The following is a 57671-nucleotide window of genomic DNA, read 5'->3' as shown; positions in this document are numbered from 1 at the left end:
ATTGTTTATCACCAAAGTTTTTGTTGTCGTCAAAATTTCTACTTTTATCGCCATCAAACTTTCTGTTAGAAGGTCTTGAAGAGTCATTTCTGTCTGAACGTTTGAAACTGTCTCTTTTGTCAAAAGAACGCTCTGATCTATCGAATGATCTTGGGCTGTCATTTCTGTCTGAACGTTTGAAGTTATCTTTTTTATCGAAAGAACGCTCTGAACGGTCAAAAGATCTTGGAGCGTCATTTCTGTCTGAACGTTTGAAACTGTCTCTTTTGTCAAAAGAACGCTCTGATCTATCGAATGATCTTGGGCTGTCATTTCTGTCTGAACGTTTGAAACTATCTCTTTTATCAAAAGAACGCTCTGAACGGTCAAAAGATCTTGAGGAATCATTTCTATCTGTACGTTTGAAACTATCTCTTTTATCAAAAGAACGTTCTGAACGGTCAAAAGATCTTGAAGAGTCATTTCTATCGGAACGTTTGAAGTTATCTTTTTTGTCAAAAGAACGTTCTGATCTATCAAATTTATTGAAGGAATCTTTTTTGTCAAAAGATCTTGAAGAATCATTTTTATCAAATGAGCGGCCTCCTCTACCAAAGGATTTTTCTGAATTATCTTTTGAACGGAAGGAATTGTTATCTCCTCGGAAGGAAGGTTTGTCTGAGAATTTTTTAGATCCGAATGATCTGTTCTCACGATTATCATCTTTTCTGAAAGAGCCTCTTTCAGATTGGTCATTCGACCCATATGATTTTTTTCCGAAACTATTGTTCTTATCGCCTCTAGATTTGAAACTATCTGAGTTGCCTCGTGACTTTCTGGAGTTGTCATCACGACTGTTCCTTTTATTGCTGAATGGCATTGTGTTTTGCTAAAATGTGAACGACAAAGTTAGGTATAATTTTGGGTTTTGCGAAAAAATCCTTATCTTTTTGTCTTTTCTTGAATTTGCTGCGTTTTTACGCTAACAAAGCCGCTTTAAGTTGTCTAGAATGTAACTATTTGTTTTTTAAATAAATAGTGTTTACCTTTGTACCCTTGAATTTGAACCAAGCTATTTTTTGATCGATTGCAGTCGTGGATAGGGTAGCATTAAGGGAGTGAATGATAAGAAAGAGAGTTTTATGTAGTAGTTTGATTTTGTTTGCTTTATTGCTGTCAAAGTTATACTCAACCCCACACAACAATGCTTCAAACGGCGATAAGATCGTTGAACCGAAGCTCGTAGTAGTTCCCGTTCATCATGGGGATGAAGAAGAAAAAAAAGAAAAAAGCAATTCCTTTGAATCGTATATGAATTCATTGACATTTGCCGAAGATTCATTACCGATGGATCGTCCGCTTGTGGAAAGTAAATTGCGTAAATTTTTCAGTCGATTCTCGTTTAAAAAAACAGGATCGTACGATATGCACAAAAAGGCAGAGACCTACTTGCCTATGATTGCAAAGATCCTTAAATCACATGGTATTCCGGAAGATTTCAAGTACATTCCATTGGTGGAAAGTGGCCTTAGTAAAGCTGTTGTTTCATCGAAGGGAGCTGGTGGCTATTGGCAATTTATGCCGGCAACAGCCCGTTTGTATGGATTAAAAGTCAATGGTACGGTAGACGACCGAAAGGATCTTGTTAAATCTACGCATGCTGCAGCGAGATACCTCAAATACCTCTATGGCCAATTTGGTAACTGGACCTTGGTTGCTGCGGCGTATAATGTTGGTGATGGCAGTTTAAGAGGTTCTATAAGAAGACAAAAAAAGGACGACTATTTTGCCTTGAAATTGAATAATGAAACGGGTTCGTATGTGTACAAACTTGTTTCTATGAAGGAAATTATCGAACATCCACAGAAGCATGGCTATTCACGTTATGCCAATAAAGAAAGTGAGACGTTGGATAAGGAACCGAACATGCTGTAAAATAGTGTACTTCACAATAAAAAGGGCTTTCCACTGCATAGTGGAAAGCCCTTTTTATTGTACTATCTTTGATCAGACCTGTAGTATTGTTCTATTTTTACCTCAGATCGACGATGTCGAAGCCTTTATAATCATTTTTGTTGAATACGAATAGACTACCGGAAAGCGCCTTATTACCTTCCTGAGAAGTTAATGTATACGTATAGCGATTACCACTTTTATCAAATACGGTGGTATCATAGATCAGACTGCTTGCTTTGTTAATGCGCAGCTTGATCTTTGAATAGTTTTTTTTGCTATCAAGAGGACTTAATTCAACAACACTTAGTGTAAGCCCTTTTACCTTTTCTGTATTGGTCAAGGTATATTTAAAACCGGTGGTATAAAAGCTGAATATATTTGTTGGATTGATCTCGTTGGTCGAATTGCTTGCTTCTGAGATTTCAACTTCTTTTTCCGCTTTCATGATATTCCACTGTGTCTTGGAATCCGATATCAATACTTGATTTTTGGTATTGACCTGGTACTTGTTGTTACTCTTGTCCAGGTATATTGTTCCGGCATCAGTATGCGAGCCGCCATTAGCTTGTTTAATATCTAATGAGAAATTGGCCTGTATTGTTTTGTATGCATTGTACTTTTGGCTTACTTTCGTCAGTAGCGCCTTGGCAGCAGCGTCATTTTGTGCATAACTGTTTTGGCTGTATGCCATGATTAGCAGACCTACAATAAACCATACTTGTTTTTTCATCTTAGTTGTCCTTTCTTAACGTCTCCAAAAATTGTTCTAATGAATACTCATCTGGATAAAGCACTTCGCGGGCCTTACTTCCTTCAAATGGACCTACAATTCCTGCAGCTTCCAATTGATCGATGATTCGTCCTGCTCTGTTATAACCCAATTTTAATTTACGTTGGATTAATGACGTAGAGCCTTGCTGATGCATGACAATCAATCGGGCAGCTTCTTCGAACAACTGATCGCGGTCTTTGGGATCAAAATCTACACTACCAGAACCATCTCCGTTTTCGTCTACGTACTCCGGAAGCATAAATGCCGAAGGATAGCCTCGTTGCGCACCGATGTAATCGGAAATTTGTTCAACCTCAGGCGTATCCACAAAAGCACATTGAATACGTATCAAATCACTTCCAGTCGCTAGAAGCATGTCACCCCGACCGATCAACTGATCTGCACCGCCTGTATCTAGAATGGTCCGTGAATCGACTTTCGACAACACACGGAATGCCAGACGTGCAGGGAAGTTGGCCTTGATTGTACCGGTAATGATATTGACAGAAGGACGCTGGGTTGCAATAACCAGGTGAATTCCTACCGCACGGGCCAATTGTGCCAATCGTGCAATCGGTGTTTCGACCTCTTTTCCTGCTGTCATCATCAAGTCGGCAAACTCATCAACAATAAGAACGATATATGGTAAGAATCGATGACCCTCCTCAGGGTTTAATCTGCGATTGATAAATTTTGCATTATATTCCTTTAAATTCCGTACCTGCGCATTTTTTAACAAATCATAACGTTGATCCATTTCTATACAGAGGGAATTTAAGGTGTTGATTACTTTCTTCGTATCGGTGATAATCGCATCTCCGTCGTCAGGCAATTTTGCAAGGAAGTGGCGCTCTACTTTTTTGAATAGAGAAAGTTCCACTTTCTTAGGGTCAACAAGGACAAATTTTAGTTCGGCTGGATGTTTTTTATACAGTAGAGAGGTCAGAATCGCGTTAATACCTACTGATTTACCTTGCCCGGTAGCCCCCGCAACCAGAAGGTGAGGCATTTTAGCTAAATCGGCAATATACACTTCATTTGAAATTGTCTTACCTAAAGCGATCGGGAGATCCATATCTGTTTTCTGAAACTTCTCCGTAGCAAGGACCGATCGCATGGACACCATTTCCGGACTGGAGTTTGGTACCTCAATACCAATAGTTCCTTTTCCGGGCATCGGTGCAATGATCCGGATACCTAAGGCCGCAAGACTTAAGGCAATGTCATCTTCCAGATTTTTGATTTTTGAAATCCGTACACCTGGTTTTGGTATAATTTCATACAAAGTCACCGTTGGTCCTATCGTTGCCTTGATGCTTTCGATCTCGATGCTATAGTTTCTCAGTGTATCAACAATCCTATTTTTGTTCGCTTCGAGTTCCTGTTGATTGATGGTAATTTTACCACCACCATAGTCCTTCAATAAATCCAATGCCGGATGTTGGTAGCCAGAAAGATCCAATTTTGGGTCATACTGTCCGAATTGGGCCACAAGATCACTGGCGGTAATTTCTTTTTCCTCTTTGATATCTTCGACCACCAGACCGGGTACTGCATCGGGTTCAATAATAGCTTCTGGCTCTCGTTGGGGTTCTGCTTCGATTTTCGGCGCTTGATATTCCTGGATTAACGGTAAGTCTTCGGCTTCAAATTCTTCATTTGGCTGATCAATTGTAAAACTGATTGAAGGTGTATTCTCTGTTCTTTCAAGCGGACTATCGTCGAAGGTGAGCACCACTTTGTCCTTCGGATCAATTTGTACTTCGGGTACAGGGTGATGCGTAAAGGCAGGACGCTGAAGTTCTTCCTGTACCTCTTTGTCCCGAGCAGATTGAAATCGCTCATTGATTGACGTTGACCGTTGGAAAGATTCTCGCACCGACTGGATGGAATCATCTTCAATATGAATTTTGTTTCTAAGATTTTGTGGAGCGTATTCATCCTCATCCTCTTCGTCCGTATCTTCAGAGAATGACTTGGATTTCCTGTTACTGAATAGGACAAATTTAAAATCGAGGTTGTAAAGTAAGATCAATGTCGTCAGGTAGGCAAAAGCCAATATACAGCCAACGCCGACAATGCCAACTTGTGCTTCCAGTAATTTATTGGTCCAAAAGCCAAATTTACCCTCGAGCATATGCGGTGTATCGGCCATAAATCCATGCAGGAAGCCTAAAGTTACCGAGATAAAAACGATAGCAACAAAAGAATAGACTACAGTACGGTACAAAGGAAGTAATGATTTCTTGAACAACAAGCGATATCCTAAAATGAATAATACGGGGATAAAAAGAAAAGATGCGACGCCAAACCATTCGTACATGAATTGGTTGGCTAGCAATGCGCCAAATTTCCCTAGTTTATTATCGACAACGGGTAGATCAACAGCTTCATCATGAATTTCTTCTGCGGATCGGAATAATGTCGACCATCCACCATTGGTTTTTGCAATATAACTTTGATCGTCTTCCCAAGTGAATAAGTAGGAGACGAAAGCTGTAGCAAATGCCAATGAAAGTAAGATCAATAAAATCCCTAATATCTTGACAGCCTTTTGCTGTGCATCAGAATAATCTCTTGGTACACTGTTTTTTTGACTTTTTTCTTTTTTAAATGTTGTCGATTCCTTTTGAGGGGCACGTTTGCCGGAAACTGAATTCCCTGTCTGCCTAAATGTATTTCCTTTATTTGACATTGAAAAGCTCACAATTATACTGCTTACAAACTTAGTTATTTTGATAGTATTTTAAAGATGCTGATCGCCTATTATTTTAAGTTTGTCGTTTTTTATGAATGAATAAATTTAGATGTAGCTAAAAAGCTTGATAGGTATAATGGCTAGCAAATACTATGCCCTGCAAGTGGGGTGGGCTAAAGAATATGGGATATGGCTAAAGATTGTTTCTGTTTTTGCCTATTCTTTAGAGTTGCTCTAAAATATGTAGTTTTACGAATAAAATAAGAGATAGCATGAACAAGTTTGAAATACGAAAAGCGACATTAGCTGATAAAGGACGGATTTGGGAAATTATACAACAAGCAATTGCCCTCAGGAAAGAACAAGGTAGCCGACAATGGCAAGATGGTTATCCGAATGAAGATGTGGTTCAGTCAGATATTGATAAGGGCTACGGGCATGTCGTTGAAGTGGAGCGTAGGATTGTAGGTTATGTTGCTATTATTTTTGATGTCGAACCTGCATATAATGATATTGACGGAAAATGGTTAAGTGATGGTTCTTATGTCGGTATACACCGACTGGCCTCGGCGCAGGATCCGCATATGAAAGGTGTGGGGACGGCTATTATGTCCGGGGTGGAAGAGATAGCCATCGATCATGGCGTTTATAGTATTAAGGTGGATACTAATTTTGACAATGGGGGTATGCTGCATGTGTTCGAAAAGTTAGGGTACCGCTATTGCGGGGAAGTACATTTTAGGGGAGCGTCACGCAAAGCATTTGAAAAACTATTAAAATAACCGAACCGATTTCTTCTGCGGAGGAAGAATAACATTGGATTTCATAAAAAAGTCCCTTTTACTTTGTTCAAAAGGGACTTTTTTATGTTTATGGATTATTAAATCAGGATACTGCTGATCATTAATCTGCAATAATCAAGTAGTAATTCTTTTTACCGCGTTGTGCAACAATATATTTATTGTTTACAAGGTGATTGTCCGTAATCGAATCTTCAATATCGGTTGCTTTTTCTCGGTTGATAGAAACGCCGCCGCCCTGAAGCATTTTGCGGGCTTCACCTTTTGACGGAAATACCTGTGTCTGAACAGCTAGTAAATCAAGAATATTGATGCCTGCTGCGAGATCTGCTTTAGCGACCTGAAACTGCGGAATGCCTTCAAATACCTCTAAAACTGCGTCGTGATCTAAGTTGTTTAAGAATTCTAAAGAGCCATTTCCAAAAAGAAATTCAGAAGTTTTGATCGCAGTTTCGTACGCTTCTTCGGAGTGGGTACGAATGGTGATATCTTTTGCCAGTGCTTTTTGAACTAAACGTAAGTGTGGCGCTGCATCATGTTCTGCAATAATGGACTCAATTTCTTCCTGAGGTTTGAGTGTAAAAATTTTGATCCAGTTTTTAGCATCATCATCTGACGTATTCAACCAAAATTGGTAGTACTTATACGGAGAAGTTTTTTTTGGATCTAACCATATGGCACCAGATTCGGTCTTTCCAAATTTCTGGCCGTCGGCTTTTTTGATTAATTGCGTCGTGATGGCATAGGCTGTTCCCTGATCTTGGCGACGGATCATTTCGCTTCCTGTTACGATGTTACCCCATTGGTCCGACCCGCCCATTTGAACTTTACAGTTGTGGTGCTTCCAAAGATAGTAGAAGTCATATCCTTGAATCAATTGATAGGTAAACTCTGTAAATGAGAGACCATTGTCGCCTTCCAGACGTTTTTTTACAGAATCTTTTGACATCATATAGTTAACGGTAATCATTTTACCGATATCACGAATAAAATCCAAAAATTTAAAATCTTTAAACCAGTCGTAATTATTAACCATTTGGGCGTCATTTTCCCCTTCTCCAAATTCAAGAAATTTGCCTAACTGCTTTTTCAGACAAGCGACATTATGCTGTAAGGTAGCTTCGTCCAACAAGTTACGCTCTGCAGATTTGAAAGAAGGGTCTCCGATCATGCCTGTTGCTCCTCCAACCAGGGCAACTGGTTTGTGGCCTGCATTTTGGAAATGGATCAACGTCATGATTTGCGTCAAGTGTCCTACGTGTAGAGAGTCGCCTGTGGGATCAAAGCCGATATAACCAGCGACTTTTTCTTTATTCAGTAAGTCTTCAGTGCCTGGCATAATATCTTGCAACATGCCTCTCCAACGTAATTCTTCTACAAAGCTCATTGTTAAATGGATTTAATTTTTTAATTTACAAGATGCAAAGATAGGAGATTAAGCGTATATTGAGCGAATAATTTCCCATAAAAGCACACGCTAATAAGCTGGTATGAATTTTTTATCACATTTCTATTTTGAACGGTTTGCAACTAATCCCGAACGTATGGTGGGTGGATTGTTACCCGATCTATTAAAAAATGCGGATAAATCCTTTATGCTAAAACCGCGTCAGTATGAAGATGAGCTCTTGGACAATCCTTTACTGGAACAATTGTACATAGGCTGGAACCGTCATATCGAGGTCGATCGTCTATTTCACAATTCACCTTACTTTTTTCATCATACACATCAGCTGAAACTAAAAATCCAGTCTAGTTTAGCCGGGCTGCCTATCCGTCCGTCCTTTATGGCCCATATTGCGTTGGAGCTATTGTTGGATCATATCCTAACACAAAATAAAGCGGTCTCCATCGATAAATTCTACGCTGCACTGGTACATGTCAATGAAGATGCTGTTCGGAAGTTTTTGAAAATTAATCAGCTGAGTGATATTCCTAAGTTTGAAAAGTTCTATCATCAGTTTATTGAGTGGGCGTATATTTATGACTATGAACAGGTAGAAAAAATTGCAGGTGCGCTTTTCAATATTTGTAAGCGATTGTGGAAATTTGAAGTTTCAGTGGAGCAAAGACAGCTTCTGACAGAACAGCTGATTTCCTATTTACATACGCAGATGACCGATTATCAAGAAATTTACCAGTATATTCAATATGAGCTGGTGGACTTTAATTAGTCTGTCAGAAAATACCAATAGTATAAGACCTTGAAAATATTTATTTTCGCATAATTTTAAGTATCAAAAACTAAATTTACATGTCACATAGACTTTTTCGGAAGAAAAGTGTTGATCAGATTCTGCATGACACTCAAAAAGAGGAGGGGACGGGCCTTGCAAAGGTATTGGGGGTAACAGATCTGGTTTCGTTGGGTATCGCCGCTATTGTAGGGGCTGGAATCTTCAGCACAATTGGATTGGCGAGTTATGAAGGTGGACCAGCGGTATCACTCCTCTTCGTTTTTACGGCTTTTGCCTGTGTTTTTACGGCATTGGCCTATGCGCAATTTGCCAGTACAGTTCCTGTGTCTGGCTCAGCATATACATACGCTTATGTGGCCTTTGGTGAGTTGTTTGCATGGATTATAGGTTGGGCATTGGTCTTGGAGTATGCTGTTTCCAATACGGTTATTGCCATTTCCTGGTCGCAGTATTTTGTCTCCATGCTGGAGGGCTTTGGACTCCACATACCGGCTTGGTTGTCCATGGCGCCAGGCTATGCTTATGATGCTGTAGAGAAGATGAACCAACATGGTGCGACTGCACTGACCGCAATCGACCAACATGGTCTGGATGCTTTTAATAGTGCACCACGAATAGGAGGAATGCCTATTATTTTCGATTTACCAGCAGGTGTCATTACATTTTTGGTTACTTGGTTGGTTTATATCGGAATCAAAGAGTCCCAGAAAGCGAGTATGATTATGGTTATGATCAAGGTAGCGATTATCCTTGCCGTAATTTTTGGGGGTATATTTTTCATTAAACCTGAAAATTGGACACCTTTTGCGCCGAACGGCCTCAAAGGTGTACTCGGAAGTGTGGCCGCGGTTTTCTTTGCCTTTATCGGATTCGATTCGATCTCCACAACTGCCGAAGAGTGTAAAAACCCGCAGCGCGATCTACCTAAGGCGATGATCTATTGCCTATTGATTTGTACTGTATTGTATGTCGCTATTACCTTAGTCTTGACGGGGATGGTTAATTACACCGAATTAAATGTGAAGGATCCGCTTGCTTTCGTGTTTAAATATGTGGGCTTCGACCATATGGCCGGAATTATATCGGTGACCTCTGTGATTGCCATCACCAGTGCCTTGCTGGTGTATCAATTGGCGCAACCAAGAATCTGGATGACGATGAGTCGGGATGGTTTGTTGTGGAAGAAGTTTGCGACCATTCACCCAAAATATAAAACACCTTCGTTTGCAACTATTGTAACGGGTTTGGTGGTTGCTATCCCTTCGTTATTTTTTAAAATGGATTTCTTTGTGGATTTAACGAGCGTCGGTACCTTTTTTGCCTTTATACTTGTGTGCGCCGGTGTATTGTATATGGATTATTCGGGTTTATCGGCAAAATCCAAATTTAAAGTTCCTTACATCAACGGTAAGTATTTGGTTGGTGCAGGGCTACTGATTGCTATTGTGTTTATTTTTAGCTATGCGCAAGAGACGATACAGGAGTGGAAATCGCTTACCATCCTTGAAATTCTAGAACATAAAATGTTGGTCATCATATTTTGGTTAACTTGGCTTGGACTGGGAATTTATAGCTTTAAAATGAACTTTTCCCTATTGCCTGTCGTTGGTATTCTGATCAATCTGTATTTAATGACGGAGCTGGGGGCAAGTAACTGGATAATATTTGTGATCTGGCTCGTGATTGGATTGGCTGTATATTTTATGTATGGCTATAAACATTCAAAGTTAAATAAACAGGCGCAAGCCTAGTATAGGAGAAGCGTCGTACAGTAATGGATCAAAGAAAAGGAGCTATCTGCATAAAAGATAGCTCCTTTTTTTGAATATCATGGACTTATTAGAATCTCCATAAAAGGATCCGGCTTACCTTATTACCTTGTTCCATACGGATCACTTCGGTCTCTTTTACGTTTATTTTCTTTAGTTTGTGTTGTAGAAAGCGAATGTCTTCGCGGTGGGCAACTAATGTTGTGAACCATTTTACTTGATCTTTGTGAAATTGGCTTTCAAAGATCATGCGTGACAAGAACGCTTTTTCACCACCATCGCACCATAACTCGCTTCCTTGTCCAGAAAATGCCTGTGTGGCCGGTTTTTCGTCTATTTTAGCGTCTTTGATACCTGTGGTCTTACGGATGGACTGCTGTAAAGCCTCGGTTTGAGAACTAAAAAATGGGGGATTACAGATCACCACATCATATTTTTCCCCTGGAAGAATAATGTCTTTAAATATGGCTTTGGGATTATTTTGGAGACGGATTTGTATGCTCTTTTTTAAGCTCATATTTGTCCGTGTTATCTCGATGGCGTTTTTGTATGCACTCTTGATGATTTCAGACCCTACAAAGCTCCATCCATACTCCTGATGTCCGATGATGGGGTAGATACAATTTGCACCAACACCGATATCGAGGACGTGGATGTTTCCGCCTTTTGGAATTTCACCATTATTGTCCCTTGCAAGAACGTCTGCGATATAATGAATATAATCTGCCCGGCCCGGAATAGGGGGGCAAAGATTCTCTTTGGGGATATCCCAGTGTTGAATGTGGTAATATTTTTTTAGAAGTGCCTTGTTTAACGTTTTAACAGCATCGGGGTTGTTAAAATCGATGGACTTTACTTTATACGCATTTTCTATAACGAAATCTTTGAGCGAAGGTTCCACTTTGCTCAATTCTTCAAAATTGTAGTTATCGAGATGTCTATTTCTAGGATGTAATTTCTTTTTTGGATTAGCGTCTGCCATGATGTATTATTTGCAACAAAAGTAATGCAATTCTATTGAATAAAAAAGGTGATGCTTGAGCATCACCTTGAGGAGTCTTAATCTTTCCGTATGAGATGGACCTCTGAAGTCTGTGGAAAATTGAGCGGAACCCGTTCAATTGTAACAAAGCTGGAATCTAAACCAAAACCTTTTTCTTCGGACAAACTCATTTTTTTGAGGTAACCATAGATGTCCATAATTACTTTTTCTATCCATGTCATCTGGTTGGTTTTGGAGAGTACTTTTTCCAAAACAACAAACTTAAAGTCACCAGGAATATTGTGTTTACGTAGGGTGTCGTATTGACTGGTGATGTCAATTTCACCTTTTTTCACCATTTCCTCAACTACTTTTCTGAACAGTAGACTGATGCGCTGTTCCTCTCTAAAGCCAAGTTTAAAATCAACCCGTATTAACTTACCGGGGATAAGCTGATCGATTGAATATTCTTTTGTATGTGGATGATCCATCACATCAACGTGGACGAGCCAATATACATCCGCACGCTTTGGCTTTTTATTAATAATTGAATAAATAATTTTAGCCTCTATCTCGGATTTGAAATTTGCACTTGTCAGATAGACCAAATGCGACGCATAGGGAGGGACCGATTTGTCCTCGCTCAATTCGGAGATAATGGGGTAATATTTATTGATGTTAATGAAGTTAACAAAACGATTTTTAATTTTTCGCGCTGTGTACCAGCAATACATTGTTATATATAGCGCAGTGGCAAGCAGAAGAGTCAACCAACCGCCATGGGCTATTTTAACACCATTTCCTATTAAGAAAGTTAGTTCAATAACAAAATAAGCAATCAAAAATACCGCAATTAGTACACGGTTGACTTTTTTCATGGCGAGGAAGTATCCCATTAAAATCGTGGTCATCAATACCGTTAAATTGATCGCAAGACCATAGGCTGCATCCATTCGGCTTGATTCTTCAAAAACCCAGATGACAATCATACAGCCGACCCATAAAATTAAATTGATGGATGGTACATACAACTGACCTTTATGTTCACTGGGGTAGCGGATAGCCACCTTAGGCCATATATTCAACCGTACTGCTTCCGAAATTAGGGTATATGATCCGGATATCATGGCTTGACTGGCGATGACCGCTGCAATCGTCGCGATGGCGATACCGTAGCCTATAAACCAATCGGGCATGATTGAGTAGAACGGATTTTCACCTCCAAGGACACGTCCTTCCTGTGTCAATAACCAGGCTCCTTGTCCGAAATAATTTAGTATAAGTGTGATTTTTACGTAGATCCAGCTGATGCGGATATTGTTTTTACCACAGTGTCCCATATCCGAATACAATGCTTCGGCACCTGTAGTACATAAAAACACGGCACCGATCAGTAATAGCGAATGGGGGTAGGTAATCAAAATATGGAAAGCATAATAGGGGTTGATCGCTTTCATCACTTCTGGTGCGAGGTGAAGATGAGATAAACCGATTACACCAATGATTGTAAACCAGATGGTCATCAATGGGCCGAAAACCTTTCCTACAACAGATGTTCCAAATCGTTGGATAATAAACAATAAGGAGATAATTGTAACTACAATAGGTACTGTAGGTAATCCTGGGAATTTGAGATCCAAACCTTCAATAGCCGAGGATATTGTGATGGCAGGGGTGATCATTCCGTCCGCTAACAAGGTCGCTGCACCGATCATCGCCGGGAAAATTAACCAAGGGGCTCGTTTGCGTACCAATGAATAGAGGGATAGGATACCGCCTTCACCTTTATTGTCTGCCCGGAGTGTGATCCAAACATACTTTACTGTTGTCTGGAGCGTCAGTGTCCAAAAAACACAGGATAGCCCGCCCAAGACTAAGTCCTTTTGAATGGCTCCTTGTCCCATGATTGCTTTGAAAACATACAATGGAGAAGTTCCGATATCTCCAAAAACGATTCCTAAACTGATCAATAATCCGGCGAAACTCACCTTATTGATACTGTTGTGATGACTGTTGTCTGCCATTTATCAATTATTTTATTTCAAAATATACTGCAAAAATATACTTTTTGCCTGTACTTTAAGTAGGTACATTTCCTGCGCCAAATTTTAGCATTTACTTTGACATGCGCAAGAGCTGTTAAAATTTGTTAAAAGAAACTTAGAATGAATCTATTTGCTGAAAAACTTTTAAACAAAATACTAACTTTGTTGTTGATAATTCAAATAGTTAGCGTTATATTTGATTAAACCGTAACCAGTATTTGAAGTCTAATTTAACACTATGGGGAGAAATCTACTTAAAGCAGCTTGTTTAACACTTTTATCCGCACTGACATTGTGTAGCGGGTTGACTCGGGTGTATGCAAAGTCTCCTTATGACCATACTATTTCGCAACATATTTGGGACGGCAGTGAGGCATTCGGAGAAGATAATAACATCAAGGAGACAGAGAAACTTATCAATAATGTGAAGGTTTTCTACAATCCGATTGCTGAACAAATAAATCTTTCTTTTAAATTGGCAAAATCGTCGAGTGTGTCTATTAAAGTAATGGATGCATTGGGCAATGAGATTCTCCAATTAATGAATGGTAATCTGGATTCAGGAATTCAAAATCTTTCCTTTGAGCATGGTGGAAAATTAACGACAGGATTTTACTTTGTACGCGTAGTTGCAGGTTCGGAAACTGTGGTGAAAAGATTTTCTATTCGATAAGAAAGTAACATTTTTCGATAAAAAGGTAATTTGTAATGTACGTTCATTCGTATACATAAAACAGCAAAGGGGATCATTTGATCCCCTTTGCTGTTTTATGTATAGCTTGATTTGTTAATTTTGGTCTTGTTGTAGTTCTTCGATCCACAATCCATCATCTTGAATGATCTTGATCAATTCATCTAAGGCATGGGCTGAACTCACATTTTTCTTAACCACCTGCTGACCTCTATATAATGTCACTTTATCAGGGCCCGCCCCAACATAACCATAGTCTGCATCTGCCATTTCTCCAGGGCCATTAACAATACAGCCCATGATTCCAATTTTTAAGCCTTTTAAGTGATTGGTACGGCTTCGGATCATTTGCGTGGTTTCTTGGAGATCAAATAAGGTTCTGCCACAGCTTGGACAGGAAATATATTCTGTCTTGGATATTCTGGATCGTGTCGCCTGTAAAATTCCGAACGAAAGTGAGGCGATATTTTCCAATGCCGTTGCCGGAGAGTCAATCCAAATTCCTGAACCTAAACCATCGATTAATAATGCGCCTAGATCTGTAGAAGCGTACAGCTGTATTTTTGATATCGGTTCTTCGGGATTCATAAAATCACCAATGGGTCCTGAGAATTCTTCCGCCAAATAAGAACGCTTGATAATGACAGGATTGTCAATACCGATTTCCTGCAGATTTCGAAAGAACTGTCTTTGATCTGCCATACCGTGCAAGTAATCGGTTTCTACGATAAATACGACTGTTTTGTCTAGCTGTAAGGATTCAAACAATGGGGTTAATAAATCTGAATTACAGATTTTGACCATATTCAGGACTTTATCCTTATTGTCTGACTTTACGAATTCTTCTAAGGTAAAGAGCGGATGAATATTGGTTTGATCGGTAAGTTTTGACCAGGTATTATAGTTATATACTTGCTTCAGATTTGCCGGCATCGTAAAGGATGGTAAACTGTCTGCGAGATAAACAAAGTCTACAGACTGCTCACCCATGTGGTATTTATCTAATAGGATATCGTAGCGATAACCTACTTTGGTAAGGATCTGAGCGTCCTTTAGATTTTCCTTAGAAATGTCGACCACAACCCTAGGTACCAAAGAGCCGCCGATGAAAGTATTTACTTCTTGGCTGGCATAAGGAATATGTGGTGTCTCCGGAGAGAGCTGAACAATCTTTTGTTTGGGCTGACTCGCGATGTTTGCCTTTCTTTTGCTATATCTATTGACAAGTGCTATAGCGACCGGAGCTTCCCGTTCAGGCTCTTCGGTTAGCGATACACGTACCGTATCGCCCAATCCATCTTCCAACAGTGTTCCGATACCGACGGCAGATTTTACGCGACCATCTTCACCGTCTCCAGCTTCAGTTACACCGAGATGTAGGGGATAGTTCATGTTTTCGGAAACCATTTTTTCGACCAGCAATCGATAGGCTTTGACCATGACCTGCGGGTTGGACGATTTCATGGAGATACAGAGATTGTAGAAACTCAGATCTTCACACATCCGGATAAACTCCATGGCTGATTCGACCATCCCTTCCGGAGTGTCACCATAATGACTCATGATCCTATCCGAAAGTGAGCCGTGGTTGGTACCAATACGCATGGCGGTACCATTTTCCTTACAAATATTTACGAGCGGAGTGAATTTTTGATAGATGCGATCTAACTCGCGCTTGTATTCAGCATCGGTATAAGATAGCTGATCAAATTTCTTCTTGTCTGCATAGTTACCGGGATTGACCCTTACTTTCTCGACGATGCGCGCAGCGACCTCGGCAGCATTTGGTGTAAAATGAATATCAGCGACTAAAGGGACCTTATAGCCTCTTCTGCGAAGTTCATCTTTTATGTTAGCTAAATTTTGTGCTTCTTTAATACTTGGAGCGGTAATACGAACGTATTCGCAGCCCGCCTCTACCATTCGAATGGTCTGCTCAACTGAGCCCATCGTATCCATTGTATCTACCGTAGTCATACTTTGAATACGAATGGGATTATCCCCACCCATGGGAATATCACCGATCTGAATTTCCCTTGTTTTCCATCTCGAATAATCTACCTTGGAATTGCAATAGATTCCAGGTAATGTCAACATATTACTTGTGTCCATATCTAACACAAAGTTAGCTTTTCTTGACTAAAAATCGGGTGTCAATTAATATCTTCTAATTTTTATTGACGCGATGCCACCGTTGATATCGAAATCGAATTTTTGAGCGGCAGAGTCGTAATTTGTCGATTTTACTTCGCCTTCACTTTTTAGGAAATCGCCCTCATAATCTGTCGAGGATAATGCATTGTCGCTTGTAATACGACAGGCCGCGTTTTTGGGGATGGAGATTTCAATAGAGGAGGCTCCAGCATCCATAGAAATTTTAGTTGTTGCCAGCGGTTGACCTAATTTTAACTTTAGACTAGTCGCTCCAGCATCGATATCCAATGTTTCTATCTTGTAGGGTGAAAGATCTAACCTGGCATCAATTGCACCTACATCAAAATTCAGATTCCATAGGATGTTGGGGTTTAAAGCGATAAACGTATTGTTGTTTTTGCTGTTAAAATCCTTGTTTTTGAATTTTCCCTTTAGGTTGATATCTAATTTGTCTGCAGATTCTCCATGCACAGTTATGCCCAGTAGATATTCTTTTGATGTGTTAAATGCCGAGAAGATTTCTGAAGTAGTGCTACTATCATTTCTTAATGAAGTGGCCCCCAAATCGAGGTTTAGGGTAGCACTATGGATTTTATCATCCAGCGGGACGTTTAATTTTTCTGTTGTATAATTTGTTTTATCGTTGGGATCGTCGACATTGATGTTGACGCCTTTACTTTTTAAAAGCTGTGTTAAAAGTGGTTCCTTTGGTGTCGACAGCCCTATGTAAGTCAAAAAACCTAAAATTACGACGGTAGAACCGATGGCGACAAACTGTCCAATCTGTTGGTCTTTGGGTACGAGCATACGAATTCCGGCAAGCACAATAAACAGCGGCCAGTATCTAAAAATACCTACCCAGTTGAAAGAAATTGTGTTGAGCTGTGATAATAATAAGACAGCTCCTATAAAGAGAATGGTGATACCAGTTGTTATTCTTCGTGTATTCATAACTAATTCCGTTTGTTAATATATCTCAAAAGTAAGTCGCTTTGGGAGATACCGTATGAATGTTTAGGCTATTATACATAAAAAATCGGTAAATGTGACTAATTGATCGGTAAGTAATTTCGTTTTTCGTATACTTTTTGGGTTTTTGCTTGTTTATATATTTGCTGGAATTAATTACCTTTAATGGATAGCTTGGCTCAGTATAGCCGTTAAATTGGCGTAATACATTGAAATTAAATAGATAATATGATCTTTCATCACATTGGTGCATATCTCATACTCCTGAAATCAGTTTTTAAAAGACCGGAGAAAGGGCGAATTTATTGGAAGGAAACCGTATTGGCAATGACCGATATTGGTATAGGATCTCTGGGACTTATCGTTATTATTTCCACCTTCATTGGCGCTGTTATGACCATGCAAATTGCCTTTCAGATGGTATCCGACTTGATCCCAAATTCTATTATAGGTTCGATCAACCGGGATTCAAATATTTTGGAATTAGGACCGACGATCTCGGGATTGGTCTTAATGGGGAAAATTGGGTCGTCTATATCTTCACAGATCGGATCCATGCGTGTTACAGAGCAGATTGATGCTTTGGAAATTATGGGGATCAATGCTCCTGGTTATTTGATATTACCCAAAATATTGGCGGGTATCACCATGATTCCGATGTTGGTGATTATTTCTATCGTGTGCGCTTTAGTGGGCGGTTTGTTAGGTGGATCCCTTTCGGGCGCTGTGACACAGGCGGATTATATTTTAGGAATTCAAGATGGCTTCAACGGCTTCACGGTGACAGTTGCCCTTGTTAAAGCTGTTGTGTTTGGGTTTATTATTACCTCGATATCTGCTTATAAAGGGTATAATGTAAAGGGTGGAGCGTTGGAAGTTGGGCAAGCTAGCACGGAAGCAGTTGTCGTTGGCTGCATAACTATTCTTGCGGCGGATTATGTGATAACCGCATTAATGCTTTAAAAAGATTTTATGATTCAAATCGAAGATATTAACAAATCGTTTGGTGACAACCATGTTCTGAAAGGAATTAGTGCAAATTTCGAACCCGGAAAGGTGAGTCTGATTATTGGAGGGTCGGGTTCGGGAAAGAGTACTTTATTGAAATGTATCGTAGGCCTGCACCAACCGGAAAAAGGAAAGGTAATTTTTGATGGCAAGGATTTTACTCGGATGAATTTTGAAGAGCGTGTTCCTATTCGAAAAGAAATAGGTATGCTTTTTCAAAATTCAGCGCTGTTTGATTCGATGACGGTAGAGCAGAATATCATGTTTTCGTTGGACATGTTTACGGATATGTCCAAAGCGGAGAAATTAGACCGTGCAAATCATTGTTTGGAACAGGTTAATCTGGAGGGACGAAATAAACTGTTCCCTGCGGAGCTTTCGGGGGGGATGAAAAAGCGGGTTGGAATTGCACGTGCAATTAGTATGAACCCTAAATATCTATTTTGTGATGAACCCAATTCGGGATTGGATCCGGAGACTTCGATTGTTATTGATGAATTGGTACTAAAAATTACGCAAGAGTTGAAATGTACGACAGTCGTTGTTACACATGATATGAATTCTGTGATGGGAATTGGTGAGTATATTTTGTTTCTCTATAAAGGAGAGAAATTCTGGGAAGGTTCCAATAAGGATATGATGCGGTCGGATGTGGAGGAATTGAACAACTTTGTTTTTGCAAGCCCATTAATGAAAAGTGCGAAAGCTTCTATGGGGCAATAAGGGCTGGGAACATGGCTTTATTGCGCGTAATTTTATGTGTTTGATCTGTGTTAGCATCATGCAGATTTCTTTTATATTGAAATTTAGCTTAGTTTTGTCGGAAAATTTTGATTTTGGCAGCAACAAATATACAACTATTGACCCCACAGCATTGGAAGGACTATGAACTCATTGATTGTGGTGATTTTGAAAAACTGGAACGTTTTGGTGATTTAATTTTAATCAGACCAGAACCTCAGGCTGTATGGCCTAAAGCATTGACTGATGCGGAGTGGAACAAGCGTTATCATATCAAATTCAAAGGTCGTTCGGCTACTTCAGGAGAATGGTTGAAGAAAAATCCTAAGGCCCAAGACCGTTGGCATATCGAATATAAAAATAAGGATGTGGCCATCAAATTTAGATTGGGCTTGACATCTTTTAAACACGTCGGGATATTTCCGGAACAGGCTGTAAATTGGGACTATATTTCGGAATCTGTACGTTCATTTAAGACGGAAAGACCGAAGGTTCTAAATCTTTTTGCATACACTGGTGGAGCATCTTTAATAGCAAAGGCTGCGGGCGCGGATACGACTCACGTAGATTCGATTAAACAGGTTGTTACCTGGGCAAATGAAAATATGGAAATTTCCAATTTGGATAACATTCGTTGGGTGGTTGAAGATGCTTTGAAATTTGTAAAGCGTGAGCTGAAAAGAGGTAATACGTATAATGGGATTATTTTGGATCCACCCGCATATGGGCATGGGCCAAAGGGCGAGAAATGGAAATTGGAAGATCACATTATGGAAATGATGACTGAAGTCGTTCAACTATTGGATCCTAAAGAGCATTTCTTGATTTTGAATACGTATTCATTAGGGTTTTCCTCTGTTATTGTTGAAAATTTAATTAAGACAGCTTTCCCAAAAGTGGAAAACTTGGAAATAGGCGAGTTGTTCTTACAAGCAACTGCAGGACCGAAACTTCCACTTGGGGTATTCGGTAAATTTCGCAAAATAGCGAAGTAAGGCTTGTCAAAAGATTCCTGATAATAACACGGGGCGCTTATTTAAGCGCCCCGTGTTTGTTTAAAGTTATATTAGGAGGTTACATATGGATGTCTTTTAAACGTAGTGATGCCAGTTCAAGCTGTCTGGGTATCGCTGTGCTGATATTTTGTGGAATAAGCGATAAGTGCTGGGTAAGTTCGTTGTAATAAGCTATTCCAGCTTGTAATTGTGCTTTGAATCTAGCTACATATTTTATCTTTTTATCGTTCATGATATTTTTATTGTCTGTGACATATTTTTGAATATGATCGATATACAGGTTGAGTTCGTTGATCATAACAAAAGGTCTGTTGTCATTTTCAAAAACTGATATACGGCCATAGATGTGGTCGATCATTTCCCGCAAAGAATATTGTTTTTTGAACCAGACAAGATTCGGGCCTGGGCAGATGGATACAGCGGTCTGTTCTTTGCTCTTTTGGATATTGTACTTAAGATAAGCTGGTGCTGCGAGCCCTTCACAAAGACAGGTTTTTTCTGTAATGGCGTCAAAGGCTTTATCGTATTCCGCAGCGGACAGATTTTGTTTTTGTAGTTCCTGGATCTTTTGATGTTGATAGACGCGTGATGCAGTGCAGATCGGTTTACCACCAAACTCGGTGTTCGAAATAAGGTATTCTTTTTTACAAGGGCTACCGGGGCGCCCTTTTTTTATACGTTCCAACCGTAGGTACTCTGCGCCACTTTGTCTGAAATTGTTAAAGGGAATTCCCAATGGAGATGCTCCACTACAGTAGAAGTCTTCTTTCTTGGCAAGTTCCAATGCTTTCAGGGTTTCTTGATCTACTGTGGTTGCTTCGGGAACCATCAGGAATGGGGATCCCCATCCTACGGCATCGAATCCATAATAGTCTAATAAGAACTGATGTTCTGAAGCTGTTCCCACGCCTCCTTGAACTGTATATTTGATGCTGGGAGGAGTTGTTAATGAGCGCTCCTGGGAAACCCAATATGCGTGGTATATCTCGAAAAGTTCGGTTTTCAAACTTTCTTTTTTCTCTTTAAACTCTTGAAGGATTGGTCCCAGAAGAAAACCATCGGTTGCGAAAGCATGACCACCGCAGTTCAAACCGGATTCTATTCTGAATTCAGATACCCATACACCACGCTTAGCGAGATATTTTGCCTGGATGAGCGCCGATCGAAAGTCACTTACTTTCAAAACGACTTTTTTGTCAAATAGACCTTCACTATTGGGGAAGAAAGCCGGTAATTCAGCGAGGTAAGCGTATAGGTGTGGATTCATCCCTGCGGAAAGGATAAGGGAGGAATGCAAGTTGGAATTTGCAAAACCACGTAAGGCTGCTGAAGCATCAGAATAACGCTGATCCAATAGGTTACCATCCTGGTAATTCATTTTATCTACTTTGGACATAATATTAACATCGATGTCTCCCGGTTTGAGATAATTGATCAATAGATCTTGCAGCTCGGTTTTAATCGCGCGATTGGTTTCCATTTCCATCGCGTGATAAATCGGTTTTGAAGGATGTGACTCGGGTAAAAGCTGAAAATATTTGGTAAGTTCTGAATTTTCGGTGAAGGGCTGACGCTTCAAGGCCGCGACTTGCTTATTGACCACAAACTGTACGAGATTGAGATAGGCCGTAATTCTTTTTGCCCGGTAATCTTCTTCTGTTTTAGTGATCGGATGATAGACGATTTGATATTGTCCGCAGTAATAGCGGCGCATGCGCTCGATGAGTTCATCGTCAACAATAGACATTACGGTGGAGATACCATATTGTGCGACCTTAAGTGCGGAGTCGATGGAGAAAGCTAAGCCTAATACGGGGATATGAAAAGTATGCGTCATTCTTAAATATTTCTTTTACGAAATAATGGAGAATAACGCTGAAAAAAAGTAATGATTGTTTTATCGGGACATGATCGTAATCACTATTCAAATACAATTGTCTTGTAATCGTTGCGCATCACACGATCTTCACTAAGCAGACGAATTGCTCTGCTCAGAACAGCCTTTTCTATTTCTTTGCCAGCAGTTACCATATCTTTTACAGTATAGGTGTGATTGACATGTCGTATATCCTGTACGATGATGGGGCCTTCATCGAGTTGGTCGGTAACGAAATGCGCTGTGGCACCGATGATCTTAACGCCTCTTGCATGAGCCTGCTTGTACGGGTTGGCACCAATAAAAGCGGGTAGGAATGAATGGTGTATGTTGACCAGTTTATTTTCAAAGGCACTGACAAACTGAGGAGACAAGATTCGCATGAACTTCGCTAGAATGATGTAATCGAAATTATAGTTTTGGATTTGTGCGATCAGTTGTTTTTCGAATGTTTCCTTTGTCAGGTTTTCATGTGAGATGCAATGAAAAGGAATATCAAACTTTTCCGTAAAGGAGCGTAATGATTCATAATTACCAATTACGGCCTGTACTTCGGCTCCCCATGTTTCGAAGTGTTGACGTACCAGGATATCGGCAAGGCAGTGATGCTCTTTGGTCACGAGGACGACGATTTTTTTGCGGTTATTGGGGTTTATCTGTATCTGAGCAGATGGGGGAAGTACTTCGGCAAGGGAATCCGAAAGCTGTTTCTGCTCAGGCACGATACCGTTACACACGACACGCACGAAGAATTTGTTGGCTTCTTCATCCACATATTCACGCATGGTGACAATATTGAGTTGATATTTTGCCAGCGTATTTGAAATGTTGGCGACCAATCCAACGGCATCTTGACATTGGATCAGAATTAAGGTTTGGTTGTGCATGAAAGGTGGTTGTAGGTTGCTAAAAAAGCGGGTTATTTTAACCCGCTTTTTTTGTTAGTTCTTCTTCAAGGTCAACTTCAACACGCAGATTTTCGACAATATGCTTTTGTCGATCTGGTGTGTTTTTGCCCATGTAATATTCTAATAACTGTTGAATTTTATTGTCTTTGGACAAGATAACCGGGTCAAGACGGATATCTTTTCCGATAAATAATCCAAATTCGGAAGGTGATATCTCACCCAAACCTTTGAATCGGGTAATTTCAGGTTTAGCGCCTAATTTTGCGATTGCTTTTTGTCGTTCTTCATCGGAATAGCAATAGATCGTTTCCTTTTTGTTGCGGACACGGAAAAGTGGTGTCTGTAAGATGGAAACGTGGCCAGCTTTGACAAGGTCTGGGAAAAACTGCAAGAAAAATGTCAATAGCAACAGGCGGATGTGCATGCCGTCGACATCGGCATCGGTAGCAATTACGATATTGTTGTAGCGTAATCCATCGAGACCGTCTTCAATATTAAGCGCATGTTGTAAGAGGTTAAATTCCTCGTTTTCATAAACAATCTTTTTGGACATACCGTAGGAGTTTAACGGTTTTCCTTTCAGACTGAAAACAGCTTGAGTCTGCACATCCCGCGATTTGGTAATAGAACCAGATGCAGAATCCCCCTCGGTGATAAACAACGTTGTTTCTTGGTTACGTTCATTTTTATCGCTGAAGTGCACTTTACAGTCACGTAGTTTACGGTTGTGCAAAGAGGCTTTCTTCGCTCTTTCGTTGGCGAGTTTTTTGATACCGGCGATATCCTTACGTTCACGTTCCGATTGAAGAATACGTTTTTGAAGAGCATCTGCCGTAGCCGGATTTTTATGTAAGTAATCATCCAATGCTTTTTTAACAAAGTCATTGATAAATCCTCTTACCGTAGGGCCTTCTGGGCCTACACTTTGAGATCCTAGCTTTGTTTTGGTCTGTGATTCAAAAACGGGTTCCTGCACTTTGATGGCGATGGCACCGATAATTGATGAACGAATATCCGATGCGTCAAATTCTTTTCTGTAAAAATCGCGGATTGTTTTGACTAGTGCTTCACGGAAGGCTGCCTGGTGTGTTCCACCCTGTGTGGTGTGCTGACCGTTGACAAAAGAATAATATTCTTCTCCATATTGCTGGCCGTGAGTCATCGCGATTTCAATATCATCCCCCCGTAAGTGGATAATTGGATAGCGCATGGACTCGGCATCAATATTTCGTTCCAGTAGATCTTTTAGTCCGTGCTCAGAAATAAACTTTTGCCCATTAAAGTTGATCGTAAGACCTGAGTTTAGAAAAACATAGTTCCAGATCATATTCTCTACAAATTCGGGACGGTATTTGTAGTTTCTGAAAATAGAATCGTCTGGATAGAATGTTACAGATGTACCATTCCGTTGCGTCGTATCTTTTTGTTCATCATTGACTAATTCCCCTTTAGAGAATTGGGCAATGCGTGTTATATTTTGACGGTATGACTGGACGGTAAACTGACTGGACAAAGCATTTACGGCTTTTGTACCAACACCATTTAAACCGACGGACTTTTGGAAAGCCTTACTATCATATTTGCCACCCGTATTGATTTTAGAAACAACATCAACCACAGAACCAATTGGGATACCACGTCCATAATCGCGTACGGAAACTTTATTTTCGTTTACCGTGATATCAATAGTTTTACCGGCACCCATAACAAACTCATCAATTGAGTTGTCAACGACCTCTTTCAATAAAACATAGATACCATCATCATAGGCCGAACCGTCCCCCAACTTTCCAATGTACATTCCCGGACGGAGGCGGATATGCTCTTTCCAATCCAGGGACCTAATGCTGTCTTCGTTATATGTACTCATAAATTAATGTAGAACTTAGCTAACAAAAGTAAAAAAAATAAACTACGATAAGTAGTTTAAAAGGCTAAATTTTTTAGATATCGCTAGTTTGCATACTGCTGGAGAAAATTGCCGGTTTGCGGGGAAATGTTTACATTTAGTGTAAGTAATTGTAAAGAGAATAATTTATGGGATTATTTGATAAAATCAGGAATGAGTTTGTCGATATTATCGAATGGGTCGATAATAGCACAGATACGATTGTGTGGAAGTTTCCACGGTATCAGAATGAAATAAAAATGGGGGCACAGTTGACTGTGCGAGAAGGGCAGGCTGCGGTATTTTTGAATGAAGGCGTGGTTGCGGACGTCTTTCAGCCTGGTCGTTACGAACTTACGACCCAGAATATGCCGATCATGACAACCCTCAGAGGTTGGAAATATGGGTTCAATAGTCCATTCAAAGCCGATGTTTATTTTGTCAACCTTCGACAATTTGTCAATCAGAAATGGGGAACTAAAAATCCGATTATGTTGCGGGATCCTGAATTTGGTCCCATTCGACTTCGGGCTTTCGGTAATTTCTCTTTTCAGGTGAAGAACGTTACTGTTTTTATGAAACAGCTTGTTGCGACGACGCCTGTATTTACAGTTGAAGATATCACAGAGCAGCTTCGAAACATTGCGGTATCGCGGGGGATGGATGCTATTGCTGAGTCGAAGATACCGGCCTTGGATCTTGCATCCAACTATGATGAAGTTTCGGCCTTGATACAGCAAAAAATTGGGGTTGATTTTGATGAGTTGGGTTTGAGCTTAACGAAGTTCTTAATTGAAAATATTTCATTCCCAGAAGAAGTCGAGAAAGCCCTTGATAAGCGAAGCAGTATGGGGGTCGTTGGTAATCTGGGGGCCTATGCCCAATTCCAAGCCGCAAATTCAATGGAGAAAGCTGCTGAGAATCCCAGTAGTGGAGGGATTGTAGGTGCTGGATTTGGTGCTGGGTTGGGAGCAGGAATGGTTGGTCAAATGGGTAATGTATTTCAGCAAAACAGTTTTGATGGGAATAATCATACTGGTACGGGATCAGCTGCTGCGGCTTCGTCTGCAGGGGCCGTTGGACCTCCTCCATTGCCCAAAGCGGTCGCTTATTACCTGGCCGTTAAAGGTAAACAGGAAGGGCCCTTTGATTCGGAACAGTTGCGCGCTCTGATAAAAGAGGGGACGATGACACTTGCTACCTTGGTCTGGAAAGAGGGACTTGAAAACTGGATTGAGGCTGAAAAGGTAGTCGAATTAAAGGATCTGTTTTCGCAGAACCCGCCACCGATACCAGGAGTTTAGGGTAAAATGCATTACCGAGTTTTATGAGTTTTGAAGAAAAAACCTCCGAAATAGAGCAGGGGTTAAAATGTCAGGGCTGTGGTGCTATTTTGACTTATCAGCCCGGTACGTCCTATTTAGCGTGTTCCTATTGTGGAACCAGGAATGAAATAGCGGATCAGCTACCGGAAGATGGGCATATTGAATCTACAGATTATAAAGTTTTTGGACAAGCAATGGAGGGGCTCGCCGATGAGCGCTATAGCTATTTGGCTGAAGTTGTGCATTGTAGTAACTGTGGTGCAAACTCGCGTTTGAATCCACATGTTACGGCAGATTTATGTGCTTTTTGTGCTTCACCTTTGGTAATTGACCATCAACAAAAGCGTATTGTGAAGCCACATGGTCTTGTTCCATTTTCCGTTGATTACAAAAATGCTTTTGGGCTATTGACACAATGGGCGGGTAAGATATGGTTCGCTCCGAATGACTTCAAGCGAATTTTTAATTCAAGAAATGATCGTTTAAAAGGGGTGTATGTACCATTTTGGTCATATGATGCAGATGTACAATCTGATTACGTAGGATCACGTGGAGAATATTATTATGTGACGCGTACAAGACGCAATTCGGATGGCGAGACGGAAGAATACGAAGAAAGACGCACAAACTGGTATCCGGCTTCAGGAAGTATCTATAGCCAATTTAAGGATATTGTTATATCGGGATCAACATCTCTTCCCGAAAAGTTTTCTGATAAAATTGGACCTTGGAATTTGGGTTACCTAAAACCTTTCAATGAGCAATATTTAAGTGGCTTTATCGCTGAAACTTTTAGCGTGGATCATGTAAAAGCGGGGGAGACTGCCCGGACTATTATGGATCGGGAAATCGAACGTCAGGTTGAGCATGACATCGGTGGTGATACACAGGATATTGATTCTATTGATAGCGATTTTAAATCCATTAAATTGAAGTACATTCTTTTACCTGTATGGTTATCTGCTTATCAGTACAAAGGAAAGAGCTATCAGATCATGGTCAATGCTTTTAACGGTAAAGTTTATGGACAACGACCTTATAGCTTCTGGAAAATTGCTTTTTTGATATTGGCGATCATTATTGTGTTGTATCTATTGAGTTTTATGGGATAACAAAAAAGGTTATAAAAAAAGCGCTGTTCTCAATAAAAGAGAACAGCGCTTTTTTTATGCTAATCGTCTTGACTATTTGTTTAGTGAAAGTAAGAATCCGATCGTGAAATTGGCATCCCAATCAAATACGAAGGTGTCGCAATTGGTTGCATCTTTAATTGCTTTATAGATGTTGACACCGCTTTTTGTTTTTATTTTATCAGCTTTGTAGGATGCTGGATCGTTCAAAACCGTAAAACGCTCTTCACCTTGGCGTGTCTGTGATGCTAGTTCAAAAGGAACCCCGCCTATAATAAAACAAACCTCTCTTTTATTTGAAGGAATTTTCTCGCCTAATTTTTTTACTTCTGTATAGACAGCGTCATCTTTAAGGTCTTTTTCATAATATTTTGCACCAGGTGCTTCTACCGATTTTGTGTCACCGTCAATCCAGGAAATTTTGGTGTTACCGGAGCCAATGTCAACAACAAATGAATTATCTTCGTAAGCTTTCGGCAGGACAGATTTTAACGCTAATTTTCCTTCTTGCTCTGCTGTAACCAAGTTGACCACAAAGCCCATTTTTCTTAGTTCAGCACTGATAACTGAAGTTTTAGGTTCTTTCTGGGCTCCGGAGCTAATGACGAAATGTATGTTTTTGGATTTGACGCCTTTATCGAGCATCATGCCTATATAATCTTTTAGTCCTTTACGGATGTCTTCCGTATTTGCCAATCCTTCGTAGGCAAATGACTTTCCGAAGTCTTTGGAAATGATCTCCCAGCGATTTTCTTTGTCCATATTGACGACAAAGGAATTGAAACCCGAAGCGCCCACTTCAACGACACCCTTGTATTCGCCATCGACTGGTTTTTCGGGTTGATAGTTGAATGAACGAGTCGTTTCTGAGCCTGATGAAGGTGCGGCCGCATGACCATTATTGCTTGTTGAATCCGTTGTTTGGACTGTCGAATTAGCATCAAATTTGCCCGATTGAATGGCCCAATAACCAATTGCGAGAATAGGTAAGGCGATGATAATTGCTTTGATTGGCCATCTTAATCTTGCCCATGTTGATTTTTCTTCCATAATGTTCGTATAATAAGTTTGATTTTAGTTAATATTAATCGAGTAATGTAAATCCTTTATCTACTTTTTCTTCGGGTTTGAGTTCATAGCTGGCATCGGCCATTTGCGTTACGTTTAATACATTTAGATTACGTTCGTCAACTTTGCGGATAAACTCTTCCAGTTCACCTTGAGTAGGCGTACCACCCACGGTGATGTTGTTGTTTTGATCCAAGAAATCAAGATTCGATCGGATAGAGGCAATATTTTGACTGATGGCACCTGTTGCGGCATTCATGGCCTCTTGAAATGCCCAGCCATCTTTAATATTGAACACATCGGCTAGGCCATCGGTGGCATTTTTCATCTTTTGAGTGGCTTCTAGCTTCTTGGAAATAATGGAAATGCTGCTATCTAAAGTGCTGACATAGATACGCGCTGCGCTTTCATTATCTTTTAGGACTTCCAATACTTTTGCAAATTGATTGGCATATTGGACATAACTGCGCGCATTTTGTTCTTCAGATTCACCTTCTTTTCCCAATAGAAATGCTTTGGTACGGGTTTCTTTGGCATCTCTTGCATAAGCATTTGCCTTCTCTGCATTATTTTTGCTCGTTTCCTCCTTTGATTTCTCGTCGAGATTGGCCGCTTCAGCGGTGAAACGTTTCGCATAGGTGTACTTCTCTTCGGCTGTTTTTTGAGCAGTTTCACCGCTTTGAATCATGTCGATCCGGACACCGTCTACATTGCTGATTTTTTCCTTCACACGTTTCAGGGTGTCTTTTGCATCTCTTGATAACAGTTGTAAGGTTTCAATAGGGTTATTTCTAATGATGGATTTTTCACCTTTAAAAAGTAGGACGGTTCCCAATCTGTGCAATAGCGCAATGATCTTTGGCGCTAGCAATAATAAGGTAATCAGGATTATACTGAATAGCACAAAAAGAATACTTTTTCCGGCATATTCCAGCATAATCGGTAAGTACTTGAAAAAAGCAAAGGCTCCACCAAGTAAAAGTGCCCAAAAGAAGATCGACGAAGCTGTCTTCTTCGCTTCTGGTGATTTTAATTGTGCAGGCAAATGATCGCCCAGTACTTGAAATATCGGAAGTTGCGTTTTTATCTCAGCGGGAATATTAACATACTGATCTTTTCTTTCCATTGATTTGTTTTTATGTTATTGATTGATTAATCATACGCAATGCAGTGTTGATTTCGGTGACCACTTCATCAACGGCCGCGTTGCCGATGTTTATTTTTTGTTCGATATCTTTAATCCTTGGTTCGTACTTTTCATTAATTTGTGCCAAAGCGAGTTGTTTTTTCTGTAGATCATCTTGCAATTTGGCGATATTCTCCGTTATTGTTTTGATTTCAGTGTTCAGATTTGCAATCTCCATGGTTCGGTCCTGTTCAGTCTTTTTCTTTTCAGCCTGTTTTTGTTCCGATTCTTTGGCAATGGTTTCTTTCAATTTATTAGCATAATTTGTGCCAGTTGCTACCAGTTTATCCTTGGTTAACGAACTGTCTACAAATTTCAATGAAGTATAGGCCGCTTTTAATGTGTTTTCCTCTACTTTTCCCATTGCGGCAGCAGCGTTCCATACTTCGAAAAAATCGACACCCTGCTCGTTGAGTTTTTCAAGAATGGCATAGACCTTTAATTTCATTTCTTTGAGGTCGGTTGTTCCGTCATTGGCTGTTAGGGGAATTGGGGGAGGTGTTTTTCCAGTTGGAGCCTGGGCCGTGGGCGATGAATATGCCGGTGGTACATGGGGTCTTTCTGGAGCAGCGTTAGTAGCTGGTGCTGGAGGGGCTTGTGCCGGTGGCGTTTGCTGCGGCTGATCGTCCTCAAAAATTAATTTCTTTAGACTGTTTAATATACTGGATCCTCTTTTAGTATCGTCGTTACTCATCATATCATAGTTGATTATATCTCTACTAAAATAATAAAAATTAATATTCTCTTCTAATGAATTGCGCTATGGAATACCTGAAATGGATACAGGAGGTATAGGAGCTTGGATAGAAGCGATGAAATGGACCTGTAGGGCGAGTGAATCAGCTGCTATCGCATTTTATGTTAGGGATAAAAACAAAGATTCCCAATTGTTGATTGGGAATCTTTGTTTTGGTGGTCATGGTCCTGTGGGACTACTATCTGCCAAAATCATCTTGTACGCGAACAATATCGTCTTCATCAGAAGGGTTGTTGGCATCGGTGTGTTGCCAGATCTCGGCTAGAATACCGAAGCCATCCAATCCAATTAAACGGTGACGCTGTCCTTGGCGTAATCTAATTGTTTCGCCTTCTTTCAAGGTTGAAACAACCGATTCTTCATCGGTGTCAGAAACCATAACACCTACGTTACCTTGGATAACACGCCATATTTCGGCACGACGGTGGTGATATTGCCATGAAAGTCTTTTTTCTGGTGCAACAATTAAAATTTTTGGACTTAATTTTCCTGAGATTCTTAATTCTTGTACATCCATTCCGCCGAAGTACTCATCGGCAAATTCTTGCGCTTGGGATTCGTCGATTACGAAAAATCCTCCCCAAGGGCGTGCAGCATCTGATTTATCAATACGAAAACCTTTGGATGTCAGCATTTCCTGTACTTTTTCAAACAATGCGATTTTATCTATAGCCATATTAAAAATTCTAAAAATTTGTTATTCGTTAATTCAGTTGCTAAATATAAAAAAAATCCATTTAATATTTTAAGTTAACCGTTTTAGCTTAATCTAAATCCTTTATAATGGAGCTGCGTTAGATACCCTAAGCTATACTATATCGCGTGAAGTTAAAAATGAAATTGCTAATTTTGTGATCAATCTAATTTCAGGATATGTCAAACTTTCAAGTCGATCGGGAAAATACTGCATTTATGCAGGCTGTTGCTTTTGTTAACCAAACGAACCAGAATGTATTTATTACAGGAAAGGCGGGTACCGGAAAAACGACTTTCTTGAAGTATATCCGTGAGCATAGCTACAAAAAGATGGCTATTACTGCACCTACAGGTGTTGCGGCGATGAATGCGGGCGGAACAACTTTACATTCTTTATTTTGGCTTCCTTTTGGGACTTTTATTGAAGATTATGAGTTACGTTGGGACGAACAGGATAGTCATATCTACAATAAATCACGTTTATTCAGCACGATTAAATTGACCAAGCAGCGTCGGGCCATCTTGCAGGAGCTAGAGCTTTTGGTGATTGATGAGGTTTCGATGGTCCGTGCAGATACATTAGATGCGATTAATGTAATTCTGCAATCTGTTCGTCGCGATATGCGGCCTTTTGGTGGATTACAGGTGCTGTTTATCGGAGATTTGTACCAGTTGCCGCCAGTTGTGAAAGATGCCGAATGGAATGTTTTGCGGGATCATTATTCTTCTGTTTTCTTCTTTAATGCTAAAATTTTGAGGGATAATCCGCTGGTGATGTTAGAGCTCAATAAAATCTATCGTCAACAAGATGAAGGTTTTATTTCAATTTTGAATGCCATACGAAACAATCAGTGTACAAGTGACATGCTCACGACCTTAAATGGTTATTATCAACAGGACTTTGTTCCAAATGAAGAGGAACAGTATATTACATTGACCTCCCATAATCGAAATGCGGATGAAATAAATGGAGCCAAGCTGGCATCATTATCGGGTAAAATGTTAAATCTTAAAGCAGTTGTAAAGGACGATTTTGCGCAGGGCTCCTATCCTGCTGAAGAAACGTTGTCCTTAAAGATAGGGGCTCAGGTGATGTTTATTCGAAACGATTCCGGTGATGAACGTAAATATTACAATGGAAAGATCGGTACGGTAAAGGACATCGATACGGTGCAGGGCACGGTAACGGTTACATTTCCTGATGGGTCGGAATCTGTAACGGTAAAAAGGGAGACCTGGGAGAATATTCGGTATAATTACGATAAGGGGCAAGATCAGATTAAAGAGGAGATATTGGGTACATTTTCGCAATTTCCACTTCGATTGGCTTGGGCTATCACTATTCATAAAAGTCAGGGTTTAACTTTTCAAAAAGCGATCATTGACGCAGGGACCTCGTTTGCCGCGGGACAGGTGTACGTTGCATTGAGCCGTTTAACGAGTTTAGATGGACTTGTATTAAAATCCATTATCCCTTCTTATGCCATCCGTACCGATTACCAAGTGGTCGAATTTGCACAGCGTGCTCAGGGGCAGGCTGACGTCAATGAGATTTTGGAGCAATGCCAACGGAATTATCTTGGCCAGATTTTAATGCACGGTTTCCGTTGGGACGGACTATTGGCCGAGACTTCGGAGCTGCTGAAATCACTTGAAGAGCGTAATATTGATGGAAAGGAACAAGCCGTATTATTTTTCCAACAATTGGTCAAGCACCTTCAGAACCAAGAGAAAGTTGCACATAAATTTATTGTTGTACTGTATGATTTGTTGCGGGATAAAAACGCAATCGATTATGACGTCATCTGTGAACGTTCTACTGCTGCGGTCAATTGGTTTTTACCGAAAATGGATGTAGATCTGATTGAGGCTTTAACCAAACATATTGAGGAGTACCAGATACGAAAACGTACGAAGAAATATATTGATGAGTTAAAAGCATTATTGCTTGATTACAAGCGAAAACGCGAGCAGTTGCAACATTGTCTACTTATTGCTGATACGCTTTCAAAACGGGAAGATTTTCAAACAGCGATGCTCGATGTTGCTGCTAGTGTGAAGACCAAAGAAAAAGATGAATTGGCTGCGCAAAGTGCAGATGAAGAAGGGCCGAAGAAGTTGGATACAAAGGAGATTTCCTTAGAAATGTTTAAAGATGGTATGAGCATTGCTGATATAGCGGTTAAGCGCGGGATGGTCGCAGGTACGATATATGGACATTTAATTAATTTTGTTGGTACGGAAGTGGAAGCAACAGAGTTGATCGAGCAGGAGAAGTTGGATCGTATTCTTGGTGTTATTCGTGCAAATCCGGATAAATCCTCTTCGGAACTTAAGATGCTTTTGGGCGTGGATATTGATTATCCGGATATTAAAATTGGACAAAAAGTTTTGGGATTGTAGGCAATAAAAATTTATAGCGTATATTTGTAACAAATTGTGTGATATAGTTTGTTGAAAGCCCATTGATAACCTTAAGATTGCTTATGGAAGACAAGAAAGATCCTAACAAGTGGCTTGTGCTGACGACTATTTCAACCCAGATGGTTTTTACCATTTATGTATTTTATTTATTAGGGGATTGGCTGGACGGTAAGTTTCATGCGGAGAACCAACTATGGATGAAGATCTGTACCCTTGGCGGGATTGGAATTTCTCTATATCAAGTCATTAGACAAGTGAATCGATTAAACGATAGATGATAGTATATATAAAGCAGACCCTTATTTTATTTTTTGTTGCGGTTTTGATTTTTGCCGTTCATTTCTTTTTATTAAAATCTTTTGATGGTATTCATTCCTTGGAAGATCTACATTTTCCATTGTATGAAATTTATATTTTTCAACTGATATTATCCGTTATCATCATGGTGGGGATAAGTTACTGTTCGCAGAAATTTCCGCAGTATGTTGGTTTTGTTTTCTTGGGATTATTGACTTTAAAGTTTGTCCTAAATTATGTATACATCCATAATGGGTTGGCAAAACCGCAGGCTGATATTTTAAAATATAACTATTTGATCGTTGTCGTTTTATTCCTTTTTTACGATGTTATATTTGCTTACAAGGCTTTAAACAAATCCTAAGGGAGAAAAACGATAGTTTTTTCAAAAAAATGTAATATTAAAGTAGCTTTTGTGCTTTATATATAGTATTTTCGCAAAAAATTTTAAATAACATAATAGTAGTATCGTGAGTCTTAAAAGAACACTTCAATTTTTAGCAGTTATTCTGTTTGCAGTTGCGCCATTTTTAACAAAGGCGAATGAGAATGCACACGGAGAAAAATCGCAGGCTGAGGAAATCAATAGCCATATTGAGCATCACTTACAAGATGATTATTATTTTAGCTTCTTTTCGGATGAAGAGACAGGTAAACATTATGGTTTTTCATTGCCCGTTATTTTGATCGATAATGGCTTGAAAGTTTTTATGGCTTCGGCATTCGATCACGGTAATAAAGTTGCTGAGGTTGACGGTCAGTATTATGCATTGTACCACGGAAAAATTTATAAGACTGATGCTGCCGGTAATTTGGCTGGTCATGAGTATCGTAAAAATGCTGATGGTAGTTATGTTATGACTATAAATGAAGATGGAAAAGAAGAGAAAAAGGAATTTGAAACTTCTTATGTGATTGGTTCTCATGAAATTCATGATGCTGTTGATTTTCATCCATCTGTAGCGATGCCTTTAGATTTCTCGATCACTAAAAGTGTTGTCGGTTTGTTTTTGGCTGCATTTTTAATGTTTTGGGCATTTATTAGTTTGGCTAAAACGTATAAAAAAGGTGCTAACAATTTGCCAAAAGGTGTTGGACGTGTATTGGAGCCTTTGGTTATCTATGTACGTGATGAGATGGCTATTCCAAACATTGGTCATCGTTACAAGGAATTCATGCCTTATTTATTGTCTGTATTCTTTTTGATCTGGATTTTGAATTTGGTTGGTTTGACACCACTAGGGTTTAACGTTACAGGAAACATCACAGTAACTTTATGTTTGGCTCTTTTTACATTCTTAATTGTCAATATCAAAGCAAACGCAAACTACTGGAAGCATATTTTTTGGATGCCAGGTGTTCCGGTTCCATTTAAATTTGTTTTAGCACCAATTGAAGTATTGGGATTGTTTACAAAACCATTTTCGTTGATGGTACGTTTGTTTGCAAATATTACAGCTGGTCACACTGTCGTAATGGGACTGATTGCAATTGTTTATTTATTGCAACACCAATTGACTGTAGTGGGTAGTATCGGTGTTTCCATGTTCTTGACAATCTTCTTGATGGTTATCGAATTATTGGTAGCATTCTTACAAGCATTTATTTTTACGATGTTGTCATCCTTATTTATCGGTATGGCTGTTGAAGAACATCACGATCATTAATTAGTAAATTTTTTAATTATTCAAATCATACATTATGTACAATTTAATTGGAGCCGGTTTAATCGTTATCGGTGCAGGTTTAGGTTTAGGTAAAATTGGTGGTTCTGCAATGGAAGCTATCGCTCGTCAACCAGAAGCAGCATCTAAAATCCAAACTGCAATGATTATCATTGGTGCCTTACTTGAAGGTTTAGCATTCGGTGCTTTATTATTAGGTAAATAGTCACAACGGTTTTATAATATAACCTGCAACGGTTGGTTGCAGGTTATATTATTCCTGAATCTTAAAAAATAAGAATTATCATTATATAGTATAACAATGGATAAATTAATACATTCGTTTTCGTACGGTTTGTTTTTTTGGATGGTCATCGTCCTTGTGGTTATTATCTTTTTATTAGGTAAATTCGCTTGGAAACCAATTGTTGATGCCCTAGACGAACGTGAAAAAGGTATTGCAGGTGCTTTAGAGGCTGCTGAAAAAGCGAAATTAGAAATGGCTCGTTTAACAAATGAGAACGAACAATTACTAAAAGAAGCTCGCGCAGAACGCGATGTTATCCTTAAGGAAGCAAAAGAACTTAAAGATAAGATTGTAACTGAGGCAAAAACACAAGCACAGGCTGAAGGTGCAAAATTGATTGCACAAGCAAAAATCGAGATCAACGAACAAAAGAACAAAGCTTTGGCTGAGGTTAAGTCTCAGGTTTCTTCTTTGTCTTTGGATATTGCTCGTAAAGTGTTAAACAAAGAATTTGAGGACCAAGGAAAGCAAGAAGCTCTAGTAGCAGATTTGCTTAATGACGTTAAATTGAACTAATCCGGTCACTCAAATTACGAAATAGAATTATGTCAGTATTTAAAGTAGCATCAAGATACGCTAAGTCATTAATTGACTTGGCTAGCGAGCAAGGCTCACTGGAGACAGTCAAGGCGGATATGGATTCATTCATTGCTGTTTTAAAATCCAGTACAGAATTGCAAGCTGTTTTTGCCAATCCTATTGTTCCTTTGGACAAGAAGAAAAACATATTGGATGCGCTATTTAAAGATAAGATCAATCCCAATATCTTGGCATTCTTTAAGATCATGATCAACAAAGGTCGTGGCGAGATTGTATATGCCACTGCTCAAGAATTTATTCGTGAGTATAACGAGGTAAAAGGAATTGTGAAAGCTACAGTTACATCTGCAGCGCCACTTTCTGAAGCTAATTTGGCAGCGATGAAAGATGTACTTGCGAAGGAAACCAACGCTCAAGTGATATTGATCAATAAAGTTGATCATAGTTTGATCGGTGGATTTGTAGTCAATATCGGCGATCGCCAAATTGATGCAAGTATTGCTGGTAAGTTGAATAAATTGGAAAGATATTTGAATCAGAATAATTAATTTGTTCTGATACTTGAAGTAAAATAAATCAAAAAACCCCTTATAATAATTAAAATGATAGAGGTAAGACCAGATGAAGTTTCGGCAATTCTAAGAGAGCAATTGTCGGGCTTTAAATCAGAAGCCGAACTAGAGGAAGTGGGTACCGTACTTGCTGTAGGTGACGGTATTGCTCGTATTTACGGCTTAACTAAAGTTCAGTCCGGTGAGTTGGTTGAATTTGATAACGGATTACAAGGTATTGTATTAAACTTAGAAGAAGACAACGTTGGTGTTGTACTTTTAGGTCCTTCGGATGAGATCAAAGAAGGAGATACTATTAAACGTACCAACCGTATTGCATCCATCAAAGTTGGTGAAGGCTTGTTGGGACGTGTTGTAAATACTTTAGGTCAACCAATCGATGGTAAAGGACCTATTCAAGGTGATTTGTATGAAATGCCTATCGAGCGTAAAGCTCCGGGTGTTATCTACCGTCAACCGGTAACTGAACCATTACAAACAGGTATTAAAGCGATCGATGCAATGATTCCAGTAGGTCGTGGTCAACGTGAGTTGGTTATTGGTGACCGTCAGACAGGTAAAACAGCTGTTTGTATCGATACAATCTTGAACCAAAAAGAATTCTATGATGCAGGAGAACCTGTATTTTGTATCTACGTTGCCGTAGGTCAAAAGAATTCTACAGTTGCGAATATCGTGCGTACATTGGAGGAAAGAGGTGCTATGGCTTATACAGTAGTTGTGGCTGCATCTGCTGCTGATCCAGCTCCACTTCAGTTTTATGCACCAATGTCAGGTGCTGCTATCGGTGAGTTTTTCCGTGATACAGGTCGTCCAGCATTGATCGTTTATGATGATTTGTCTAAGCAAGCTGTAGCTTACCGTGAGGTTTCATTATTGTTACGTCGTCCACCGGGCCGCGAAGCATACCCAGGTGACGTATTTTATCTACACAGTCGTTTGTTGGAGCGTGCAGCGAAAATCAACTCTTCAGATGATATCGCGCGCAACATGAATGATCTACCTGAATCGATCAAACACTTGGTCAAAGGCGGTGGCTCATTAACTGCCCTTCCGATCATTGAAACCCAAGCTGGTGACGTTTCTGCATATATCCCAACCAACGTAATTTCAATTACAGACGGTCAGATTTTCTTGGAGTCTAACTTGTTTAACGCAGGTATTCGTCCAGCGATCAACGTAGGTATCTCTGTATCTCGTGTAGGTGGTAATGCGCAGATCAAACCGATGAAAAAGGTATCTGGTACATTAAAGTTAGATCAAGCTCAGTACCGTGAATTGGAAGCTTTTGCGAAATTCGGTTCTGATCTAGATGCTGCTACTAAATCTGTCTTGGATAAAGGTGTTCGTAACGTTGAGATCTTGAAACAAGGTCAATATTCTCCAGTTTCTGTAGAGAAACAAGTTGCGATTATTTATATCGGAACTAAAGGTTTATTGCGTAATGTTCCTGTAAATAAAGTGAGAGAATTTGAAGAAGAATTCTTGACTCAATTGGAACAACGTCATCCAGAAGTATTGTCAGCTTTCAAAGCGAATAAGTTCTCCGATGAATTAACTGCAGTGTTAGAAACAGTAGCTAAGGATTTAGCATCAAAATATTAATAGTAATGAGTATTTGGTATTGAGTCTATTGACTAGGCTCAATACTCAATACTAGGTACTTAATACTTAAAACAAATATGGCAAATTTAAAAGAAGTAAGAAACCGGATTACCTCGGTATCATCAACACAGCAGATCACGAAAGCTATGAAAATGGTTTCGGCTGCTAAATTGAAGCGCGCTACTAACGCTATCTTACAATTGCGCCCATATGCGAATAAACTAAGAGATATTTTGGCGGATGTTTCTGCGAGTGTTGAGGGAAGTAACTCTCCTTTTACAGTGGATCGCGAGCCAAATAAGGTATTAATCGTTGTTGTTTCTTCTAATAGAGGTTTGGCTGGAGCATTCAACGCAAATGTTATCAAAACGACTAATAACTTGATCTTTAACAAATATGCTGAGCAACATGCTAAGGGCAATTTGAGTATCATTGGTATTGGTAAAAAGGGTTATGACTTCTACTCGAAACGTAACTTCAATGTGGTAGCTAATCACTCTGATTTGTTTTCTGATTTAAATTTTGGTTCTGTATCTGTGGTGACTGAATTTATCATGGAGCAATTCAAAGAAGGTAATTTTGATCGTGTTGAAGTGGTTTATAATCAGTTCAAAAATGCTGCAGTTCAAGAGTTGACTGCAGAACAGATTTTACCATTATTACCTGCGGAAGAAAACAAACAACATACGCATAAAGCAAAAATAGAAGCTGAGGTGGATTATATCATCGAGCCTTCCAAAGAGAAGATTATCGAGGAATTGATTCCTAAAGCAATCAAGATTCAATTATACAAAGCTGTTTTAGACTCGAATGCTTCTGAGCATGGAGCACGTATGACGGCAATGGATAAAGCTACAGAGAATGCCGGTGACTTAATCAAATCACTGAAGCTATCTTACAACCAGGCACGTCAAGCTGCAATTACAACAGAATTGACGGAGATCGTATCTGGTGCAGCAGCATTATCAAACGGATAATCCTTTATTTGGAAATATATAAAAAAGGTGATAATCGAAAGATTATCACCTTTTTTATATATGCTATTTTTTACCATCGAATTAAGGCTGAACCCCACGTAAATCCTGCTCCAAAAGCTGCCAAACATACGAGATCACCGTCTTTAATCTTTCCTTCTTCCCAAGCCTCGCATAGTGCTATCGGTACAGAGGCTGCAGTGGTATTACCATATTTCTGAATATTGTTGAATACCTGATCCTCCCTTAATCCAAGTGTTTTCTGTACAAATTGCGAAATGCGAAGATTGGCCTGATGTGGAATTAATAAATCGATATCATTAGTTTTTAAATTATTTTTTGCTAGCGCTTCATGAATAACCTCAGGGAATTTGACAACAGCTTTTTTGAAGACGGCCTGTCCATCCATATTTGGAAACGCAGTCCCATCTTCGAGCATCTCCTTGGTCATCAATAATCCCCCCAATTCTTGGTCCGGCCAATCGGGCATTTTATCCAGCCAAATTCCACTGGATGCACCGGGATAATACATAGCTAGCTTTTCGGCATCGTCTCCGTCTGAATGTAAGTGCGTGCTCAGGATTCCTTTGCCGTTTTCGGTTGTGGGTTGCACAACCACTGCTCCGGCACCATCGCCGAAAATAACAGAAACGGCTCGTCCTCTCGTAGAAAAGTCAAGTGCAAAAGAGTGTTTCTCCGAACCAACCACTAGCACATTTTTGTACATCCCTGTTTTGACAAATTGATCGGCAATAGAAAGTGCATATATAAAACCTGAACATTGGTTTCTAATATCCAGTGCCCCGACCTCCTTCATCTTCATTTCCCGTTGCAGTAGAACGGCGCAGCCCGGGAAATAATAATCTGGCGATAAGGTGGCAAAGATGATGAAGTCGACATCTTCAGGTGTAATATGGGCTCGTTCGATGGCAATTTTAGCGGCTTCGACCCCCATATTGGTGGTGGTTTCGCCTATTCGGTCTGCATATCTACGTTCTTTAATGCCAGTTCGTTCTTGAATCCATTCGTCACTGGTATCCATAAAGCGTGTTAGGTCATTATTGGTATATACGTTTTTTGGAACGTAATAGCCAATTCCTGCAATTTTTGACTGTAACATAATAAATTCCTCTAATTGATTGTATTCTTCCCTTTTATATTATCGTTAATTTAGAAAAAAATATTCTATTTTTGCAGCATGGGTACCCAAACTGCTGAAGAAACCTTTACGTTAGAAGAGATATTAGCCTCTGTGAAAGAGTCTAATCGACTCATTTTGTGGAATGATGAAACCAATACGTTTGAACATGTGATTCATTGTCTCATCTATCATTTACAATATACCGAGAAGCAAGCTGAGAAGATTGCCTGGAAAGTACACACTGAGGGGAAATGTGCTGTATTGGAAGGCACCTATACGGAGATGGAAATCTATCGTAAAATTCTGAAAGCCGAGGGATTGACTGTTTCTGTGGAGTAATTTACTATTCATTTGTTACCGTAATAATATGGTTACGCTTCAATTTTGTCTATAAGTTTTAGTTTTCTTTGCACTATAACTTATAAACTAAGCTGAAGCATGTTTTTTTACGCTAAATCGTTTAAATCTTTCTTATTTGTATTCTTTTTACCTGTTGTCCTTTTTGCTCAAACAGGTCAAATCAAAGCTATTTTAGTTGATAGCGAAACCTCTAAACCTATTTCATCGGCTAGTGTCGCGCTCTTGGACGCCCATAGTAACGTTCTTGTTAAGGGGGGACAGTCTGTATCCCAAGGATTCCTTTTGTTGTCTGATATTAAACCTGGTAAATATATTGTCCGTATCACTTATGTTGGCTACGAGACACAAACTATAGATAGTATAGCGGTCTTAGGGGGTAAAAGTAAGGACTTAGGTCGAATTGCTTTGAAACCTACGGGTAATATGTTGAATGAAGTTGTTATTGAAGGACGAGCTCCAGCCATGCAGATTGGTATAGACCGTAAAATCTTCAATGTAGGTGAGAGTTTGGTCAGCGCGGGTGGAACAGCGACTGATGTGCTTGCTAATGTTCCCACTTTGCAAGTTGATCAGGATGGATCGGTCAGTTTGCGTGGATCAAGTAGTGTGAAGATTTTAATCGACGGCCGGGAGTCTGCTTTAGCAGGAAATGATGTAACTTCTTTGCTTCAGAGTCTACCTGCCAATTCAATTGAAAAAGTTGAAGTCATCACAAATCCATCCTCTAAATATGATGCAGAGGGCCAAACTGGGATTATCAATATTGTTTTAAAGAAAAATATTCGAACAGGGCTGAACGGATCGATAAATACATCCGCTGGTTCTTATGATAATTATATGGCTGGTATAACATTGAATTATCGTGATCGGAAATTCAATTACTTCGGATCCTATAACTTCAATAAACGAAACATGTTGGGAAGTGGGAAAACGGACAACACGTTTTTTGGTGATAGCACGCGTAATTATAGCGAATCCGAATCGTCAAGAAAGGGCAATAGCCATACGGTAAAAGCTGGGTTTGATTATAATATGTCAGATCGAACTTCATTGAGTTTTTCGGGTAATTTAAGTATACGTGATAACAAGCGAATAGAGGGCTTGAATTATGAGTTCTTTAAGCAATCGCAGATGACAGGAACGAGTGTTCGAAATTCAACGCAATTTGAGGACGATCTGGGTTATGAATTAAATGCTGATTTTAAACATCAATTTAAGCGAGAAGGAGAGGAGTTGACGGGGAATGCAAGTTATGGAAGAGACAAGGAAGATGGTACAAATGATTTTTCTCAAAATTATACCGATGGACGGAAGGCCACTTCACGGAAGAATGTTACGTCTGAGGATGGCAAGAATATCAACCTTCAATTAGATTATGTTTTACCTTTCTCTGAAGTAAGCAAATTTGAGGCGGGTTACCGTTCTCAAATCAGAAAGTCATTTGATACCCAGTTTTCCAGATCACTCGATTCTATAGGTAACTATGTGCCAGATTATAGAATCAGCAACGATTTTGATTTCACGAGTACAGTCCATGCGATCTATGCGAATTATCAAAATAAATTAACGGATAAAATTGGCTATCAAATCGGACTACGTGGAGAACAATTTGAGCTGAAGTCTACCTATTTCTCCAAGGATCCAGCTGCTGTGGAAACGGAATCCAATGCTAAACAGAAATTTTTCAGGTTATATCCAACACTGTTTTTAACCTACGATGTTGGTGAAAATGGGGATAAAGTTCAATTTAGCTACTCGCGCCGTGTTCAACGGGCTCGTGGTTGGCAAGTTAACCCATTTTTAAACGTATCCGATGATTTGAATTATCGTCAGGGAAATCCGAATCTGAAACCGGAAGATGTGCACAGTTTGGAAATGAGCTTTGCCAAAACCTTTGGTAAAGTAAACCTCATATCTTCGGCTTATTTCAATCACGCAAGTGAGGTTATTCAGCCATTTGTTTACAAGATAGAGGATGGAAGAACATACAGTAGATGGGAGAATATGACCAGTCGTAATCTTTCGGGTTTTGAGTTTATTTCAAAGATCAACGCAACGAAGGATTTTGACTTTACATTTAATCTCAATTTGATCCACATTCAGTATAATGCAAACCCGGACTATGATATTAAAGAACGAAAGGATTTCGCTTATAATGCTAATCTGACCGCTAATTATCGTTTTACGCCAACATTTTCTGCACAAGTGCGCGGCGAGTATAATTCTTCCCGTGTAATGGCTCAGGGACAGATGAATGCAATGAAAGGTATGGATCTGGCCTTGAAAAAAGATGTGTTTAAGAAGAAAGCTTCAATTATGTTGAATGTTAGAGATGTATTTAATTCGCGGAAAATGAATGGTGTGACAGAAACCTCTCAACTTATATCCAATTTTGAGCACCGTTGGATGAAGCGGATGGTAACTTTATCACTTTCCTATCGGTTTGGTAGCCAAGATTTAAACAAATCAAAGAAGAAAGAGTCAAATACAAATGAAATGGGCGGTGGAGAGGAATATTAAAAAATATTCCTCTTTATACACTCAAATGCTTAAATTTAATTTTAAAACAAACCTAAAACTAAAAAGAATGAAGTTATTAAAAACAGTTCTTGCGGTATCGGTGATTGCTTTTTCAGCACATCTTAATACTGCCGTAGCGCAAGCAAAAAAAGAGGTTCCTGCTTACAAAATCTTAGATTTACCTCGTGTAGATATCAAGAAATTTAAAAAGAATAAAGCTGGAGCCTATGTTATTTTTGATGGTACTTCGCTGGAAGGCTGGAGAGGATATGATAAGACCGTAGTCCCGAAAAGATGGGTAATTAATGAGGGGGCGATCAAATTTGATAGCCAAGCTAATGTTGGTAAAGAAGAAGGCGGAGATTTGGTCTTTGCTCATGATTTTAAGAATTTCGAATTGGAGATGGAATGGAAAGTTGCTAAAGGAGCAAATTCGGGTATCTTCTTTTTAGCGAAGGAAGTGGAAGGACAGCCGATTTATATCTCGTCTCCAGAATGCCAGGTCCTGGACAATGAAAACCATCCTGATGCTAAAATGGGGGTAGATGGAAACCGTAAATCGACTTCATTGTACGATATGATTCCTGCCAAGCCGCAGAATGGTAAACCGTATGGCGAGTGGAATAAGGTTAAGATCAGAGTAAACAATGGCAAGGTCGAGCATTTTCAAAATGGTGTAAAGGTTGTTGAATATACATTATGGGATAAGTCGTGGATTGATTTATTGCAAAAAAGTAAATTCAGTGAAGAAAAATGGCCTTTGGCTTTTGAATTGTTGAGCCATGTTGGTGGCGATAGCAAATCAGGGCTTATCGGTCTTCAGGATCATGGAAATGATGTCTGGTTTAAGAATATTACCGTTAAGGTTCTAAAATAGAAAAAGCAGCTTTAAGCTGCTTTTTCTATTTGCTATAGTATCGATTGTAACTCTTTTAAGTCGATAATCATATGTGATACATCGTCCGGTTTTTCAATAACATTTGGGTTAAAGAAAATGGCATCCATGCCTACATTTACGGCTCCACGGATGTCGGCATCCAGGTTATCTCCAATCATCAGTGATTGCTGCGCCCGAGCTTGAGCAGTCGTCATAGCGAACTCAAATATTCGGGGGTCCGGTTTATTCACGCCGATGACTTCCGAAATAAAAATATGTTTGAAATATTTGCTGAGGTTGCTCTTTTCCAGTTTGGTCTCACAGGCCTCTTTAAAACCATTCGATATCAGGTGAAGATTGTATCTGTCACCCAAATAAGCCAAGGTTTCATGTGCATGTGGAAACAGATTTGTTTTTTTTGGACAGATAGCGAGGTATTCCAGTTCGAATTCTTCAGGAAACAACTCCGGATCGACACCGAGCTCAGTAAAGGTGTCGGCAAAGCGTGCTTTCCTGAGTTCTGGTTTTGATATCTTTCCGTGATGATAGAGCCCCCAAAGGCGATGATTGTTAACCGTATAAGTTTCTATAAAACGAGTGGATGACTCTTGATTGAACAAGTGATCAAACTTGTATTTAAAATATAACTCGTGCAGACTTTCTTCGGCATTTTTATCAAAATCCCATATGGTATGATCCAGGTCGAAGAAAATGTCTTTTTTCTCGTGATTAAACATATACAAAATTAAAACAAATTAATTTTAAATTCCAAGTCAGTTGGGTTAGCTAGTGATGAAATTAAAGGTCACTTTTAGCGCTATCGGGTCTCCGATGGTTTATATGAGTCTGTTTGGTGATTTTAGTCTTATTGCGAATCGGTTAATTTTCTTCTTTGTGTCATAATCCTCCGGATATTTCCGAATACATAGGTGAATACCTATTTTTGTCACATGAAGAAAGCGCTGTTACTCTTTTATTTTCTATTGTTCTATGCGGTTATGCAACTGATATGGTGGGGGGTGATGTTTATTCGTTTTGATCCGAGTAAAAAGAACATGATCATAGGGGAGGGAATATTCTTCTTGATTATTTTCTTGTGGGGTGCATGGCGATTGAAGCGACTGGTTGAAAGGGAGCAGAAACTGTTGCAGCAACAGCAGAACTTTCTTTTGGCTATCACACATGAACTTAAATCGCCGTTGGCTTCTGTCAAATTGTATATTCAAACGATTTTGAGACGTGATCTTGACAAGGAGCAACAACAAACGTTCTTGAGAAATTCGCTGAAGGATATCGAGCGTTTGGATGATCTGGTTGAAAATGTATTGATGACAACCAAGTTGGACAGCCGTAACTACAGTATGCCGAAAGAGGATTTTAATTTTACTGCTTTGGTAGAACAGGTTGTGGATAGACTTCAAAAGAATTCCTGTAGTTCGCAAGTCTTGAAACCTTATTTGGAGTCGGATATCATTATTCATGCTGATAAGTTTGCGATTAGTAATGTGGTTACTAATCTGATAGAAAATGCCATTAAGTATTCACCGGCATGTGCTATGGTGGATGTGAAATTATATACGGAGAATAATAAAATAATTTTTTCTGTTGCTGACCATGGTATCGGTATCAGTGATGAAGAGAAAAAACTTATCTTTAATAAGTTTTATCGCGTGGGAAGTGAGGCAACACGAAAAACCAAAGGTACAGGTTTGGGGTTATATATCGTGAAAACCGTATTGCAGAAGCACGACGCGACCATAAAAGTTAAAGATAACACTCCTAAAGGGAGTATTTTTGAAGTAACATTTGAAAGAAATGCAAAGTAAACAAAGAATATTACTTGTCGAAGATGAAGAACACTTGTTAGAAGCTATCAAGTTGAATCTCGAAATGGAAGGTTACCGTGTTACTACGGCTACCGATGGAAAAAAAGCACTAAAAGTCTTCAAGGAGGAACGTTTCAACTTGGTGGTTTTGGATGTGATGATTCCCGAAATAGATGGATTCCAAGTAGCTGAAACTATTCGACTGCAAAACACTGAAGTTCCTATCATGTTTTTAACTGCGAAAAATAGCAGTGAGGATCGAATTACGGGTCTTAAGAAAGGGGCGGATGATTATTTGGTAAAACCTTTCAACTTAGAAGAATTGATCCTTCGCGTTGGAAATTTGGTGCGTCGTGGCATGAAACCGGATGATTTGAAAGAACTAAATTCTTATCAAATCGGTGATAAAACGATCTATTTTAATTCGTATGAGCTACATCATGCGGATGGCACGATCACTTCTTTGACAAAGAAGGAGACTATGCTGTTGAAACTGTTGATTGAACGACGTAATGAGGCAGTATCACGGGAACAAATATTGGAGACCGTATGGAATTACGATGTTTATCCATCTACGCGTACCATCGACAATTTTATCTTAACCTTCCGAAAATATTTCGAACCAGATCAAAAGCATCCGATTTATTTCCATTCTATCAGAGGTGTTGGTTATAAGTTTACCGACAATAACGCATAGGTAGAAAGAGATGATGACAATCAAGGCTAGAATAGCCGTTATTTTTATTGCTGCATTATTTTTAGGCTATGGCTTATACCAGGGGCATTATCAAACTGCTGTGCTGATAGCGGGTGGAATAGGCTACTTGATTTGGAGTCATTTTAGAGAAGGGTCCGTTTTTTTGGCAACGCAGGCTTTTCATAGACAAGATTATGAAAAGGCAAAAAACTTACTTGCTGAGATAAAGAATCCGGATGCACTTCGTAAAGGCAGGCGCAATTTCTATGAATTTATGATGGGAAACATTGCGCTTAAAGAGGAACGCGTCGATGAGGCTGAATATCATTTTCAGCTAGCTTCGCGTCTGCCTTGGAAAAAAGATAATGAAAAGGGTATGGTTATGATTAATCTAGCAAATATAGCGCTGCGAAAGTTGGATTATGAAAGAGCTAGAGCTTATACTGATGTTGCCAATAAGCTACATCTGACGGCTAGGCAGAACAGCATTATTACAAAAATAGAAAACGAAATTTCAAAACATTTATAGTGAGTACTACTTTACAAAACGACTTATTGATTAGAGCTGCGTTCTCGCAGCAAACGGAAAGACCTCCTGTGTGGATGATGCGTCAAGCTGGACGCTTTATGAAGGAATATTGGGATATCAAGAATAAATATTCCTTTTTGGAGATGTGCAAAACACCAGAAATTGCTGCGGATGTCACTATGCTCCCAGTAGATTTGCTAGGCATTGATGCCGCTATTTTATTTTCTGATATTTTAGTTACAGCTGAAGCTATGGGAGGGGATCTGTCCTTTGAGCAAGGTGTCGGTCCTCGTTTTTCTAATCCTGTTCGCTCTGTAAAGGATGCTGAAGCTTTGTCTACCAACTGTTTGGATAAATTGCAGTATGTTGCTGATGCAATCAAGGTCATTCAACAACGTCTTGACAGCCGCATCCCTTTGATTGGTTTTGCGGGCGCACCATTTACAATTTTAAGTTATTTGGTTGAAGGTGGATCTTCAAAAGATTTTAAGTTAACGAAGTTGATGTTGAACAATCAGCCTGAGTTAGCACATCTGATCCTTCAAAAGATTGCAGATGTAACGGTTGAATATCTTAACATGCAGATTGCAGCCGGAGTAAATGCAATTCAATTATTTGATAGCTGGGCCTTGGCCTTATCTTGGAATGATTATCGTGATTTTTCGCATTATTATAATAAGCAGATTATTGCGAAGTTGAACCGTAAGGATATTCCAGTCATTTCCTTTTGCAAAGGATCTTCTGTTTTTGCACCAATGATGGTCGAAGCGCAACCTGATGTTGTTTCTATCGATTGGAATGCAGATTTAAAAAATATTAAACAATCTCTGCCGCAGGGTATTGCTGTTCAAGGGAATTTGGATCCATTTGTTTTGTATGCAGATAAACCTGTTATCAAAAAGAAGATTATCGAACTATTTGAGCGCATGAGAGGTGAAAATGGTTTTATTTTCAATTTGGGTCATGGTATTATGCCGGATATTCCTTTTGATAATGTAAAATATGCCATTGAGGTTGTAAAGAAATTTAGCTATTAGTTTGCTATCCACTTCAACAACAAAAACGACTTGCCTCTGGCAGGTCGTTTTTGTTGTTACATGCTACAATCTCGTGTTTTTGATAGTGTTCTTTTGTATAATGGATGTAAGATTTGTGCAATTGATGTTTGGACGTATTGATTGCTCTTAACTTTTCTTATTTTTGTACCTATGGTCTATTTATATGCAAAAGCAGTTCATATTATCTTTGTGATTTGTTGGATGTCAGGTCTGTTCTATATGCCTCGACTCTTTATATATCATACAGAAGCTAAGGACAAGAGTCAGGAAGCATTTGATGTTTTGCATAAAGAATTCAGTAAGATGGAAAAATTACTGTGGTGGGTAATTACTACTCCTGCGATGTACATCACAGTCTTTTCTGCACTAGTTATGTTATGGTATTCTCCTGGCTTATTATCCATGGGGTGGATGCATGTAAAACTGACATTCGTTCTGGGAATGATAATTTATCATTTTACCTGCCAGAAGATTATGTTCAAATTAAGCCGTCAAGAATCCAAATTAACCTCAACAAAACTCCGTTTGTTTAATGAGGTCGCGACAGTTTTATTATTTGCGATTGTTTTTACTGTTGTCTTAAAGTCAGCCCTGAATTGGATATTTGGTGTTTTGGGGCTCTTAATTTTATCCATCGCTTTAATGATGGCCGTAAAACTTTATAAGAAGTACCGGAACAAGAAAGCATAACAAAATGTTAAATTCGTCTGGTTTCTTAATCCTTTTTTATGCTGTGTAGTCGAAAGATTATAAATTGAATCGGATTATGTACAGGAAAATTTTGGTGACGGTCTCGTTGCTTATTGTCGCAACGGCTGGGTTCGCGCAGCGATACAGACCTTTTGGAGGAGCATTAAATATCTATTCTACTGATGTTCCATTTTTTCTTTATATCAACAACGTTTTGTATAACAATAGAGCTTCCACGGATATCAGGGTCCCCAATTTGACGAGTCGTCGTTATGATCTGCGTATTGTGTTTGCTGATAGGCAGCAACGAACGTTGAACGGTAGCGGCGTGCAACTTGTCAATAGAAATGGACAATATATGAATGTTGTATTTTCTGTCAGTAGCAGACGTGGAAATAGGGGGATTATCTTGGAGTCCATGAATCCTGTTGATCGGTATAACAACGGTAATTATCGTGAGGATTTACCTTATACTAACCGGGACGGATATCGCAATGAACAAGGTAATGATCGATACAGACAATCAGAAGATCGTGACGATTTGCCAGACAATAATCGTGAAGGATATAACAAAGGATGGAATAATGATCGATATAGGCAATCAGGAGACGATAAGGTTTATCGCGACGGTGTAGCGAATCAAAGAGGATATGCTGAAAATGAAGATAATGATCAGTCTGATAACGGAGTAATGAATAAGACGAATTCTAATCGATTGAACGATCTATTGAATCAGAAGGAAAACGATCAGGATAGGCTTGCTGTAGCTGCTCAGGAATTAAAAAGTATGCGCCTAAGTGTTACTGAAATTGTTGATTTAATGGAACTTTTTATACGAGATGATAATAAACTGGCTTTTGCCAAATATGCTTATCCGACCTGTGTGGATAAACAGCATTATGAGAGAGTAGGGGATGCCTTATCGTTCAGTTCAACCCGGGAGAAGCTAGTGGATTTTTTAAAAAAATAAAAGGAGCATTTTGCTCCTTTTTTATTCACCGCCGAAGCAGATATATTTTAATTCCATATATTCATCCAAACCGTGTTTAGAACCTTCACGACCTACACCAGATTGTTTTACTCCACCAAAAGGAGCTGCTGCATTTGAAATAAGACCTGTGTTAATACCTACCATGCCAGCTTCTAGCTGTTCAGCAACACGAAAACAGCGATTTATATTTGTACTATAGAAATAGGAGGCTAGGCCAAATTCAGTAGCGTTGGCCATTGCTATTCCATCATCTTCTGTTTTGAAACTGAAAAGAGCGCAAATAGGACCAAAAGTCTCCTCGCGGAATATAAGTGCTTCTTTCGGGACGTTGGTCAGGACAGTTGGTTGGAAAAATAGGTCTTTGATGACCTTTCCTCCTGTAGCCAATTCGGCACCATGATTTAACGCGTCTTGCACATGATGCTGCACTTTTTCTAGCCCTTTTGTATTGATTAATGGACCTACCTGGACGCCTTTGTCAAGTCCATTGCCAACTTTCAATTTACTGACAGCATGGCTAAGTTTCATCGAAAACTCATCATAGACTTCTTCTTGGATTAGAAACCTATTGATGGAAACGCAAGTTTGCCCTGAGTTTCTAAATTTTCCGGCAATAGCTCCTTCGACTGCAGCATCAATATCCGCATCGTTAAAAACCAAAAAAGGAGCATTACCACCAAGCTCCATAGACACTTTTTTAATGTTAGAGGCTGATTGTTCTATGAGTGTTTTTCCGACTTCGGTTGAGCCTGTGAAAGATAGTTTTCGTATGAGGTTGTTCGTAGCGAGTTCTTTGCCGATACCAGCACTATCTTTTCCAGTAATCACATTAAAAACGCCTTTTGGAATCCCAGCATCTTCAGCCAGTTTAGCCAAAGCTATAGCAGAAAATGGTGTTTGAGATGCCGGTTTTAGCACAATGGTACAACCAGATACCAAAGCTGGAGCAACCTTTCGGGTGATCATCGCTAAGGGGAAATTCCAGGGTGTAATTGCAGCAACAACTCCGACCCCTTGCCTAATTGTAAGCATTCTAGTTCCTTTTTTTTGAGAAGGTATCGTCTCACCATAGGCCCTTTTTCCTTCTTCTGAAAACCATTCTACGAAGGAACTACCGTAGTCAACCTCTACCCTCGATTCGCTAAGGGGTTTGCCACTTTCTAAGGTCATGATTTCCGCTAGATCGTCTTTATATTGCTGAATAAGATCGTACCACTTTCGGACGGTGTTGCATCGTTCCAGTACAGTTGTGTTTTTCCAGCTTTTCCACGCCTTGTCAGCATCAATTATGGCTTTAGTACAGTCAGCTACTTTTAGATCTGGCAACGAAGCAATAACTTTCCCTGTTGCAGGATTTACCACATCAAAGGTGTGTTTTGACTTGATAAATTTCCCATTGATATAGGCACTGTCAATTAAAAGTGTATTTTTCATCGATGTAAATTTAATTGTCACAAGTATAATTAGAAGATTTCTGAACTAAACTTCACTTCAATATGATCGTTGTTTGTTCAAATGAATCTCTCTCGCTCAGATTTTGACGGTATTGTACAAAACTCATTTTTTCCAAACCATCGATAGCGATTTTTAGCAAAATAATCATAGAGCGTATCTCTCCATTTGAGTGGTAAAATCTTCAGTAAATAACATGTCATGTAGGGGAAGCCCAATTGCTTACAAATCTTTAAAACAGCTTCACTTTTGAGATAGATACCGGTTGGAGATAGGAAAACGATGGAGTCAGTATTTTTGGGAATATTTGTTAGTGTGGTCCGGGCAAATTCAGACTGCAAAGAACTAAATAAGAATTTCTTTCTGCGATCTATTCTTAATAATAGTTGAACAAAGCGATTACAGATCAAGCAATCACCATCGAAAAAGATGATATATCTCCCTTGTTGTTCCATATTATAAAGTTACTCCTATTTATTGAAAGTACTGCCACAACAAGATCATAAAAGGGAGAGATTTTATCATTAACCGAGTTTAGTCCTCCATGTAAAAAAGGCGGTGTTTCTATTGGAAACACCGCCTTTTTTAATTCCTTTTTATAGGTTTTTCATGATTGTATGTCCCATACGATCCCTTTTGGTTTTTAAGTACTCTTCGTTAAAGGGATTTGCAGTTATTTCAATAGGTACATTTTCTATAATTTCAAGACCATAACCTACTAGGCCAGCACGTTTTGTCGGATTATTTGACATAAGACGCATTTTTGTGACACCAAGATTTCGAAGAATCTGTGCTCCGACACCATAGTCTCTTAAATCTGCTTTAAATCCTAATTGTACATTGGCATCTACCGTGTCCAAGCCATTTTCTTGTAACTTGTAAGCATGTAGCTTATTGATCAGTCCAATACCGCGACCTTCTTGATTCATATAGACAATAACACCTTTCCCCTCTTGCTGGATCATTTCCATTGCTTTGTGCAGTTGAGGACCACAGTCACAACGGCAAGAACCAAAAATATCACCCGTAACACAAGAGCTGTGCACCCGCACCAAAATAGGCTCATCTTCATTCCACTCCCCTTTGTAAAGCGCTAAATGTTGTTCGCCAGTGTCTTTTTGTGTAAAGGCTTTCATCTTAAAATCACCAAATTGCGTTGGCATATTAACAGTGACTTCTTCATTGATTAAAGAATCGTGCTTAAGACGGTATTCAATTAGATCTTCAATACTAACGATCTTTAAATCAAATTTTTTAGCAACCTCTATTAGTTCTGGAAGTCTGGCCATTTCACCATCTTCTTTTAGAATCTCAACCAATACACCTGCTGGTTCAAATCCTGCTAATCGAGCAAGGTCAACGGTAGCTTCAGTGTGTCCTGTGCGACGTAATACGCCACCATCTTTTGCTATTAGCGGGAAAATATGTCCTGGTCTACCTAATTCTTCATAATGAATATTAGGATCAATCATTGCTTTAATTGTTTTCGAGCGGTCTGACGCAGAAATTCCGGTTGTACAACCGTATCCCTGTAAGTCAATGGAAACTGTAAAGTTTGTTTCATATACTGCTGTATTCTGTCCCACCATTAGATCCAGATGTAATGCATCTGCTCTTTCTTTTGTAATTGGGGCACACACTAGTCCACGACCATGAGTCGCCATAAAGTTGATGATTTCGGGAGTTGCATTGCGGGCAGCTGTGACAAAGTCTCCTTCATTTTCGCGATCTTCGTCATCCACGACGATTACTACTTTTCCTGCTTGTATATCAGCGATCGCTTCTTCGATCGTGTTTAATTTGAAATCCATTTATTGATATATTGTAATTGGTACAAAGTTAGTGTAGAATCTAAATTTATTTATAATAGCGTTGTCACAATCTAATGTGATTCTTTCAATTTATTCTTTTTTGCAAGCTTTTCCTTAATCCATTTCCAAGCGGCTTCTACTTTTAATTTATATTGATCAATATCAAATAACGCGGAATCTGTCGTTGACTTGTATGTTAGAAAAGCGGCCAATGGTGTTAAGACAATAATGGCCATCCACATGCCAACGGCTGATGATATGGCACCATCTTTAGCTGTTTTTTCTGCTACTGTAGAGATAATGTGATAGATCAGAAAGAAAATGATGGCCATCACCACAGGAAGACCAAGTCCACCTTTTCTGATAATGGCTCCTAGTGGAGCTCCAATTGCAAATAGTAAGAGACAGGAGACAGCTAGGGTAAACTTGCGATGCCATTCAATACGATAACGGATATCTTTCGATTTGTAATCTTTAAATTCAAGTGTACGGCCGTTTAGATCTTCCTTTAAATAATTCAACTGGTTCAGCGCATTCATAGTGATTTGTGCTCGTTGTTCTTGTGGAACGAGATCGGTAAGCAAATTTTTAAAAGGTTTGATCTTAGCCTCTTTGACCTTTGGCTGTCCGGGTTGATTCACACTAAAATATTTCGAATAGATATTATATCGGGTGTCTAATGTACGGACGATTGCCTTTCCCATGCTGTCTATTTTGATATAATTGGAATCGATGTACATGTCTAACTGTTTCAGGTTTAACATGGCATGGTGGCTCTTGAAGAGGTTTTCGTCAGTTTTACCCTGTTGAAAACTTCCCATATCAAACTTTTGCTCTGTTTCCTTAAACTTAAACCGCGTAAATTGCTGGCGTGGATCGTAGGTCTTGGAGTTTTTAGTCCGTGCTTCCTCGTAGCGGATACCATCCTTAAGTTTAAGGATCATATAATTGTTGTCAGGAGAGTTATAGATATACCCTTCTTTGGCCATAAGTACATTATTGGCTGTATTACCGCCACGATGATCATAGATCATCAAGTCATAGAGAATTGTTCCCGCTTTGTTTTTTCCTCTAGCGCGGATTGAGTAACCTGGAATGGTGTTGTTAAAGATTCCGGGTTTGATGAGGAAATCTGCCTTTTTATTACGTACATCAGTAAGTAGCGTACCCATTTTTAGGTTCACTACGGGGAGAATATAATCGGAGAACAGAAAAGAACTTGTTGCGAAAATTGCAACGAGTATAAATAGCGGGGTCATTGCTTTACGTAAAGATACGCCTGCAGCCTTGATTGCAACTAATTCATAGCTTTCACCCAGATTTCCGAAAGTCATAATGGAGGAAAGGAGCATGGATAAAGGCATTGCCATTTGGATTTGAACAACGCATTGATATCCAATTAGCTCCATGATGGTATACCATTCAAATCCTTTTCCAATCAAATCATCAATGTACTTGAATAGGAAAAGCATCAATAAGACAAACATCACAATAAAGAATGTGACAATAAATGGTTTTATGAAAGCTTGAAGAATAAGTAAATGAACCTTTTTCATCCGTGACGCAAAGCAAATTGATGCCTTTACATTAAGGCATCTCCCAACTAAGAAGCTCCTGCTGGAGCCCCTAGTGGAAATATATTGCAAAGATAGGCTTTTTTATGCACCTATAACACTTTGAAGATAGACTATTGAATTTTTCCAAATTAACTTTCTATTTTCAAGGTCTTCTTCTTTAGCGTAATCTGTTATCTTAAGAGCAACATCATTCGTTAGCTCGTCTTGATCGATCTCCAGATCGAAATAATAGGGATCATCATCTAGCCATTTAAAGCGTACAGATTTATTTTCTTTTGATGCTACAATTTTTGCTCGGTGAGGTTCATCATCCCAAATGAAAGTATAAACGGTGTCTTTATAGTTTACATCATCTGCAAACCATTGTGCCAATTCGTTTGGTTCTTGCAAATACGGAAATAAAATTCTAGGTGAAGAGTTGATGATATATTCTAGTTGGAATTTTATTTTATCTGCCATAAAAATGTTTTTTTAAATTTTAGTTTGTTTAAATCAAAAATAAGCTATATTTGCATTCCCAAAAATGGCGGGGTAGCTCAGATGGTTAGAGCGTTGGATTCATAACCCAAAGGTCGGCAGTTCGATTCTGCTCCCCGCTACAAATCTCTTCCAAAATTGCTTTTTATTGCATCAACTTATTATTTGTAATAATACATATTTATTTTGTTATTGCAATTTTTTTTGTAAAAAGTTGCTCCCGTTTTTTAATAAACATGTTGTTTTTTGGGCTGTCAATTTTTTTAAGTTCATTTTCTATTTTTCAATGCTAAATTTATTAAGTTAAAAATGAGTTTGTTGTGTTTAATACAAGTTTTAAATAGGCCAGAATCAGTAAAAAAATAAAAAAATCTTTTGAATTGACATACGAAGTGGTATATTTGCATACCGAAACGGCGGGGTAGCTCAGATGGTTAGAGCGTTGGATTCATAACCCAAAGGTCGGCAGTTCGATTCTGCTCCCCGCTACTAAAAGCATCAATCTTAACAAGATTGATGCTTTTTTTATGATTGCATGTATTTCCTTTTTATCGCATTTCCTTTTTTTCGCTGCTGGCAAGATTACATCTATCTTTGTATTGTTTTATGGATAATATTTAAATAATGAATATAAGACCTATACTAACCCTATTTTGCTTTTTTATCTGCCATCATGTTTTTGCACAACAAGGCACAAAAAGCCACGTCGTTACACATCAACGGAAAACCATTCTATGTGATGCACAGAAAGGCGAGAATTCTTACCCGGCTTGGGGAGTATTTCCAAAAGAAAATTATCCTATACGAAAGGTTACTATGTTTGTTACGCTGGGGAGCCCGGATAGTTTGCGCACGGCGCATTGGGACTATTTGGATCACATCGTATTACGTCGTAAAGGAGGGAAAAATGGACCAGCACTAAATTATGAATTAGGAAGAATGCTTACGCCATATGGTAGTATTTACAATAAGGGATGGAGTTGGAAGTGGCAGGTCGATGTAACTGATTTTGCTCCTTTCTTAAGGGATAGCGTGGAAATTGTCTATACTCATTCTGGTTTTGAGGACAAGACTGTGGGATGGGCACTTACCGTAGATTTTGAAATTTTATCAGGTCCACCAGTTGTTACCCCATTGGGAATAACAACGCTGTGGAATAAAGCCTATAAATATGGGGATGTCAACGAAAAGATAGCAGAAAATCTACTGCCAATAACATATACCTCGAGTGCGGGAGCAGCATTGAGCCGAATACGCATTCAGCATACAGGGCATGGTATGGATAAACCACGTGGCTGTAGCGAATTCTGTAGCCGGTGGCGCGAACTAACCTTCGATGGAAAGACTGTGGACAAACGTGATATGTGGAAGAAATGTGGGGGTAATCCACTTTATCCACAAGGCGGGACCTGGGTACATGACCGCGCATATTGGTGTCCTGGAGATTTACAGCAGCCTGATTTTATTGATGTATTTACTAAAGTTGGTACCCATCAAATTGCCTTACAGATGGAACCTTATACAGCGACTGATAATGTGCAGGCTGTCGAAAATATATCCGCTTACTTGTTTCAATATTCTGCCCCTAAGCAAAAAGTTGATGTTGCCGTTGAGTCAATAATGGTTCCAAGTGATGAACAGCGTTTTTCTCGATTAAATCCGGCGAGTGTTGGCCCAAGGATCTCTTTCAGAAATTTAGGTGCTGAGCCGATTCGTACCCTAGAAATTGTTTATGGCACGAAGGGATTCCCTGCCAGAACTTTTCATTGGAAAGGTAATCTTTCTTTTAATCAGGTTGCAGAAGTTATACTGCCTGGAGAAATACAAGAAAGAGATCAGGAGAATGTATTTACGGTATCACTTCTAAAACCGAATGGCAAGTCGGATGCGTGGCCTATAGACAATAAGGCGGAAAGCGTCTTTAACGCGCTGCAGCTATTTCCCACTGATTTTGTTTTGGAGTTTATGACCAATAATAAACCGGCGGATAATCGTATATTTCTAATTAATGCAAAGCAGGATACGGTCTTTCGCAAAAATGGCGCCCAACTGGCTGCGGCAACGATGTATAGAGATACTTTACACCTTAATGAGGGAAACCACTCACTCTCTTTGGCCGATACCGCAGGTAACGGACTGCAGTTTTGGGCACAACCTGAAAATGGTGATGGCCATTTACGAATCTTCGATTTGAAAGGAAACCTTATTCATGCTTTTGAAAGCGATTGTGGAAATGGCGAAATGTTTAGTTTCCATGCTAAACGTGGATTTGAGACGGGTCTAAGTTCAACGCAATATGCCTTCTCGCTTTATCCAAGGTCGGTTGTGGATAAGACTCAACTAAGCGTAGTCTCCAATGAACCGAGTGAGATGACTGTGCTTTTTATGGTTGATGGCGTTTTGTGGCAAAAACACGAATACAAATCCATTCAACAGGCTGTGCTGAATTATGATGTGAGTCATTTACCATCAGGAAGAATAATCGTAGAAGTTTTGATGGATGGTATTAGCCAGTTTAAAGGACGAATAAATAAAAGATAACCGGATAAAGAAAAGCGTGAAGATATTTTGTGCTTAGATTTTGAAGAATTTGATAAAAAAAGCTCCATTATGGAGCTTTTTTTCATCTGTTTAATCAATTGTCGTCGTAAGCTAAGCCTTTCCAGTCTT

52 protein-coding genes and 2 tRNA genes (2 of these 54 only partly in view) are annotated in these 57671 nt (G+C 39.3%); 31 read left to right on the top strand and 23 right to left on the bottom strand.

Annotation, left to right across the window (positions count from 1 at the left end; all coding sequences use genetic code 11):
- Positions 1-859, bottom strand: the 5' portion of a protein-coding gene (locus tag BGP15_RS15780; RefSeq protein ID WP_159333404.1) for a pseudouridine synthase. 758 nt of this gene lie to the left of the window's left edge; only the first 859 of its 1617 coding nucleotides appear in the window; its start codon is at positions 857-859; the stop codon falls past the left edge of the window.
- 242 nt (positions 860-1101) lie between these two features.
- On the opposite strand from BGP15_RS15780, the gene BGP15_RS15775 reads away from it, so the two are divergent.
- Positions 1102-1914, top strand: coding sequence for a lytic transglycosylase domain-containing protein (locus BGP15_RS15775; protein WP_070563224.1), 813 nt, complete (start codon positions 1102-1104; stop codon positions 1912-1914).
- Between the two features lie 97 nt (positions 1915-2011).
- On the opposite strand, the gene lolA1 is transcribed toward BGP15_RS15775, so the two are convergent.
- Positions 2012-2665, bottom strand: coding sequence for an outer membrane lipoprotein periplasmic chaperone LolA1 (lolA1, locus tag BGP15_RS15770; RefSeq protein WP_070563221.1), 654 nt, complete (start codon positions 2663-2665; stop codon positions 2012-2014).
- A 1-nt stretch (position 2666) separates the two neighbouring features.
- A complete protein-coding gene (locus tag BGP15_RS15765) occupies positions 2667-5402 on the bottom strand; it encodes an FtsK/SpoIIIE family DNA translocase (RefSeq protein WP_070563219.1) in 2736 nt (911 codons plus the stop codon).
- 275 nt (positions 5403-5677) lie between these two features.
- Between BGP15_RS15765 and BGP15_RS15760 the strand changes: the two genes are divergently transcribed.
- The gene (locus tag BGP15_RS15760; RefSeq protein WP_070563216.1) at positions 5678-6187 is read left to right on the top strand and encodes a GNAT family N-acetyltransferase; all 510 of its coding nucleotides are present in this window, start codon (positions 5678-5680) and stop codon (positions 6185-6187) included.
- Between the two features lie 121 nt (positions 6188-6308).
- Here the strand turns inward: BGP15_RS15760 and tyrS are convergent, their stop codons facing one another.
- The gene (tyrS, locus tag BGP15_RS15755; protein WP_070563213.1) at positions 6309-7592 is read right to left on the bottom strand and encodes a tyrosine--tRNA ligase; all 1284 of its coding nucleotides are present in this window, start codon (positions 7590-7592) and stop codon (positions 6309-6311) included.
- Positions 7593-7695: 103 nt separating this feature from the next.
- Between tyrS and BGP15_RS15750 the strand changes: the two genes are divergently transcribed.
- On the top strand, positions 7696-8379 hold the full coding sequence (locus BGP15_RS15750; RefSeq protein WP_286770037.1) for an ACP phosphodiesterase: 684 nt from the start codon (positions 7696-7698) through the stop codon (positions 8377-8379).
- Between the two features lie 80 nt (positions 8380-8459).
- Positions 8460-10154 carry an amino acid permease gene (locus tag BGP15_RS15745; RefSeq protein ID WP_286770036.1) on the top strand — a complete coding sequence of 565 codons (1695 nt, stop codon included), beginning with the start codon at positions 8460-8462 and terminating at the stop codon, positions 10152-10154.
- An 88-nt stretch (positions 10155-10242) separates the two neighbouring features.
- On the opposite strand, the gene rlmF is transcribed toward BGP15_RS15745, so the two are convergent.
- Complete coding sequence (gene rlmF, locus BGP15_RS15740; RefSeq protein WP_286770035.1) at positions 10243-11154, bottom strand: 23S rRNA (adenine(1618)-N(6))-methyltransferase RlmF; 912 nt, start codon at positions 11152-11154, stop codon at positions 10243-10245.
- 77 nt (positions 11155-11231) lie between these two features.
- Positions 11232-13178: a KUP/HAK/KT family potassium transporter gene (locus tag BGP15_RS15735; protein WP_046671947.1), complete on the bottom strand. Its 1947-nt coding sequence runs from the start codon at positions 13176-13178 to the stop codon at positions 11232-11234.
- A 259-nt stretch (positions 13179-13437) separates the two neighbouring features.
- On the opposite strand from BGP15_RS15735, the gene BGP15_RS15730 reads away from it, so the two are divergent.
- Positions 13438-13872, top strand: a complete 435-nt coding sequence (locus BGP15_RS15730) for a T9SS type A sorting domain-containing protein (RefSeq protein WP_070563202.1) — start codon at positions 13438-13440, stop codon at positions 13870-13872.
- A gap of 114 nt (positions 13873-13986) precedes the next feature.
- Here BGP15_RS15730 and ispG read toward each other — a convergent pair whose 3' ends face one another.
- Entirely contained in the window at positions 13987-16002 is a 2016-nt protein-coding gene (gene ispG, locus BGP15_RS15725; protein WP_175441961.1) for a (E)-4-hydroxy-3-methylbut-2-enyl-diphosphate synthase, read from the bottom strand.
- Between the two features lie 45 nt (positions 16003-16047).
- The gene (locus BGP15_RS15720; RefSeq protein ID WP_286770034.1) at positions 16048-16995 is read right to left on the bottom strand and encodes a toast rack family protein; all 948 of its coding nucleotides are present in this window, start codon (positions 16993-16995) and stop codon (positions 16048-16050) included.
- 246 nt (positions 16996-17241) lie between these two features.
- Between BGP15_RS15720 and BGP15_RS15715 the strand changes: the two genes are divergently transcribed.
- The 3 genes from BGP15_RS15715 (at position 17242) to BGP15_RS15705 (ending at position 19757) form a co-directional block, all read left to right on the top strand.
- Positions 17242-17976 carry an MlaE family ABC transporter permease gene (locus BGP15_RS15715; RefSeq protein ID WP_046671950.1) on the top strand — a complete coding sequence of 245 codons (735 nt, stop codon included), beginning with the start codon at positions 17242-17244 and terminating at the stop codon, positions 17974-17976.
- Positions 17977-17985: 9 nt separating this feature from the next.
- A complete protein-coding gene (locus BGP15_RS15710; protein ID WP_070563195.1) occupies positions 17986-18744 on the top strand; it encodes an ABC transporter ATP-binding protein in 759 nt (252 codons plus the stop codon).
- A gap of 107 nt (positions 18745-18851) precedes the next feature.
- A complete protein-coding gene (locus tag BGP15_RS15705) occupies positions 18852-19757 on the top strand; it encodes a class I SAM-dependent methyltransferase (protein WP_070563192.1) in 906 nt (301 codons plus the stop codon).
- Between the two features lie 79 nt (positions 19758-19836).
- Here the strand turns inward: BGP15_RS15705 and BGP15_RS15700 are convergent, their stop codons facing one another.
- The 3 genes from BGP15_RS15700 to BGP15_RS15690 all read right to left on the bottom strand — a co-directional run bounded on the left by BGP15_RS15700 (position 19837) and on the right by BGP15_RS15690 (position 24432).
- Complete coding sequence (locus BGP15_RS15700) at positions 19837-21615, bottom strand: hypothetical protein (RefSeq protein ID WP_286770033.1); 1779 nt, start codon at positions 21613-21615, stop codon at positions 19837-19839.
- Between the two features lie 83 nt (positions 21616-21698).
- Complete coding sequence (gene purU, locus BGP15_RS15695; protein ID WP_286770032.1) at positions 21699-22541, bottom strand: formyltetrahydrofolate deformylase; 843 nt, start codon at positions 22539-22541, stop codon at positions 21699-21701.
- A gap of 37 nt (positions 22542-22578) precedes the next feature.
- Entirely contained in the window at positions 22579-24432 is a 1854-nt protein-coding gene (locus BGP15_RS15690; RefSeq protein WP_070563183.1) for a DNA topoisomerase IV subunit B, read from the bottom strand.
- A 167-nt stretch (positions 24433-24599) separates the two neighbouring features.
- Here BGP15_RS15690 and BGP15_RS15685 point away from each other — a divergent pair, with 167 nt between their 5' ends.
- Both BGP15_RS15685 and BGP15_RS15680 read left to right on the top strand, forming a co-directional pair.
- Positions 24600-25754, top strand: a complete 1155-nt coding sequence (locus BGP15_RS15685; protein ID WP_286770031.1) for an SPFH domain-containing protein — start codon at positions 24600-24602, stop codon at positions 25752-25754.
- A gap of 23 nt (positions 25755-25777) precedes the next feature.
- Positions 25778-26887: a TFIIB-type zinc ribbon-containing protein gene (locus BGP15_RS15680; protein WP_286770030.1), complete on the top strand. Its 1110-nt coding sequence runs from the start codon at positions 25778-25780 to the stop codon at positions 26885-26887.
- A 72-nt stretch (positions 26888-26959) separates the two neighbouring features.
- On the opposite strand, the gene BGP15_RS15675 is transcribed toward BGP15_RS15680, so the two are convergent.
- The 4 genes from BGP15_RS15675 to BGP15_RS15660 all read right to left on the bottom strand — a co-directional run bounded on the left by BGP15_RS15675 (position 26960) and on the right by BGP15_RS15660 (position 30592).
- Positions 26960-27955 carry a hypothetical protein gene (locus BGP15_RS15675; protein WP_120333221.1) on the bottom strand — a complete coding sequence of 332 codons (996 nt, stop codon included), beginning with the start codon at positions 27953-27955 and terminating at the stop codon, positions 26960-26962.
- Positions 27956-27989: 34 nt separating this feature from the next.
- A complete protein-coding gene (locus BGP15_RS15670; protein ID WP_112375490.1) occupies positions 27990-29099 on the bottom strand; it encodes a hypothetical protein in 1110 nt (369 codons plus the stop codon).
- A gap of 10 nt (positions 29100-29109) precedes the next feature.
- The gene (locus BGP15_RS15665) at positions 29110-29856 is read right to left on the bottom strand and encodes a hypothetical protein (protein WP_286770029.1); all 747 of its coding nucleotides are present in this window, start codon (positions 29854-29856) and stop codon (positions 29110-29112) included.
- A gap of 238 nt (positions 29857-30094) precedes the next feature.
- The gene (locus BGP15_RS15660; protein ID WP_046671961.1) at positions 30095-30592 is read right to left on the bottom strand and encodes a cupin domain-containing protein; all 498 of its coding nucleotides are present in this window, start codon (positions 30590-30592) and stop codon (positions 30095-30097) included.
- 197 nt (positions 30593-30789) lie between these two features.
- Here BGP15_RS15660 and BGP15_RS15655 point away from each other — a divergent pair, with 197 nt between their 5' ends.
- From BGP15_RS15655 to atpG, 9 genes are all read left to right on the top strand, one after another.
- On the top strand, positions 30790-33015 hold the full coding sequence (locus tag BGP15_RS15655; protein WP_201640116.1) for a helix-turn-helix domain-containing protein: 2226 nt from the start codon (positions 30790-30792) through the stop codon (positions 33013-33015).
- A gap of 83 nt (positions 33016-33098) precedes the next feature.
- Positions 33099-33314, top strand: coding sequence for an AtpZ/AtpI family protein (locus BGP15_RS26985; RefSeq protein ID WP_070563162.1), 216 nt, complete (start codon positions 33099-33101; stop codon positions 33312-33314).
- Positions 33311-33697 carry a hypothetical protein gene (locus BGP15_RS15650; protein WP_046671964.1) on the top strand — a complete coding sequence of 129 codons (387 nt, stop codon included), beginning with the start codon at positions 33311-33313 and terminating at the stop codon, positions 33695-33697. Before BGP15_RS26985 ends, BGP15_RS15650 begins: the two co-directional genes overlap by 4 nt.
- A gap of 106 nt (positions 33698-33803) precedes the next feature.
- Positions 33804-35000 (top strand): F0F1 ATP synthase subunit A, encoded by a 1197-nt coding sequence (gene atpB, locus BGP15_RS15645; RefSeq protein ID WP_070563159.1) that lies wholly within the window; start codon positions 33804-33806, stop codon positions 34998-35000.
- Positions 35001-35034: 34 nt separating this feature from the next.
- Positions 35035-35223: an ATP synthase F0 subunit C gene (gene atpE / locus BGP15_RS15640; protein WP_021188666.1), complete on the top strand. Its 189-nt coding sequence runs from the start codon at positions 35035-35037 to the stop codon at positions 35221-35223.
- Between the two features lie 96 nt (positions 35224-35319).
- Entirely contained in the window at positions 35320-35820 is a 501-nt protein-coding gene (locus BGP15_RS15635; protein ID WP_070563156.1) for a F0F1 ATP synthase subunit B, read from the top strand.
- Positions 35821-35849: 29 nt separating this feature from the next.
- Entirely contained in the window at positions 35850-36392 is a 543-nt protein-coding gene (gene atpH / locus BGP15_RS15630; RefSeq protein ID WP_201640117.1) for an ATP synthase F1 subunit delta, read from the top strand.
- 54 nt (positions 36393-36446) lie between these two features.
- Positions 36447-38021, top strand: a complete 1575-nt coding sequence (gene atpA / locus BGP15_RS15625) for a F0F1 ATP synthase subunit alpha (RefSeq protein ID WP_070563151.1) — start codon at positions 36447-36449, stop codon at positions 38019-38021.
- A gap of 77 nt (positions 38022-38098) precedes the next feature.
- The gene (atpG, locus tag BGP15_RS15620) at positions 38099-38998 is read left to right on the top strand and encodes an ATP synthase F1 subunit gamma (protein ID WP_070563149.1); all 900 of its coding nucleotides are present in this window, start codon (positions 38099-38101) and stop codon (positions 38996-38998) included.
- Positions 38999-39068: 70 nt separating this feature from the next.
- Here the strand turns inward: atpG and BGP15_RS15615 are convergent, their stop codons facing one another.
- A complete protein-coding gene (locus tag BGP15_RS15615) occupies positions 39069-40115 on the bottom strand; it encodes a 3-oxoacyl-ACP synthase III family protein (RefSeq protein ID WP_286770028.1) in 1047 nt (348 codons plus the stop codon).
- A 78-nt stretch (positions 40116-40193) separates the two neighbouring features.
- Here BGP15_RS15615 and BGP15_RS15610 point away from each other — a divergent pair, with 78 nt between their 5' ends.
- The 3 genes from BGP15_RS15610 (at position 40194) to BGP15_RS15600 (ending at position 43893) form a co-directional block, all read left to right on the top strand.
- Complete coding sequence (locus BGP15_RS15610) at positions 40194-40475, top strand: ATP-dependent Clp protease adaptor ClpS (RefSeq protein WP_046671971.1); 282 nt, start codon at positions 40194-40196, stop codon at positions 40473-40475.
- 99 nt (positions 40476-40574) lie between these two features.
- Positions 40575-43016, top strand: a complete 2442-nt coding sequence (locus BGP15_RS15605; protein WP_286770027.1) for a TonB-dependent receptor — start codon at positions 40575-40577, stop codon at positions 43014-43016.
- Between the two features lie 67 nt (positions 43017-43083).
- Complete coding sequence (locus BGP15_RS15600; RefSeq protein WP_083295832.1) at positions 43084-43893, top strand: 3-keto-disaccharide hydrolase; 810 nt, start codon at positions 43084-43086, stop codon at positions 43891-43893.
- A gap of 32 nt (positions 43894-43925) precedes the next feature.
- On the opposite strand, the gene BGP15_RS15595 is transcribed toward BGP15_RS15600, so the two are convergent.
- On the bottom strand, positions 43926-44630 hold the full coding sequence (locus tag BGP15_RS15595) for a YjjG family noncanonical pyrimidine nucleotidase (protein ID WP_070563144.1): 705 nt from the start codon (positions 44628-44630) through the stop codon (positions 43926-43928).
- Between the two features lie 213 nt (positions 44631-44843).
- On the opposite strand from BGP15_RS15595, the gene BGP15_RS15590 reads away from it, so the two are divergent.
- From BGP15_RS15590 to BGP15_RS15565, 6 genes are all read left to right on the top strand, one after another.
- Positions 44844-45719, top strand: coding sequence for a sensor histidine kinase (locus BGP15_RS15590; RefSeq protein WP_070563141.1), 876 nt, complete (start codon positions 44844-44846; stop codon positions 45717-45719).
- Positions 45709-46416 carry a response regulator transcription factor gene (locus tag BGP15_RS15585; protein ID WP_070563139.1) on the top strand — a complete coding sequence of 236 codons (708 nt, stop codon included), beginning with the start codon at positions 45709-45711 and terminating at the stop codon, positions 46414-46416. Before BGP15_RS15590 ends, BGP15_RS15585 begins: the two co-directional genes overlap by 11 nt.
- A gap of 10 nt (positions 46417-46426) precedes the next feature.
- The gene (locus tag BGP15_RS15580; protein ID WP_236560284.1) at positions 46427-46945 is read left to right on the top strand and encodes a hypothetical protein; all 519 of its coding nucleotides are present in this window, start codon (positions 46427-46429) and stop codon (positions 46943-46945) included.
- Positions 46945-47982, top strand: a complete 1038-nt coding sequence (gene hemE, locus BGP15_RS15575; protein ID WP_286770026.1) for a uroporphyrinogen decarboxylase — start codon at positions 46945-46947, stop codon at positions 47980-47982. The genes BGP15_RS15580 and hemE overlap by 1 nt, the downstream gene beginning before the upstream one ends.
- A 171-nt stretch (positions 47983-48153) precedes the next feature.
- A complete protein-coding gene (locus BGP15_RS15570) occupies positions 48154-48693 on the top strand; it encodes a CopD family protein (protein ID WP_070563133.1) in 540 nt (179 codons plus the stop codon).
- Between the two features lie 76 nt (positions 48694-48769).
- Positions 48770-49663 (top strand): proline and serine-rich protein 1 family protein, encoded by an 894-nt coding sequence (locus BGP15_RS15565; RefSeq protein ID WP_070563131.1) that lies wholly within the window; start codon positions 48770-48772, stop codon positions 49661-49663.
- A gap of 21 nt (positions 49664-49684) precedes the next feature.
- Here BGP15_RS15565 and BGP15_RS15560 read toward each other — a convergent pair whose 3' ends face one another.
- The 5 genes from BGP15_RS15560 to BGP15_RS15545 all read right to left on the bottom strand — a co-directional run bounded on the left by BGP15_RS15560 (position 49685) and on the right by BGP15_RS15545 (position 54983).
- The gene (locus BGP15_RS15560; protein WP_286753103.1) at positions 49685-51118 is read right to left on the bottom strand and encodes an NAD-dependent succinate-semialdehyde dehydrogenase; all 1434 of its coding nucleotides are present in this window, start codon (positions 51116-51118) and stop codon (positions 49685-49687) included.
- Between the two features lie 77 nt (positions 51119-51195).
- A complete protein-coding gene (locus tag BGP15_RS26980) occupies positions 51196-51591 on the bottom strand; it encodes a thiol-disulfide oxidoreductase DCC family protein (protein WP_353681989.1) in 396 nt (131 codons plus the stop codon).
- A gap of 141 nt (positions 51592-51732) precedes the next feature.
- A complete protein-coding gene (locus BGP15_RS15555; RefSeq protein ID WP_070563122.1) occupies positions 51733-52947 on the bottom strand; it encodes a bifunctional 3,4-dihydroxy-2-butanone-4-phosphate synthase/GTP cyclohydrolase II in 1215 nt (404 codons plus the stop codon).
- 71 nt (positions 52948-53018) lie between these two features.
- A complete protein-coding gene (locus BGP15_RS15550) occupies positions 53019-54503 on the bottom strand; it encodes an LptF/LptG family permease (RefSeq protein ID WP_286770025.1) in 1485 nt (494 codons plus the stop codon).
- Positions 54504-54605: 102 nt separating this feature from the next.
- Positions 54606-54983, bottom strand: a complete 378-nt coding sequence (locus tag BGP15_RS15545; protein WP_070563117.1) for an START-like domain-containing protein — start codon at positions 54981-54983, stop codon at positions 54606-54608.
- 66 nt (positions 54984-55049) lie between these two features.
- On the opposite strand from BGP15_RS15545, the gene BGP15_RS15540 reads away from it, so the two are divergent.
- The 3 genes from BGP15_RS15540 (at position 55050) to BGP15_RS15530 (ending at position 57542) form a co-directional block, all read left to right on the top strand.
- Positions 55050-55123, top strand: a tRNA-Met gene (locus BGP15_RS15540).
- Between the two features lie 293 nt (positions 55124-55416).
- Positions 55417-55490, top strand: a tRNA-Met gene (locus BGP15_RS15535).
- A 135-nt stretch (positions 55491-55625) separates the two neighbouring features.
- Positions 55626-57542: a peptide-N-glycosidase F-related protein gene (locus BGP15_RS15530; RefSeq protein ID WP_070563114.1), complete on the top strand. Its 1917-nt coding sequence runs from the start codon at positions 55626-55628 to the stop codon at positions 57540-57542.
- A 94-nt stretch (positions 57543-57636) separates the two neighbouring features.
- Here BGP15_RS15530 and BGP15_RS15525 read toward each other — a convergent pair whose 3' ends face one another.
- A protein-coding gene (locus BGP15_RS15525; protein WP_070563111.1) for a hypothetical protein crosses the window boundary here: on the bottom strand, positions 57637-57671 show its end. 1645 nt of this gene lie beyond the right edge of the window; only the last 35 of its 1680 coding nucleotides appear in the window; its start codon lies off the right edge, out of view — the gene reads right to left on this strand; its stop codon occupies positions 57637-57639.

The organism is Sphingobacterium sp. 40-24 (genome assembly GCF_001899705.1).
Taxonomy (GTDB): Bacteria; Bacteroidota; Bacteroidia; order Sphingobacteriales; family Sphingobacteriaceae; genus Sphingobacterium; species Sphingobacterium multivorum.
The sequence above is the reverse complement of the archived record's forward strand: the minus strand, read 5'-3'. Positions and strand labels throughout refer to the sequence as shown.

Excerpts from the sequence above, each read along its gene's own strand:
- BGP15_RS15555 (WP_070563122.1), bottom strand. The coding sequence starts at position 52,947 with ATGGATTTCAAATTAAACACGATCGAAGAAGCGATCGCTGATATACAA.
- BGP15_RS15550 (WP_286770025.1), bottom strand. The coding sequence starts at position 54,503 with ATGAAAAAGGTTCATTTACTTATTCTTCAAGCTTTCATAAAACCATTT.
- BGP15_RS15675 (WP_120333221.1), bottom strand. The coding sequence starts at position 27,955 with ATGGAAGAAAAATCAACATGGGCAAGATTAAGATGGCCAATCAAAGCA.
- BGP15_RS15665 (WP_286770029.1), bottom strand. The coding sequence starts at position 29,856 with ATGATGAGTAACGACGATACTAAAAGAGGATCCAGTATATTAAACAGT.
- BGP15_RS15715 (WP_046671950.1), top strand. The coding sequence starts at position 17,242 with ATGATCTTTCATCACATTGGTGCATATCTCATACTCCTGAAATCAGTT.
- BGP15_RS15680 (WP_286770030.1), top strand. The coding sequence starts at position 25,778 with ATGAGTTTTGAAGAAAAAACCTCCGAAATAGAGCAGGGGTTAAAATGT.
- BGP15_RS15670 (WP_112375490.1), bottom strand. The coding sequence starts at position 29,099 with ATGGAAAGAAAAGATCAGTATGTTAATATTCCCGCTGAGATAAAAACG.
- BGP15_RS15570 (WP_070563133.1), top strand. The coding sequence starts at position 48,154 with ATGGTCTATTTATATGCAAAAGCAGTTCATATTATCTTTGTGATTTGT.
- BGP15_RS15590 (WP_070563141.1), top strand. The coding sequence starts at position 44,844 with ATGAAGAAAGCGCTGTTACTCTTTTATTTTCTATTGTTCTATGCGGTT.
- BGP15_RS15610 (WP_046671971.1), top strand. The coding sequence starts at position 40,194 with ATGGGTACCCAAACTGCTGAAGAAACCTTTACGTTAGAAGAGATATTA.
- lolA1 (WP_070563221.1), bottom strand. The coding sequence starts at position 2,665 with ATGAAAAAACAAGTATGGTTTATTGTAGGTCTGCTAATCATGGCATAC.
- ispG (WP_175441961.1), bottom strand. The coding sequence starts at position 16,002 with ATGGACACAAGTAATATGTTGACATTACCTGGAATCTATTGCAATTCC.
- BGP15_RS15635 (WP_070563156.1), top strand. The coding sequence starts at position 35,320 with ATGGATAAATTAATACATTCGTTTTCGTACGGTTTGTTTTTTTGGATG.
- BGP15_RS15530 (WP_070563114.1), top strand. The coding sequence starts at position 55,626 with ATGAATATAAGACCTATACTAACCCTATTTTGCTTTTTTATCTGCCAT.
- BGP15_RS15660 (WP_046671961.1), bottom strand. The coding sequence starts at position 30,592 with ATGGCTATAGATAAAATCGCATTGTTTGAAAAAGTACAGGAAATGCTG.
- BGP15_RS26980 (WP_353681989.1), bottom strand. The coding sequence starts at position 51,591 with ATGGAACAACAAGGGAGATATATCATCTTTTTCGATGGTGATTGCTTG.
- BGP15_RS15655 (WP_201640116.1), top strand. The coding sequence starts at position 30,790 with ATGTCAAACTTTCAAGTCGATCGGGAAAATACTGCATTTATGCAGGCT.
- BGP15_RS15615 (WP_286770028.1), bottom strand. The coding sequence starts at position 40,115 with ATGTTACAGTCAAAAATTGCAGGAATTGGCTATTACGTTCCAAAAAAC.
- BGP15_RS15580 (WP_236560284.1), top strand. The coding sequence starts at position 46,427 with ATGATGACAATCAAGGCTAGAATAGCCGTTATTTTTATTGCTGCATTA.
- BGP15_RS15760 (WP_070563216.1), top strand. The coding sequence starts at position 5,678 with ATGAACAAGTTTGAAATACGAAAAGCGACATTAGCTGATAAAGGACGG.
- atpH (WP_201640117.1), top strand. The coding sequence starts at position 35,850 with ATGTCAGTATTTAAAGTAGCATCAAGATACGCTAAGTCATTAATTGAC.
- BGP15_RS15565 (WP_070563131.1), top strand. The coding sequence starts at position 48,770 with ATGTACAGGAAAATTTTGGTGACGGTCTCGTTGCTTATTGTCGCAACG.
- BGP15_RS15585 (WP_070563139.1), top strand. The coding sequence starts at position 45,709 with ATGCAAAGTAAACAAAGAATATTACTTGTCGAAGATGAAGAACACTTG.
- BGP15_RS15685 (WP_286770031.1), top strand. The coding sequence starts at position 24,600 with ATGGGATTATTTGATAAAATCAGGAATGAGTTTGTCGATATTATCGAA.
- BGP15_RS15595 (WP_070563144.1), bottom strand. The coding sequence starts at position 44,630 with ATGTTTAATCACGAGAAAAAAGACATTTTCTTCGACCTGGATCATACC.
- BGP15_RS15600 (WP_083295832.1), top strand. The coding sequence starts at position 43,084 with ATGAAGTTATTAAAAACAGTTCTTGCGGTATCGGTGATTGCTTTTTCA.
- atpA (WP_070563151.1), top strand. The coding sequence starts at position 36,447 with ATGATAGAGGTAAGACCAGATGAAGTTTCGGCAATTCTAAGAGAGCAA.
- purU (WP_286770032.1), bottom strand. The coding sequence starts at position 22,541 with ATGCACAACCAAACCTTAATTCTGATCCAATGTCAAGATGCCGTTGGA.
- BGP15_RS15700 (WP_286770033.1), bottom strand. The coding sequence starts at position 21,615 with ATGACGCATACTTTTCATATCCCCGTATTAGGCTTAGCTTTCTCCATC.
- tyrS (WP_070563213.1), bottom strand. The coding sequence starts at position 7,592 with ATGAGCTTTGTAGAAGAATTACGTTGGAGAGGCATGTTGCAAGATATT.
- BGP15_RS15745 (WP_286770036.1), top strand. The coding sequence starts at position 8,460 with ATGTCACATAGACTTTTTCGGAAGAAAAGTGTTGATCAGATTCTGCAT.
- BGP15_RS15560 (WP_286753103.1), bottom strand. The coding sequence starts at position 51,118 with ATGAAAAATACACTTTTAATTGACAGTGCCTATATCAATGGGAAATTT.
- BGP15_RS15730 (WP_070563202.1), top strand. The coding sequence starts at position 13,438 with ATGGGGAGAAATCTACTTAAAGCAGCTTGTTTAACACTTTTATCCGCA.
- BGP15_RS15775 (WP_070563224.1), top strand. The coding sequence starts at position 1,102 with ATGATAAGAAAGAGAGTTTTATGTAGTAGTTTGATTTTGTTTGCTTTA.
- BGP15_RS15710 (WP_070563195.1), top strand. The coding sequence starts at position 17,986 with ATGATTCAAATCGAAGATATTAACAAATCGTTTGGTGACAACCATGTT.
- BGP15_RS15765 (WP_070563219.1), bottom strand. The coding sequence starts at position 5,402 with ATGTCAAATAAAGGAAATACATTTAGGCAGACAGGGAATTCAGTTTCC.
- BGP15_RS15735 (WP_046671947.1), bottom strand. The coding sequence starts at position 13,178 with ATGGCAGACAACAGTCATCACAACAGTATCAATAAGGTGAGTTTCGCC.
- atpE (WP_021188666.1), top strand. The coding sequence starts at position 35,035 with ATGTACAATTTAATTGGAGCCGGTTTAATCGTTATCGGTGCAGGTTTA.
- BGP15_RS15720 (WP_286770034.1), bottom strand. The coding sequence starts at position 16,995 with ATGAATACACGAAGAATAACAACTGGTATCACCATTCTCTTTATAGGA.
- BGP15_RS26985 (WP_070563162.1), top strand. The coding sequence starts at position 33,099 with ATGGAAGACAAGAAAGATCCTAACAAGTGGCTTGTGCTGACGACTATT.
- BGP15_RS15605 (WP_286770027.1), top strand. The coding sequence starts at position 40,575 with ATGTTTTTTTACGCTAAATCGTTTAAATCTTTCTTATTTGTATTCTTT.
- atpG (WP_070563149.1), top strand. The coding sequence starts at position 38,099 with ATGGCAAATTTAAAAGAAGTAAGAAACCGGATTACCTCGGTATCATCA.
- rlmF (WP_286770035.1), bottom strand. The coding sequence starts at position 11,154 with ATGGCAGACGCTAATCCAAAAAAGAAATTACATCCTAGAAATAGACAT.
- BGP15_RS15690 (WP_070563183.1), bottom strand. The coding sequence starts at position 24,432 with ATGAGTACATATAACGAAGACAGCATTAGGTCCCTGGATTGGAAAGAG.
- BGP15_RS15650 (WP_046671964.1), top strand. The coding sequence starts at position 33,311 with ATGATAGTATATATAAAGCAGACCCTTATTTTATTTTTTGTTGCGGTT.
- BGP15_RS15545 (WP_070563117.1), bottom strand. The coding sequence starts at position 54,983 with ATGGCAGATAAAATAAAATTCCAACTAGAATATATCATCAACTCTTCA.
- BGP15_RS15750 (WP_286770037.1), top strand. The coding sequence starts at position 7,696 with ATGAATTTTTTATCACATTTCTATTTTGAACGGTTTGCAACTAATCCC.